Origin of the sequence: Paenibacillus rubinfantis (genome assembly GCF_001486505.1) — a bacterium.
Taxonomy (GTDB): Bacteria; Bacillota; Bacilli; order Paenibacillales; family Paenibacillaceae; genus Fontibacillus; species Fontibacillus rubinfantis.
Genome location: NZ_LN909062.1, coordinates 115,344 through 171,889, shown reverse-complemented (window position 1 = coordinate 171,889; position 56,546 = coordinate 115,344). Strand labels below are relative to the sequence as shown.

The 56,546-nt window shown below is 51.3% G+C and carries 61 protein-coding genes and 1 riboswitch (2 of these 62 cut by a window edge); of the genes, 48 read left to right on the top strand and 13 right to left on the bottom strand.

All coding sequences use genetic code 11. From position 1 onward, the window contains the following. From BN3277_RS04190 to BN3277_RS04135, 12 genes are all read left to right on the top strand, one after another. On the top strand, window positions 1-497 hold the 3' portion of the coding sequence (locus tag BN3277_RS04190) for a TetR/AcrR family transcriptional regulator (RefSeq protein WP_059041040.1). The gene continues 130 nt to the left of window position 1, outside the view; only the last 497 of its 627 coding nucleotides appear in the window; the start codon falls outside the window, past its left edge; the stop codon is at window positions 495-497. A 338-nt stretch (window positions 498-835) separates the two neighbouring features. Continuing rightward, entirely contained in the window at window positions 836-1,531 is a 696-nt protein-coding gene (locus BN3277_RS04185) for a class I SAM-dependent methyltransferase (protein WP_059041039.1), read from the top strand. Window positions 1,532-1,619: 88 nt separating this feature from the next. Beyond that, on the top strand, window positions 1,620-2,147 hold the full coding sequence (locus tag BN3277_RS04180) for a hypothetical protein (protein WP_059041038.1): 528 nt from the start codon (window positions 1,620-1,622) through the stop codon (window positions 2,145-2,147). 349 nt (window positions 2,148-2,496) lie between these two features. Further along, entirely contained in the window at window positions 2,497-3,126 is a 630-nt protein-coding gene (locus BN3277_RS04170; RefSeq protein ID WP_059041036.1) for a GNAT family N-acetyltransferase, read from the top strand. 4 nt (window positions 3,127-3,130) lie between these two features. Beyond that, the gene (locus BN3277_RS25440) at window positions 3,131-3,307 is read left to right on the top strand and encodes a hypothetical protein (protein ID WP_157688681.1); all 177 of its coding nucleotides are present in this window, start codon (window positions 3,131-3,133) and stop codon (window positions 3,305-3,307) included. A 451-nt stretch (window positions 3,308-3,758) separates the two neighbouring features. Continuing rightward, window positions 3,759-4,283 (top strand): GNAT family N-acetyltransferase, encoded by a 525-nt coding sequence (locus BN3277_RS04165; RefSeq protein ID WP_082691305.1) that lies wholly within the window; start codon window positions 3,759-3,761, stop codon window positions 4,281-4,283. A 120-nt stretch (window positions 4,284-4,403) separates the two neighbouring features. Further along, complete coding sequence (locus tag BN3277_RS04160; RefSeq protein WP_059041035.1) at window positions 4,404-4,931, top strand: GNAT family N-acetyltransferase; 528 nt, start codon at window positions 4,404-4,406, stop codon at window positions 4,929-4,931. 277 nt (window positions 4,932-5,208) lie between these two features. Then, entirely contained in the window at window positions 5,209-6,810 is a 1,602-nt protein-coding gene (locus BN3277_RS04155) for a response regulator (RefSeq protein WP_059041034.1), read from the top strand. A 61-nt stretch (window positions 6,811-6,871) separates the two neighbouring features. Further along, window positions 6,872-8,596: a cache domain-containing sensor histidine kinase gene (locus BN3277_RS04150; protein WP_232436324.1), complete on the top strand. Its 1,725-nt coding sequence runs from the start codon at window positions 6,872-6,874 to the stop codon at window positions 8,594-8,596. A gap of 120 nt (window positions 8,597-8,716) precedes the next feature. Then, the gene (locus tag BN3277_RS04145) at window positions 8,717-10,456 is read left to right on the top strand and encodes an extracellular solute-binding protein (RefSeq protein WP_082691304.1); all 1,740 of its coding nucleotides are present in this window, start codon (window positions 8,717-8,719) and stop codon (window positions 10,454-10,456) included. Window positions 10,457-10,527: 71 nt separating this feature from the next. Continuing rightward, complete coding sequence (locus BN3277_RS04140) at window positions 10,528-11,418, top strand: ABC transporter permease (protein WP_059041031.1); 891 nt, start codon at window positions 10,528-10,530, stop codon at window positions 11,416-11,418. A 21-nt stretch (window positions 11,419-11,439) separates the two neighbouring features. Then, the gene (locus BN3277_RS04135) at window positions 11,440-12,330 is read left to right on the top strand and encodes a carbohydrate ABC transporter permease (protein ID WP_059041030.1); all 891 of its coding nucleotides are present in this window, start codon (window positions 11,440-11,442) and stop codon (window positions 12,328-12,330) included. Between the two features lie 96 nt (window positions 12,331-12,426). On the opposite strand, the gene BN3277_RS26375 is transcribed toward BN3277_RS04135, so the two are convergent. Continuing rightward, window positions 12,427-12,801 carry a hypothetical protein gene (locus tag BN3277_RS26375; RefSeq protein ID WP_082691303.1) on the bottom strand — a complete coding sequence of 125 codons (375 nt, stop codon included), beginning with the start codon at window positions 12,799-12,801 and terminating at the stop codon, window positions 12,427-12,429. A gap of 405 nt (window positions 12,802-13,206) precedes the next feature. On the opposite strand from BN3277_RS26375, the gene BN3277_RS04130 reads away from it, so the two are divergent. After that, window positions 13,207-13,866, top strand: coding sequence for a hypothetical protein (locus BN3277_RS04130; RefSeq protein ID WP_059041029.1), 660 nt, complete (start codon window positions 13,207-13,209; stop codon window positions 13,864-13,866). A gap of 260 nt (window positions 13,867-14,126) precedes the next feature. On the opposite strand, the gene BN3277_RS04120 is transcribed toward BN3277_RS04130, so the two are convergent. Both BN3277_RS04120 and BN3277_RS04115 read right to left on the bottom strand, forming a co-directional pair. Then, window positions 14,127-14,669 carry a PadR family transcriptional regulator gene (locus BN3277_RS04120; protein WP_059041027.1) on the bottom strand — a complete coding sequence of 181 codons (543 nt, stop codon included), beginning with the start codon at window positions 14,667-14,669 and terminating at the stop codon, window positions 14,127-14,129. Then, a complete protein-coding gene (locus BN3277_RS04115; protein WP_059041026.1) occupies window positions 14,666-15,511 on the bottom strand; it encodes a sialate O-acetylesterase in 846 nt (281 codons plus the stop codon). The genes BN3277_RS04120 and BN3277_RS04115 overlap by 4 nt, the downstream gene beginning before the upstream one ends. A gap of 333 nt (window positions 15,512-15,844) precedes the next feature. Here BN3277_RS04115 and BN3277_RS04110 point away from each other — a divergent pair, with 333 nt between their 5' ends. From BN3277_RS04110 to BN3277_RS04085, 7 genes are all read left to right on the top strand, one after another. Further along, window positions 15,845-16,024, top strand: coding sequence for a hypothetical protein (locus tag BN3277_RS04110; protein ID WP_059041025.1), 180 nt, complete (start codon window positions 15,845-15,847; stop codon window positions 16,022-16,024). Next, a complete protein-coding gene (locus BN3277_RS04105; protein ID WP_059041024.1) occupies window positions 16,021-16,260 on the top strand; it encodes a DUF3977 family protein in 240 nt (79 codons plus the stop codon). The genes BN3277_RS04110 and BN3277_RS04105 overlap by 4 nt, the downstream gene beginning before the upstream one ends. A 303-nt stretch (window positions 16,261-16,563) precedes the next feature. Beyond that, the gene (locus BN3277_RS26280; protein WP_330981632.1) at window positions 16,564-16,704 is read left to right on the top strand and encodes a VOC family protein; all 141 of its coding nucleotides are present in this window, start codon (window positions 16,564-16,566) and stop codon (window positions 16,702-16,704) included. Window positions 16,705-16,764: 60 nt separating this feature from the next. Then, complete coding sequence (locus BN3277_RS04100; RefSeq protein WP_059041023.1) at window positions 16,765-16,965, top strand: DUF4177 domain-containing protein; 201 nt, start codon at window positions 16,765-16,767, stop codon at window positions 16,963-16,965. 343 nt (window positions 16,966-17,308) lie between these two features. Next, the gene (locus BN3277_RS04095) at window positions 17,309-17,722 is read left to right on the top strand and encodes a VOC family protein (protein ID WP_059041022.1); all 414 of its coding nucleotides are present in this window, start codon (window positions 17,309-17,311) and stop codon (window positions 17,720-17,722) included. A gap of 262 nt (window positions 17,723-17,984) precedes the next feature. Beyond that, window positions 17,985-18,632 carry a FusB/FusC family EF-G-binding protein gene (locus BN3277_RS04090; protein ID WP_059041021.1) on the top strand — a complete coding sequence of 216 codons (648 nt, stop codon included), beginning with the start codon at window positions 17,985-17,987 and terminating at the stop codon, window positions 18,630-18,632. A 144-nt stretch (window positions 18,633-18,776) separates the two neighbouring features. After that, entirely contained in the window at window positions 18,777-19,193 is a 417-nt protein-coding gene (locus tag BN3277_RS04085) for a hypothetical protein (protein WP_059041020.1), read from the top strand. A gap of 61 nt (window positions 19,194-19,254) precedes the next feature. On the opposite strand, the gene BN3277_RS24860 is transcribed toward BN3277_RS04085, so the two are convergent. Beyond that, window positions 19,255-19,440 carry a helix-turn-helix domain-containing protein gene (locus BN3277_RS24860; RefSeq protein ID WP_316244804.1) on the bottom strand — a complete coding sequence of 62 codons (186 nt, stop codon included), beginning with the start codon at window positions 19,438-19,440 and terminating at the stop codon, window positions 19,255-19,257. A 113-nt stretch (window positions 19,441-19,553) separates the two neighbouring features. Here BN3277_RS24860 and BN3277_RS04080 point away from each other — a divergent pair, with 113 nt between their 5' ends. The 5 genes from BN3277_RS04080 (at window position 19,554) to BN3277_RS04060 (ending at window position 22,864) form a co-directional block, all read left to right on the top strand. Further along, on the top strand, window positions 19,554-20,483 hold the full coding sequence (locus BN3277_RS04080; RefSeq protein WP_059041019.1) for a glycoside hydrolase family 43 protein: 930 nt from the start codon (window positions 19,554-19,556) through the stop codon (window positions 20,481-20,483). A gap of 127 nt (window positions 20,484-20,610) precedes the next feature. Next, complete coding sequence (locus tag BN3277_RS04075; protein WP_232436323.1) at window positions 20,611-21,321, top strand: DinB family protein; 711 nt, start codon at window positions 20,611-20,613, stop codon at window positions 21,319-21,321. A gap of 12 nt (window positions 21,322-21,333) precedes the next feature. Beyond that, entirely contained in the window at window positions 21,334-21,942 is a 609-nt protein-coding gene (locus BN3277_RS04070) for a class I SAM-dependent methyltransferase (protein WP_059041018.1), read from the top strand. Window positions 21,943-21,953: 11 nt separating this feature from the next. After that, window positions 21,954-22,532, top strand: coding sequence for a DUF4269 domain-containing protein (locus BN3277_RS04065; RefSeq protein WP_089153306.1), 579 nt, complete (start codon window positions 21,954-21,956; stop codon window positions 22,530-22,532). Further along, complete coding sequence (locus BN3277_RS04060; protein WP_059041017.1) at window positions 22,529-22,864, top strand: cupin domain-containing protein; 336 nt, start codon at window positions 22,529-22,531, stop codon at window positions 22,862-22,864. Before BN3277_RS04065 ends, BN3277_RS04060 begins: the two co-directional genes overlap by 4 nt. A 181-nt stretch (window positions 22,865-23,045) precedes the next feature. Here BN3277_RS04060 and BN3277_RS04055 read toward each other — a convergent pair whose 3' ends face one another. Next, complete coding sequence (locus BN3277_RS04055; protein WP_059041016.1) at window positions 23,046-23,729, bottom strand: MBL fold metallo-hydrolase; 684 nt, start codon at window positions 23,727-23,729, stop codon at window positions 23,046-23,048. A 213-nt stretch (window positions 23,730-23,942) separates the two neighbouring features. Here BN3277_RS04055 and BN3277_RS04050 point away from each other — a divergent pair, with 213 nt between their 5' ends. Both BN3277_RS04050 and BN3277_RS04045 read left to right on the top strand, forming a co-directional pair. After that, window positions 23,943-24,464 (top strand): YfiT family bacillithiol transferase, encoded by a 522-nt coding sequence (locus tag BN3277_RS04050; protein ID WP_059041015.1) that lies wholly within the window; start codon window positions 23,943-23,945, stop codon window positions 24,462-24,464. A gap of 194 nt (window positions 24,465-24,658) precedes the next feature. Next, the gene (locus BN3277_RS04045) at window positions 24,659-27,310 is read left to right on the top strand and encodes a carbohydrate-binding protein (protein WP_059041014.1); all 2,652 of its coding nucleotides are present in this window, start codon (window positions 24,659-24,661) and stop codon (window positions 27,308-27,310) included. A 41-nt stretch (window positions 27,311-27,351) separates the two neighbouring features. Here the strand turns inward: BN3277_RS04045 and BN3277_RS04040 are convergent, their stop codons facing one another. Then, the gene (locus tag BN3277_RS04040) at window positions 27,352-28,428 is read right to left on the bottom strand and encodes a permease (protein ID WP_059041013.1); all 1,077 of its coding nucleotides are present in this window, start codon (window positions 28,426-28,428) and stop codon (window positions 27,352-27,354) included. A gap of 204 nt (window positions 28,429-28,632) precedes the next feature. Here BN3277_RS04040 and selD point away from each other — a divergent pair, with 204 nt between their 5' ends. The 9 genes from selD to nagZ all read left to right on the top strand — a co-directional run bounded on the left by selD (window position 28,633) and on the right by nagZ (window position 37,639). Beyond that, the gene (gene selD, locus BN3277_RS04035) at window positions 28,633-29,685 is read left to right on the top strand and encodes a selenide, water dikinase SelD (RefSeq protein WP_059041189.1); all 1,053 of its coding nucleotides are present in this window, start codon (window positions 28,633-28,635) and stop codon (window positions 29,683-29,685) included. A 22-nt stretch (window positions 29,686-29,707) separates the two neighbouring features. Next, the gene (mnmH, locus tag BN3277_RS04030) at window positions 29,708-30,745 is read left to right on the top strand and encodes a tRNA 2-selenouridine(34) synthase MnmH (RefSeq protein WP_059041188.1); all 1,038 of its coding nucleotides are present in this window, start codon (window positions 29,708-29,710) and stop codon (window positions 30,743-30,745) included. Between the two features lie 136 nt (window positions 30,746-30,881). Continuing rightward, entirely contained in the window at window positions 30,882-31,169 is a 288-nt protein-coding gene (locus BN3277_RS04025; RefSeq protein WP_148500971.1) for a hypothetical protein, read from the top strand. Window positions 31,170-31,228: 59 nt separating this feature from the next. Continuing rightward, on the top strand, window positions 31,229-32,926 hold the full coding sequence (locus BN3277_RS04020; RefSeq protein WP_148500968.1) for a YcdB/YcdC domain-containing protein: 1,698 nt from the start codon (window positions 31,229-31,231) through the stop codon (window positions 32,924-32,926). A 725-nt stretch (window positions 32,927-33,651) separates the two neighbouring features. Continuing rightward, a complete protein-coding gene (locus BN3277_RS04015) occupies window positions 33,652-34,398 on the top strand; it encodes a MerR family transcriptional regulator (protein ID WP_059041010.1) in 747 nt (248 codons plus the stop codon). A 191-nt stretch (window positions 34,399-34,589) separates the two neighbouring features. Continuing rightward, a complete protein-coding gene (locus BN3277_RS04010) occupies window positions 34,590-35,048 on the top strand; it encodes a DinB family protein (RefSeq protein ID WP_059041009.1) in 459 nt (152 codons plus the stop codon). 64 nt (window positions 35,049-35,112) lie between these two features. After that, the gene (locus BN3277_RS04005; RefSeq protein ID WP_059041008.1) at window positions 35,113-35,655 is read left to right on the top strand and encodes a hypothetical protein; all 543 of its coding nucleotides are present in this window, start codon (window positions 35,113-35,115) and stop codon (window positions 35,653-35,655) included. A gap of 40 nt (window positions 35,656-35,695) precedes the next feature. Then, the gene (locus BN3277_RS04000) at window positions 35,696-36,271 is read left to right on the top strand and encodes an LOG family protein (protein WP_059041007.1); all 576 of its coding nucleotides are present in this window, start codon (window positions 35,696-35,698) and stop codon (window positions 36,269-36,271) included. Between the two features lie 45 nt (window positions 36,272-36,316). Then, window positions 36,317-37,639 (top strand): beta-N-acetylhexosaminidase, encoded by a 1,323-nt coding sequence (gene nagZ / locus BN3277_RS03995; RefSeq protein ID WP_059041006.1) that lies wholly within the window; start codon window positions 36,317-36,319, stop codon window positions 37,637-37,639. On the opposite strand, the gene BN3277_RS03990 is transcribed toward nagZ, so the two are convergent. Beyond that, window positions 37,627-37,956: an MGMT family protein gene (locus BN3277_RS03990; RefSeq protein ID WP_059041005.1), complete on the bottom strand. Its 330-nt coding sequence runs from the start codon at window positions 37,954-37,956 to the stop codon at window positions 37,627-37,629. The genes nagZ and BN3277_RS03990 overlap by 13 nt on opposite strands. Window positions 37,957-38,120: 164 nt before the next feature. On the opposite strand from BN3277_RS03990, the gene BN3277_RS03985 reads away from it, so the two are divergent. Then, entirely contained in the window at window positions 38,121-38,864 is a 744-nt protein-coding gene (locus BN3277_RS03985; RefSeq protein WP_232436322.1) for a DUF1361 domain-containing protein, read from the top strand. Between the two features lie 2 nt (window positions 38,865-38,866). Beyond that, on the top strand, window positions 38,867-39,430 hold the full coding sequence (locus tag BN3277_RS03980; RefSeq protein WP_059041003.1) for a GNAT family N-acetyltransferase: 564 nt from the start codon (window positions 38,867-38,869) through the stop codon (window positions 39,428-39,430). 142 nt (window positions 39,431-39,572) lie between these two features. Here BN3277_RS03980 and BN3277_RS03975 read toward each other — a convergent pair whose 3' ends face one another. Together BN3277_RS03975 and BN3277_RS03970 are read right to left on the bottom strand one after the other, a co-directional pair. Next, window positions 39,573-40,382, bottom strand: a complete 810-nt coding sequence (locus tag BN3277_RS03975; RefSeq protein WP_059041002.1) for a histidinol-phosphatase — start codon at window positions 40,380-40,382, stop codon at window positions 39,573-39,575. Between the two features lie 56 nt (window positions 40,383-40,438). After that, window positions 40,439-41,341, bottom strand: a complete 903-nt coding sequence (locus tag BN3277_RS03970) for a LysR family transcriptional regulator (protein WP_059041001.1) — start codon at window positions 41,339-41,341, stop codon at window positions 40,439-40,441. Between the two features lie 269 nt (window positions 41,342-41,610). Between BN3277_RS03970 and BN3277_RS03965 the strand changes: the two genes are divergently transcribed. From BN3277_RS03965 to BN3277_RS03945, 5 genes are all read left to right on the top strand, one after another. After that, window positions 41,611-42,069: a chemotaxis protein CheX gene (locus tag BN3277_RS03965; protein WP_059041000.1), complete on the top strand. Its 459-nt coding sequence runs from the start codon at window positions 41,611-41,613 to the stop codon at window positions 42,067-42,069. Window positions 42,070-43,789: 1,720 nt separating this feature from the next. Continuing rightward, window positions 43,790-44,566 (top strand): SDR family NAD(P)-dependent oxidoreductase, encoded by a 777-nt coding sequence (locus BN3277_RS03960; protein WP_059041187.1) that lies wholly within the window; start codon window positions 43,790-43,792, stop codon window positions 44,564-44,566. A gap of 422 nt (window positions 44,567-44,988) precedes the next feature. Then, window positions 44,989-46,419: a DEAD/DEAH box helicase gene (locus BN3277_RS03955; protein ID WP_059040999.1), complete on the top strand. Its 1,431-nt coding sequence runs from the start codon at window positions 44,989-44,991 to the stop codon at window positions 46,417-46,419. Between the two features lie 23 nt (window positions 46,420-46,442). After that, entirely contained in the window at window positions 46,443-47,195 is a 753-nt protein-coding gene (locus BN3277_RS03950) for an ABC transporter ATP-binding protein (RefSeq protein ID WP_059040998.1), read from the top strand. A 2-nt stretch (window positions 47,196-47,197) separates the two neighbouring features. Beyond that, entirely contained in the window at window positions 47,198-48,418 is a 1,221-nt protein-coding gene (locus BN3277_RS03945; RefSeq protein ID WP_059040997.1) for an ABC transporter permease, read from the top strand. Window positions 48,419-48,493: 75 nt separating this feature from the next. Here the strand turns inward: BN3277_RS03945 and BN3277_RS25930 are convergent, their stop codons facing one another. The 3 genes from BN3277_RS25930 to BN3277_RS03935 form a co-directional block, all read right to left on the bottom strand. Beyond that, window positions 48,494-48,604: a YjcZ family sporulation protein gene (locus tag BN3277_RS25930; protein WP_222860910.1), complete on the bottom strand. Its 111-nt coding sequence runs from the start codon at window positions 48,602-48,604 to the stop codon at window positions 48,494-48,496. A gap of 107 nt (window positions 48,605-48,711) precedes the next feature. After that, window positions 48,712-50,010 carry an aminotransferase class I/II-fold pyridoxal phosphate-dependent enzyme gene (locus tag BN3277_RS03940; RefSeq protein WP_059040996.1) on the bottom strand — a complete coding sequence of 433 codons (1,299 nt, stop codon included), beginning with the start codon at window positions 50,008-50,010 and terminating at the stop codon, window positions 48,712-48,714. Window positions 50,011-50,123: 113 nt separating this feature from the next. Beyond that, window positions 50,124-50,744, bottom strand: coding sequence for a pyridoxamine 5'-phosphate oxidase family protein (locus BN3277_RS03935; RefSeq protein WP_059040995.1), 621 nt, complete (start codon window positions 50,742-50,744; stop codon window positions 50,124-50,126). A 134-nt stretch (window positions 50,745-50,878) separates the two neighbouring features. On the opposite strand from BN3277_RS03935, the gene BN3277_RS03930 reads away from it, so the two are divergent. The 3 genes from BN3277_RS03930 (at window position 50,879) to BN3277_RS03920 (ending at window position 53,578) form a co-directional block, all read left to right on the top strand. After that, window positions 50,879-51,535 (top strand): GntR family transcriptional regulator, encoded by a 657-nt coding sequence (locus tag BN3277_RS03930; RefSeq protein WP_059040994.1) that lies wholly within the window; start codon window positions 50,879-50,881, stop codon window positions 51,533-51,535. 126 nt (window positions 51,536-51,661) lie between these two features. Then, window positions 51,662-52,447, top strand: coding sequence for a helix-turn-helix domain-containing protein (locus BN3277_RS03925; protein ID WP_059040993.1), 786 nt, complete (start codon window positions 51,662-51,664; stop codon window positions 52,445-52,447). A 216-nt stretch (window positions 52,448-52,663) separates the two neighbouring features. Next, window positions 52,664-53,578 carry a DUF4097 family beta strand repeat-containing protein gene (locus BN3277_RS03920; protein WP_059040992.1) on the top strand — a complete coding sequence of 305 codons (915 nt, stop codon included), beginning with the start codon at window positions 52,664-52,666 and terminating at the stop codon, window positions 53,576-53,578. A 50-nt stretch (window positions 53,579-53,628) separates the two neighbouring features. Here the strand turns inward: BN3277_RS03920 and asd are convergent, their stop codons facing one another. Further along, the gene (gene asd / locus BN3277_RS03915; RefSeq protein WP_059040991.1) at window positions 53,629-54,426 is read right to left on the bottom strand and encodes an archaetidylserine decarboxylase; all 798 of its coding nucleotides are present in this window, start codon (window positions 54,424-54,426) and stop codon (window positions 53,629-53,631) included. A gap of 180 nt (window positions 54,427-54,606) precedes the next feature. Continuing rightward, window positions 54,607-54,718: riboswitch (TPP riboswitch) on the top strand. A gap of 100 nt (window positions 54,719-54,818) precedes the next feature. On the opposite strand from asd, the gene BN3277_RS03910 reads away from it, so the two are divergent. Next, on the top strand, window positions 54,819-55,430 hold the full coding sequence (locus tag BN3277_RS03910; protein WP_059040990.1) for an ECF transporter S component: 612 nt from the start codon (window positions 54,819-54,821) through the stop codon (window positions 55,428-55,430). Next, window positions 55,430-56,546 carry the 5' portion of an ABC transporter ATP-binding protein gene (locus tag BN3277_RS03905; protein ID WP_059040989.1) on the top strand. 512 nt of this gene lie beyond the right edge of the window, so only the first 1,117 of its 1,629 coding nucleotides appear in the window; it begins with the start codon at window positions 55,430-55,432; the stop codon falls past the right edge of the window. The genes BN3277_RS03910 and BN3277_RS03905 overlap by 1 nt, the downstream gene beginning before the upstream one ends.

The window sequence follows — 56,546 nt, the reverse complement described above, 5'->3', positions numbered from 1 at the left end:
TTGCTATTAGTGCCCCTTATCGTCATTTCCCGAATCGAGAAAGTTTGCTTGCGGAAACCGGGATCGTTTTTCTAACGGAACTCACATCGAGAATGCGGTCTGCAGCAACCGAAGCAGGTCATGATCGAATTGAGCGTGTGGCTTCTGTTGCAGGCGCCTATGTGCAGTATGCACTTGAACATAATGTCAGTTTTCAATTATTTGCCGCAGCCAGAGAATCCCAGCTAGCCGCATTCCATGAACGAAGTCGCGAGATGATCCAGTTTCTTTTTACGTTAACGCAGGAAGCCGTTCCTGAAGCGACTTGGAATGAACTGCTCGAGCTTATGGAGGCGCTGCTTGCTCTCGTTCAGGGATTTGCAGATATGTTCCATGAAGGGTATTTTTCCCAGCTGAATTTGACAAAGGAACAGATTACCAAACGTTCAGCCGTTGCAGCCAAAATGCTTATCAGCGGATGGAATTCATGCAAAAAGGATGAGGGGAAACCTTTATAATGATGGGGGAGTTGCTGGGTCACTTCACAATGCAAGTATTGACACATCGGCTATCGCCCCTTGGTTATCTAGATGTATAATTATGGAGGAAGCTTTCAGACACCAGTGACCCAGCCTAAGATAGAAGCTATCTAAGGCTGGGTTGTTTCGTGAATACAAGACCTTTAGGTGAAGTTCAAATTTGAATTGGAGGAGTAGCATGTGCTAAATAAGGAGAACTTATTGCTTATCACAGATTCAAATCAGTTCACGATGAGTGGTTATACATAGAAGAGAAATTCTGGTGGAATAAACAATCTAAGAAAGAGACTGCAAGAGTAAAAATTAGAACTGGAGGAATGACATTGGCTTCTCATAATGAAATTTATTTAAATCAGGCGGATGCCTATGAATTTATGATTAGTAAACAGCCAGAACTAGCTGGTATTGTGAACGAGGTAAGACCTTATAAAAATCTAGATGTTCTTGATCTAGGTGCTGGTTCAGGAAGACTCTCTTCTTTTATTGCTAAAGAAGCAAAATCATTGATTTGCACAGATCAATCATCATCGATGCTACAGTTACTGAATGACAAATTGAAGCAACAGGGCTTACCTCAATTATGGTCAACGATTGAAGCAGATCATCGAAATTTACCTATTCCTGATTCAACAATTGATTTGGTTGTATCCGGTTGGAGTATTTGTTATTTGGCTAATACGAACAATGAGAATTGGGAAGCAAATCTAGAAACAATTATGTCTGAACTTGAGCGTGTTCTCCGAAGTGACGGAACAATTATAATTTTTGAAACGATGGGAACTGGAACGGAGCTTCCGAACCCACCGAATTTCTTAACGTCTTATTATTCGGCTCTCAGTAATAAGTATAGGTTTAATCATCGCTGGATCCGAATGGATTATGATTTTAACAGTGTGGAAGAGGCAAGTGCACATACTCAGTTCTTCTTTGGTGAGGAACTTGCAAAGAAAATAGAAAATAACCAATGGGCCACTGTTCCGGAGTGCGCAGGGATATGGTGGAAACATCTGTAGTTATTTTAAAGGTGTCATATGACATATGGTAACATAACATTCACGCTGTGTTACTGGCTCTCCATGGTTTCGAAAGGGTGTATGATCATTGAACAAACTCTCCAAAATCATATTCGTAATATCACTTTTGTTTGGTGTATTAACTGGTTGTAAAGATGATACTATTGAACCGCGTGATTACAAGGGAAAACCATTAATCATTGGTGTTATAGGAGAACCTCCAGAAGTAAGGGGGAACAATGTGAACTTTGAAAAAATTACATTCAATCGATTAATGGAATTGCAGTCTCCCTTAGATTATGATGCTGTATTCATAACTAAGGAGAATCTATCTGAAGCAGCGGATCGAAAATATGCAAGAGCATATAAAACTTCAGGGATTCCCTTCTTTTTTATAGAGTCTAAGAAATCTTATATACCTTTTACGCAGGAAGAATTGTCTTATGAGGAAGCTCCAGATGTTTTATCTGATATGCATGTTACGGGTTATTTTCAAGAAGGGGAACAATTTCGAAGTTGGGGATATGGGTTATACAACGATAAATTAAATGAGGCAAATATTAAGAATGTTTACATTAGAATCTTTGAAACCGTAGAGTCGCTTTCGACACGGTAAGGATGTAGGAGAGTGAATTATGAAGGCAACACATATAACAAGCATATGTAGTTTAATAGTGGTGGAATATGAATAAAAGAATTTTCTTCTCACTATTACTATTGATTTCCGTTCTAACCGGATGCTCACAAGACAAAGCGGAAATGTTGAAGGGCAATTGGATAGCCGAATATGCGGATCAAAAAATTCAAACGAATGAAGAGTTAAGCCAATACAACTATTTAGAAGTCGGTTCCAATAGGATTCATATGAAAATCTTTACTTATCAGAATCAAGGAAATAGTTCTATTGATGAATATTAATGATTCGGGTGCTTTTTTATACAATATGAATCAGGAGGATAACCCTATTGAATCTTGAAATCAAACCTCTTATTCCTGCTCGGGTTGAAGATTTCTTTGACTTTTTCGATTATCGCGCATTTACTGACAATTCTCCAATGCAGCCGTGCTTCTGTTGCCGCCCTCAAATGACTCAAGAACAGGAGAAAACTGAACTATTTAAGTTCATTGAGGCGAACCCTGGAGTTATGCCTCGCGACATACCCGATTTCAGGTTGAAGCTTCGTGAAATTGCGGAAAAGCAAATTTTGGCCGGCGATTTACAGGGTTACTTGGCATATGAAAATGGAGTATCCATCGGTTGGTGTAATGCTAATAACAAGGAAAGTTATTCGACTCTAGGCATCGGTGAAGCGATTCGCAATGCGTCTAAAACAAGTCCCGATGAGAGCATTATATCTGTATTATGTTTTGAGATTGCTCCGAATTATCGCGGTAAAGGTATTGCCTCTGCTTTGTTAACTTATGTGTGTGAAGATGCGAAGGCAAAAGGCTTTGATGCGGTTGAGGGCTATCCTCAACTGCGTAACCAACGTGAAACTTTCGATTTCTTTGGTCCGGTTCGGCTGTTTGAAAGATGCGGGTTCATGAAAGTGGCGGAGCAAGGAGATGTTGCTATTATGAGGAAGAAGTTTTGAGAATATGAATTTGAAAGGATATGGAGCCATGTCTTTTTTTATCATCCTCATATTGGTTCTTGGTTTAGCTGGAATGATAGGAGGTCAGAATGTTGGACTCCGAAAAATGGAAAATCTTCAAAAATCGCTAGATGAGCTGAATCAAAAAGTAGAAGAGATAATGAATAGTAAGAAATACTAACTGTGACGTAACTCATTAATATTAGGAGATGAGTCATGTGCTTCCCTCTATAAAGGAAGGAGATATATGTATAGATTTAGGTAGATGTCATTATAGATGGATCTACTCTTATGGGGATTATTATTGTTTTATCAAAGAATACGATTATGCAGAACTACTTAAATCAAACTACAAAAGAATAATCCACTTTGGGCAAAGAAATACAGATTTAAAACACTTATTTTATTGCTTCCCCAAAGAAGTAGGAGAACTAATCAGGAGATTAGCTTATGAAGTTTATGGGGAGTCGAATTGGTCCAATAACGATAGAAAGAGACGTGGATTACCAGCAATAAGAATTAAGGAGTATACGAAAAAGAGAAACAGTAATAGGAACAATATGATTCCCGTAGAGTAACCTTAATAAGGGAAGGTTAACTGAGTATCACAGAACTTTAAAGGGGGGGACAGTATGGGGGCCATATTAACGAAAAAATTAACCTCGATGGAGGAGGCCGATCTATTGGATCGAGTCTTTTCCGAGCAATATAGATGGTATCGACCGGGAGAATACTTTAGGAATTGCCTAATAGAAAACATTTCGGGGAGTCGAATCACGTTAATTGCTTATTATGAAGGGCAACTTGCGGGTTGTTGTCACTTGCTTATTAATTCACAGTACCCCTTTTTCAAAGATCATCAAATCCCCGAGATAAATGATTTGAATGTATTTCCTGAGTTTCGGCGAAAGAAAATTGCAAGTGCCATGTTTGATGAGTTGGAAATCATTGCGGCCACATCCTCAAGATTTATTGGCCTGGGTGTAGGGCTATATAAAGATTATGGTCATGCTCAAAAAATGTATACCTCTCGAGGATATGTCATGGATGGCAATGGGATCACCTATAAGAATGTTCCGGTGGAACCGGGCAATTCAGTAATGGTGGATGACGATTTACTTCTATATTTGATCAAAGACTTAGAGGGCAATTTGTAGATCTGCTGGAGGAAGTATCGACTCATGGAAATATTCAAGCTTATTAAATCGAGATATCGGAAATAGCAGAAGATTGATCGAATAAGGAGATCCACAACCACCACCGAAAGGACTCGATCCATGAACAACATCAAACTAGTAAAACCTGATATAAGATATGAAAGAGAATACCTCTCCTTCTATCGGGAATGGAAAGAATCAGGTGAGGACATGGTCCCTTGGGTCATTAGTCAAGCTCCGAGTGATTTTCACGGCATGTTGAAGTTTCTATCGGATCATGAGCAAGGGATCGGTTTGCCTGAGGGCTGGGCGCCTGATTCCACGCGTTGGCTAATTAATGAGAAGGAACGAGTCCTAGGCGCAGTAAATATTAGACATCGGTTAACCGAGTTTCTATATCATGCGGGGGGACATATTGGCTACGGCATTCGGCCATCTGAAAGACAAAAAGGGTATGCCACTCTAATGTTAAAGCTGGCGCTTGATGAGGCCAGAGAGCTTGGGATTGATGAGGTGCTGGTGGTTTGCGATGCCGATAATATCGCTTCGGAGAAAACGATTCTTAATAACGGCGGCAAACGAGATCAAGACTTTGTTGAGGAAGATGGAAACGTCATTAGAAGGTATTGGATTAAGAACAACACGTAAGTGAGGCAACTTGATAAGCATCACAAAGCAGTATCCTGTAGAGGAAGACTGCTAACCCAAGCCCCAGCCGAAGATCCGAGTGATCTAAGGCCGGGGTTTTTTGCGATTCCATGAAATGAGACCGGCAAGAGGTGGGGGCTTTATGGAGCGCAATATTGTGCTATTGCGACGCAAAAATTACTATGGGAACCGTATTTTTCCCCCTTTAAGATAGAAATCAAAGATGTAAATGACTTCGAGTATCGCCGTTGGGGAGGAAAAGGAATGGAAATGAGGGATGATGATGTTCAAACTCCTGATTGTCGATGACGAGTTATTGATGCGTATGGGGATCCGTTCCATGGTCGAATGGGAAAAGCAGGGATTTGTTCTCGCCGGAGAAGCATCCAACGGAAAAGAAGCGCTTGATATGGCAAGGAGCATTCAGCCCGACTTGATCATTACAGATATCAAGATGCCTTTGATGGACGGATTGCAGTTGATACGCGAAGCCCAAAAAGTAGTTTCGGGCTGCAAGTTTGTGATTCTAAGCTATTTCAATGAGTTCAGTTATGCGAAAGAAGCGATGCAACTGGGAGCGGTCGATTATTTGATTAAGAATGAGATCACGCCTGCAGGATTGATCCAACTGCTGGAGGTCGTCCGGCAGAGGCTGTTGGATGACAGGGCTTCTTCCGGTAAAAGCGAACCATCGGTGGATTATTCGGAAAGTCTTTCGTACCTTAAAGAAAATTTGTTCAAGGACTGGATCAGCGGCTTGCTGGATGTTAGTGAAGCAGTGCTGAAGGCAGAACATCTCCATGTCCGCGTTCGTTCCGACGAATTACGGGTGATCAAGTTTCATCTGGACAACTTCGAACGGGTGCGTAAGAAATATGTGGAGAAGGACGAGAAACTGCTGCGCTTTTCCATTCTGAATATTTTGGAAGAGATGATCCCAAGAAAGTGGGACAAGGAGATCGTCATCGAAAGCTCCTCCGATTATTTGCTTATGATCAATACGGTTCAAAGTGAAGCCGCGCTAGCAGAGATCCATCATTTATGCAGGGACATCCAACAAGCGATGAAGGACTTTATGAACGTCACGTTTTCTGTTGGGGTTAGTTCCGTCATCAGGAACTTAAGCTGCTTGAGAACAGCTTACCGTGAAGCGAATCATGCTCTTCGAAACCGATTTTTTTGGGGGACCGGCCGAATTTTGTTTTATGAGAATCCTGAAATCAACAAACGTGAGGTGCGGGAAAGGCATATCTTCCGGATGGAGGAATGGAAGTCGGAATTTCGAAAGGCGTTGGACAGTCAGAAGAAGGAGAAACTGGAAGATGCCCTCCATGGGATTCGGCAAATACTGGTCTCTGAGCAAGCAAACGAACGCGAAATCCGGGAGTTCTACATGGGTTTAGCCGAAATCATCAGTACCGAAGGTTTCTCAAAATGTGTGTTTCGGCACTCCAAAGCGGAGATGCTCCCGTATGAAGCCGTGTTAGCCGCAGAGACCTGGGATGAGATCCACCAGATTGTACTGGAATATGCAAGTCAATGTATCGTGTTGGATTCTCCGTTACCGGAGAGAAGTTATGCGGACCTGGCGGCTGATTTGATCCACCGAAATTATGCCGAAGAGATTTCTCTCATTAGCGTCGCGAATCAGATCAACGTCAATCCCTCGTATCTCAGTCGGGTCTTTAAGCAGGAAAAAGGCGAGAATTTCATTTCGTACTTGACTCGAGTAAGAATGGAGCGAGCCAAATCCATACTGGAGAACCGAAGATTCAAAATATCGGAAGTCGCCGAAAAGGTCGGGTATCACAACTACCCCTATTTCAGCAAGATTTTCAAAAAAACAGTGGGGATGAGTCCTGAGGAATATCGCGGATAATCCATCGACTTTGCGTAGAAAGGGGTTGCAGTGTGAACTAATGGGAAAGCGCTTACCCTTTATGAGCATCAAATCGAAAATATTGATTATCTGTCTAACGGTCATCATCGTGCCGATCTTAGTGATGACGGTCATCTCCTATTTCTCCTCCCAGCATCTATTGGAACGAAAGTACACGGAATTGTTGATGGAGGTCGCCAAACAGACGAATATCCGAATCGACGAGTATTTTAAGGAAATCGAGAAAATATCACTTGTAACGACCTTTGGAATGAACAGCCTGAACAACTCAGCAGAGAAAAACTACCCGATCCAAGAGTTTCTACGTGACGACAGCGAACAGAACAAGAATGAAGTGTACGGTATGCTGATGAACTACATTTTGATGAAAGATCAAGAAATCTCTATCTACGTGTACAATCTGAATGGCGGACAAGATCTGATTGTTGGTACCAAAAAGCCCTATAACTATCATTATCGCCCGACCCAAGAAGAATGGTTTCAATTTTTTCAAGTTTCCACCAGCAAAATGATGATTCTTGATACTCACATTGACGGACAAACCCAGAACCATACGCTGGCCATCTCGCATGTTCGCAAGATTTTGGATACGGACAGCGGTACCTTGCTTGGCTTCATGGTCGTTAGCATTGATCTTGGCGTCATTGATATTGCCAGCAATCGGCTGCAAGAGTCGTTGCGGAAGCGATTCACGATCGTGGACGAATCCGACAATATCATTTATAACAATGATTTCTCGTTAATTGGCCAAAAATTCTCAGAAACGATTCGGCCCAAGGATACGGATCATCTTATCGTCGCTAGCCGCTTCGAACGCCAACGCTGGACGACCTATCTCTATATGCCAAAGAAGGAGTTATCGGCCGAGGGAAATCTTTTGCGACACAACCTCTACTTGCTGGCTACCCTCATGCTAATCTTCCTTGCAATCGTTTCGATCTTATTATCCACTGTGATCACCCATCCCCTTAAAAAACTGATGAGAAATATCCTGCTGGTCGAGAAAGGGCAGTTCGATCAGGTGAAGGAAATTCGTTCTCGCGACGAAATCGGGCATCTATCTACTCGGTTTCACCGAATGTCCCATGAATTAAAACGGCTTGTCGAACGGATTCAACAAGAGGAGAAGGACAAGGCTACGGTCGAAATACGCGCGTTGCAGTCCCAGATCAATCCGCATTTTCTTTACAATACCCTAGGATCTGTGAAGTGGATCGCCTCCATGCAGCAAGCGGACAAAATCGTGGAAATGACGGATGCGCTCATCGAGATGCTGTTTTATGCTGCCCGGTCCGAAGACGCTCTGGTTACGGTTCGCCAGGAACTCGATAATCTGCGTAACTATATGATCATCCAGAAGGTACGCTACTACAACCGAATTCAACTGGTCATTGAAGCGGACGAGGATACCCTCTATGAACAAATCCCTAAGCTGATCCTTCAACCGCTGGTGGAGAATGCGATTTTCCATGGTTTAGCATGGAAAGAGGAGGGCGGTACTGTCACGGTCATCGTCGAACGTTCGGACAGTGAGATTCGGATCGCCGTTCATGACAATGGTGTTGGCATGGACGAAGAAACGCTCCAGTCCCTTACTAAATCACTTACTCGCGGCAGAGATAGTGAAGCGAAGAACATTGGACTTTATAATGTGATGCGGCGCCTGAAGCTTCATTATGGAGAGCAACACGGATTGGAATTGGAGAGCAAGTGGGGGGAAGGCACTGCCATCCGCATGGTTCTACCGAAATTGAAAGAGAACTAAGGCGGCCATGGTTTTGCGATACATGGTTTTATCACTTTTTTTACTTTGCTTATATAAATTTGACTTCTTTGTAGATACATGGATGGCCCTACATGCGGAAAGTAAAGAATCCAACATCGAATGGTCAATTCCGTCGATTTCTTGCTACCGGGTGCTTCTTCTACAATAAAGGCGAAAGTATTTCATACTCATGAGGGGGTAAACATGAACAGAAAGCTAGTTTCCATTTTACTATCCTTATCCTTAGTTCTTGCATTGCTATCGGCCTGCGGTGATTCCGCAAACACGAGCAAAACCGCCGGAAGCGGAGAAGAACCCAAACAGGCAACGAATGAAAAGGGGGAGGTCGATTATGCGTTTGGCTCCTATGAAGAACCTGTCACCCTTCATACCGTTCGCGCCGAATATGCTTCTGCGCAATTTCCAAATGGCGACAACATGACCAAGAACATCTGGACGCGGGCGTATAAAGAGCGCTTCAACATTGACGTCGTGACGGATTGGGTAACCGACGAGTATGATACGAAATTAAATCTGGCAATCTCTTCCAAGAAGCTTCCTGATGTATTCCATGTGAATCCGACCCAATTGCAGCAATTGATTAAGGCGGATATGATCATGGATTTAACCGAAGTTTTCGATAAGTATGCCTCCGACCGTGTGAAGAGTTACATGGAAGCCGACCGCTCTAGTTATGAATCCGGAATGAAAGACGGGAAGTTATACGGGATTCCTCAAATGCACTGGGGGATCATCGATCAGCCGGATTACATCTGGATTCGCAATGATTGGAAAGAAGAACTCGGGTTGCCGGATCCGACGACGACCGAAGACATTAAGAATATCGCCCTTAAATTTAAAGAAGCTTATGGCGGCTTTGGCATTGCCGCGGATCAGACGCTCGATTATTTGAATCTTCTGGCGATTGGTTGGGGGGCCCACCCGGATATGTGGATCCCGGGAGAAGACGGAAAACTGGTCTACGGAACGGTCCAACCTGAGATGAAGGCGGCTCTCGCCGATTGGGCGGAATGGTATAAACTCGGTATCATTGATCCGGAATTTGCCATTAAAGACTTTAGTGCCATGAACGCAGGTGTGGTATCAGGCAAGTCGGGCATACAACCTTATTACCAATGGTGGGGATATAACCCGGGCGTAGACGTCGTCACCAACTTGGGTAAAGACGCGATATTCTATCCCTACAATATTCCGACCGTCGACGGCAAGCCAGCCACGCATTCCATTTTCTTTGCCAACGGAGTTTATACGGTAGTTAACAAGAACTGTAAAAATCCGGAGGCGGCGATTAAATTGCTCAATTTCTATGCTTCCATGCTAGATGAAGGATCACAGAAAGAGGACCCTGAAACTTTATCCGCCTTCTTGGATAACGACATTGCTCACGTCACGGGGGCATTTAAAATTATTAATCCGGAAACCGACTATACCCAGTTCGAGCATGTGAGTGAAGCACTGAAAACTAACGACACAAGTAAATTCACGACAAGCGGGATGTGGCAGAAGTATAACAACAGCGTAGAATTCAAGAAAAATGGGACTCCAGCCGCTACAGGTGATTTTCTTCAACAAGGCAGCCCAAAGCCTGCCTACGGCCTTGCCAAGTCCGTTCTTGACAACGAGCAGTATATCAAGACCGCGCTATGGGGCGCTCCGCCTGAGGTGCTCGTGAAGTATGGATCGACCTTGGACGATATTCTCACAGAAGGCTTTACCAAGATTATCATGGGGGCAGAGAGCATTGATTATTTCGATAAAGTAGTGGAGAACTGGCGGACAGCCGGCGGAAACGACGTAACTGAAGCTGTCAACGAAATGTACGGGCAACCCGCAAATTAATCCATTATGAAGAGAGGCGAGCCCTGCTCGCTTTCTTTTCCCATCAAGACGATTTGAACGGAGGACCAAGCATGCTCAACAAATTATGGCGGCAGCGAGCATTCCACTTCATGCTCATTCCGGGGGTTATTCTTGTTTTTATTTTCAGCTACTTGCCCTTTTACGGATTGATGATCTCCTTTCAAGACTATAATCCGGGGCTGGGCTTCAACTCCCCATGGGTGGGCATGGAGAATTTTGAACACGTCTTTCAACAGCCGAACTTCCTTAGAACGATCTGGAATACCCTGTACATGTCCTTCTTTAAAATGATCGGCGGCATCGTCGTGCCCGTCATCTTTGCCTTGCTGCTGAATGAAGTCGCTCGTACGTTTATCAAACGTACCTTCCAAACGTTGGTTTATCTGCCAAACTTCCTGTCATGGGTGATTATGGCCGGTATCATGATCGATATTCTGAGCTTAGAAGGGATCGTCAATTCGTTTCTTGGCTTGTTTGGTGCGGGACCCGTCTCTTTCCTAGGGGATCCCTCCATCTTTCCTTGGACGATGATTGTGACGGATATCTGGAAGGGATTTGGGTTTGGAACCGTCGTTTATTTAGCGGCCTTAACCAGTATTGACCCAGGTTTGTATGAAGCGGCGGTTATAGATGGAGCGAAACGTTGGAAGCAAACGCTCTATATCACACTACCATTGCTTGCTCCCACGATCGTGCTCATGTCTGTATTGTCTCTGAGCAATGTGTTAAATGCGGGATTCGACCAAATATTCAACCTGTATTCCCCTTCCGTATATGAATCCGGCGACATCATTGATACGTACGTTTATCGCCTCGGGATTCAGCAAGCGCAATATTCCGTAGGCACCGCAGTAGGTTTGTTTAAATCGGTTGTTTCCTGCGTAATGGTCGCCTTGTCCTATTTCTTGGCGGATCGGGTCGCCGGCTATCGAATTTTTTAACGGGGAAAGGGAGGCCATCCTATGATTTTAGACCGCAGTCCGGGACGTCGATTGTTCCAAGCGGTAAACTACTTGATTCTAATTTTAACGTCCCTGCTATGTATTCTGCCCTTCGTTAACCTGCTTGCGGTCTCTTTCAGCGGTAGTGCGGCTGTATCGGCGGGGGACGTCGCCTTTTGGCCGGTTGATTTCAATACGAAGGCATATGAGTTTGCAATCAAGGGCGGGGAGTTTTTTCAAGCTGTATGGGTGTCGGTCCAGCGCGTCCTGTTGGGGACGCTTGTGAATCTTGTCTTAATGGTGCTTACCGCGTACCCTCTGTCCAAAACTAAAGATAAAGTAGCGGGCCGCGGGCTCTATATGGGGTTCTTCGTGGTGACGATGCTGTTCAACGGGGGGCTTATTCCGAATTATCTAATTGTTGTTAAAGCGGGGTTGATCGATTCTCTTTGGTCCTTAATCCTCCCGGGGGCGCTTCCGGTTTTCAGCATGATTATTCTGATGAACTTCATTCGGGGATTGCCGGAAGAGATTGAGGAATCGGCCACGATCGATGGAGCGGGCCCTTTGCAGATTCTAATTCGAATTCTGCTGCCGGTCTTAAAGCCGGCTCTGGCTACCGTCGGTTTGTTCAGCATCGTGGGTCATTGGAATTCATGGTTTGACGGCATTATTTATATGAACGACACCGCCAATTATCCTCTGCAAAGTTATTTGCAGACGCTGTTGCTTAATTTCGAACAAATTATGCAGCGATCCAACAACGATTATACGCAGCTCTTGGCGATGATGAACGTAAGGACTGGGCGCGCAGCTCAATTATTCCTAGGGGCGCTCCCCATTTTAGCCGTCTATCCCTTCTTGCAGAAATACTTTACGAGCGGTCTGGTGCTCGGCAGTGTGAAGGCATGATGAACAAGGGGAACCACTCATCTAGGAATCCTTCCCCATAATGAACCCCCAGCCTTAGACAATAGCGGTCTAAGGCTGGGGGTCATAGAATATTAACTATTGTCTGATAACAAGAATGTCTCTAGGTGGTCTACCAGTGCTTTGGATTCGGGCAATTTCTGCGTTTGTCAGATTACGTCCAACTAGAATCAACGAAGTTGTGACGTTGTTGAAGTTAACACTGCCCAAGTTGGATACATTTTGGCTTCCCCGGAACACGCGGAAGGAACCTTGGAAGTTGGTTCTGGAGAACAAGACCAGTGTGACTTGGGAGCTGCGCACAACATTTCTGAGTCGGAAGCTTGAAAGCTCGTTGTTAAACCGGAACGCTCCAAGATCGCGAATTGCAACTCCACCACGTCTGAGGAGAATCCGACGACCCGAAAAATTAGTGCCTGACCATAGTGCAAGGCGTACATCTCTGTTTGGCAACTATATCACTCCTTTGTTTGAAGGTTGATATAGCATATTGCAGTCTATTAGATTCGGTGTAGACCAATAGAGTAGGAAGATCGTTTGATTTTGCTAGATTCTGTTCAAGACATATTGTTGTATAATCATGGAAGAAGCTCAGACAACAAACGCTCCAGCCAAAGATAAGAGCTATCTTGGGCTGGGGCGTTTTTTTGGAATATGGTAAAGAGCTACTAAGACTTATCCAGCAATATGTGTTTGTGAAAATGCAGGCCCACAACTAGGTTTTCAAATCGAAGGGAAATTACGGGAGTGTATAAAAACCTCGGATGGTTATGACTCATTGTTCATAATGAGCCTCTTGAAGAGAGAGTATGAGAGTTTGTTCAAAGAACCACAACTCAAGTAAAAGGAGATGACCCCATGCCCTTACCCATGGTTCATTTAAGTGTTGCGGTCGCGTATGCAGAAATACAGGGAATGAAGGATCCGATGGGTACCTTTTATCTTGGCAATCTTGCTCCGGATGCGATGCATATGAGAGAGGGGATCACGAAGGAGGATAAACCAAGGACTCACTTTTTCCCAAGCGAACCCGGAGATTATTTGTCTAGGTTGAAGAAGCGTTACCACATCCTGATAAATCAAAGGGAAGAAAGGGATTGGACGTGGTTTGTTCGAGGATACATGATGCACCTGATGACAGATGATCTTTGGTTTCGTGAGTTATATCCCGCGTTTGTGGAGCAGAACCAGAACTTGGGTCGAACCAACGATGAAATCCGCACGTTATATTATAGGGAAACGGATCAAGCGGACTTTGATATTTATAATGGGAAGCCATGGAGAACGGAAGTATGGGACGTATTGAAGGACGTTAGATCGTATGACTTTAGTGATTTGTTAACTTCAAGTGAGATCTTGCGTTGGAGAGATCGGACATTTTCGTTTTTTACGGATCCGCAGAAGGAGCCTAAGATTACTCCTCATTTCTTTACCGATGAAGTCATCAGTTCTTTTGTGGATCGAGCCGCCAACCAATTGGGCGTGATATTCGAGGAATGGGATTCTCATCCTAATTAAAGAAAGTTGACAGGAGAGTGGACATGTCGAATAAAAAATACTGGCTGGATAAAAGATACTGGATTCTTCTCCCCATCTTTTTGGTCATCGGATTATTGCTCTTTGTCTATGTACCTGCAGAACACCGGAAACTTATACTACTGGTTCCCCTTGCGTTTTGGCCGATTTATTATACCTGGAGGCATCTAGATAGAGTTCGCCAATCTAAAGAGAATCGATAAGCGACAGCCAAAAGCCCCAGAGGCTCAGATGAATGTCATCTAAGCTCCTGGGGTTTTTGTTATTTCCGCTTTTAATCGTTCGAACCATTCCAGGTTAACCAAGTGATGGGATCGGGAGTTTTCGTTCATACGGCGGTAGTAATCGATCGTGCCCGGAACCTCCTGCGTGTTGGACAAGTATTCATCCAGGTGAGCGAGTCGGGATATCGTCTGATCGATTTGCGATTCAATCAGCTCCAGCAGCTTGTCTTTGTCATATTCATCAGCAAACAGCAGCGCTCCATAAAATTGCAGGTTCACGTACTCCGATTTGGTGCCGTATTGGACCATTAACTTTTCGAATTCATCCCTTCCGGAGGGGGTGATTTTGAAGTTTCGAGTCTCACGTCCGCTGGTTGAGGACTCTTGCTGGATCTGTTCGATCCAACCTCTCTCTTCAAGCTGCTGCAGATTGTAATAAAACGATCCCTTGGTGAAGTTCACGATGTATTTGTAATGGCGTTGTTCCATGAGGGCTAACAGCTCGTAGCCGTGAGCACCGGGATTCTGGATCAGTAAGCCAAGGATCAATAAGGGAATCAAGGCATCATCACCTTCGCCATCATTGCCTCGAATTCTGCGTAGGTGATTTTCCCCAATGCCAAATCCATGCTATGGAGGTAAATCTGTTCGTTTTTCGAATAGTTACGCTCCACGTTCAGCGACTGCTCTTCTCCCGGAAGGGGCTCCAGGACATGACGTTTTTTCGAAAAAGCCTCAAAATACCGGTAGCCAAATTTACGCTGCGAAACTGCATCGATGTGAATCCCATCCGGATTTGCGGTTAATTCCGCCGCCGATACAAAATAACAATTTGGATGCGTATTGGCATAATGCTGTAATTGCTCATTAACTTGTTGATATTCCGTCGCGTGCTGACCAAAGCCGGTTTTTCCTAAGAAATCCCCAAGCCCGCCAAGGATCAGCGGCACTTCATCATTAAGATTCAACTCGCTTCTCAAGGTCTCGATGATGAAGGTTAATTTCTCGTAGTACGTTTCATGGAGCGAACCATAACTATCACTTTCTCCCTGATGCCAAAGAATCCCGCAGATTTGACTCGACTGCAGAGCGAAGCGGGCTTCGGACAAGGCATGCTGAAACAGGGTGCCTTCCGGATGCCAATCCTTTAAGGAGCTGCCCCCTTCGGCGCAAGGAATCAACCCGATTTCCTCATCGGGATGGGCCTTCGACCAGGCAGCGGCAAATGACGCCGCCAGGCTTACGCCAGAGACCGGACGGTCGTAATTGATTGGCTCCGTCATCATCTGCCACTGCCCGTTGCGCAGCATTTTGATTTTCTCATTATAGATCGGATCAACTTCATGCAAATATCCACGGCCCGCCATATTCGACTGACCCAACATTAAAAATGACTTAATCATCAGCTTAACTCCTTTATCTCACTTCAGTAGTCTAATTAGACTATTGTTAGCTTATAACATACTAGGGCAATAGTCAAATGAACGCGGAGAATATCGCATTTGCGCAATCAGTTGTATAATGGTGGAAATAGCCTAGACACCAAACGACCCAGCCTAAGATAAAAGCGATCTAAGGTTGGGTTGTTTTGTGTATAAGAAGGCGTTATCCGCTGCGATTAATCATGATGAGATCGTGATGAGAAAATCCAATGAACCTACGGTGGTGATCTGATGGAGGAATGTATCTTTTGTAGGGCCCCATTCATGTGAAAAGGTAAAGGAGGGTTTGGTGTGATGCAAGAAAAAGCAACCGCAAAATATCACGTGTTGGCTCGAGGAGTAATCCGATCGGATCACCATCTCCTGGTAGCTCATTGTAAAGGGATGGATCATACATTTTTGAGAAAGCTGATGCATAACTATATTTCCCGCAACGAAGGTCCCTACTTTGAAAGTACCCTTGAAGAAGCTTGAAAAAGTATATCGAAATCGGGGTCGGGAACACGTGGTTGATTCGAACGGAAATCGAGCACGAAGATGGGACCGAGACGGAAATGAAAGGAATCGTAACACCTTTTAAATTGAAATCGGTTTATTTGAGAGTTTGGATCAGAAGGAGAGTTTTGATTCTTGATCTGAGAGAAGGCGTAAAGCTTCAGACCAAGAGGAATAGTAACTTTAAGATCCTGCTTGGATTTTATGGCGAATGATACATGAAGGAGTTACGTATTTCTAAGGGAGGCTGTTTGATGGTTCATCATCTTCTTGCAAAGGGAGTATGCATTACCGAGATTCACGATGAGGCCCAAGAGATCGTTGAACGATGGGATTGATCGGAAAGAATGAAGTGTATATGATGTATCAAAATTCGCCGGGGATCTTACGCTGCAAATACGTGAATGGGCTAGTGTCTTCTGATTTCGATCATGAACAAGACATATATATTTTTGGAAAGTGATTTCAATCCATTGAGCATATCCAATGATCAACAATAGAATTGAGGGATAAAGATCATGCTTCAATCCAACGTCCACATCGCACTAGTTGTTAAGGATTATGATGAGGCCATAGACTTTTATACGGATTTATATGGTAATCTGTGGGATCTACTGCAGCTTAAAGAAGATCATCCCATGATGAAACGTATGAAATAAGGGGTGGGATCAAGATCAGTATAAAGCGAATTTGTTCTATTCACATAAGGAGGTTATCCAATGACTAAATGGGAGTATAAAACCATCAAGGTGAAGACCGGAGGATTTATGGGTGGGAAAGTAGATGAGACGGAGTTTGAGAGTGAATTAAACCATTATGGACAATACGGATGGGAAGTGGTGTCCTGTTTCGACACAAGTTATGGTCAAGGGACATCTAGAGAAGTAATCGTTGTTTTTAAGAGACCCGTGGCGGATTGATAATAACCCCGAAAGTCAGTAATAAGTTTGGAGGGATTTCTATATTGGAAGGTCACGATTGGTAGATTTGTGTTTTTTGCCTTTGCTGTCATAGGTGATCCATTCTCCTACAGGTTCGCGGAGTTCTATTATAAGTACCCGCATGGGGATGAGGTATATAACGCTATAGCCGTTTAAGAGGCGGTAAATGTCCATGGTACACCAACCATTAACGATGATGAAGGCCTGGAATTAAAGTATTTCTCGCTGGACGAGCCGATCGATAACTTAAACTCAAACAGCTATAGGATTTTGAAAAAAGCGGGATATATCCGAAAATGGTAAAAGGGGAGGAGGGCTTCCAATGAACCAACCGTGGTCAGAGCAAATGCCAGCTGTTCAGTTTCGCGTGGCACGCCCGACGCATCAGATGGATAAGATCATCGAGTTCTATTCGATAGGACTTGGACTGGAAATCGTAGGTTCCTTCGCAAAACATGAAGGTTATGACGGGGTGATGTTTGGTTTGCCGGGTGTCGATTATCATCTGGAGTTTACGCAGCAGGTGGACGCTGTTCCGGTGTTCCCTCCCTCCAGAGACAATTTGTTGGTATTCTACATTCCGGATAGAAGCGCCAGGGATGAAATCGTCGCGCGACTAAACTCCATGGGCTATCCTGAAGTTGAACCTGAAAATCCTTATTGGAAACAACAGGGTATCACCGTATGCGACCCGGACGGTTGGAGGGTCGTCTTGCAGAACACGGCGGGAATCTAGCAGGATACTTGGAATGGAATTGCGGCTTTCCGAACTTGCTGTTATACTTTTGCCTATAAAATGGAATTGGGGGTTTTACAGATGGCAATTCGCGATTGCTCATTTGCTAGGAAGTCCTCATGCAAAGCCTGATCTAGGGCGATACTTTGCGTGGGGTGCGAGAGGATGAATTCGATCGCCCAAACTTAACTTTATCGTTTCTAATAACAGGCTTTGCACCTTATCGATTTGAGGGTACATCACAAATAAGGGGCTGAAAGCTATGAGTACACCATTTATTAGAAACCACCAGTATAACGTGATCAAGAAACAAGCGGAATTTCTTCAGAGAACACTGCGTACCGTCGCGGATCGAAGCGTTCTGGAGACCGTAAGGTTTAGTGCCGTTACGAAGATTGTTGAGGCCTTTCCGATGCTGACGGAGGAGCAGAAGCAGATGCTGGGTCAAATCGCTTCCTTCGAGACGGCTTACGATTTCCAAAGGTATCTTGGCGCATTAGAAGGATATCTGGAGCCTTTTCCGCCGATTACGGCGAAGCAGATTGAGAAGCTATTCCCTAAAAATAAGAAACTGAAAGTACCGGATCTCGCCTCCATCGACTTTCGTTACGTGACGTACTTGAGTTGGGTAGATATCGCGTCGAACAAGCTGTTTATCGTCTATCCGCATGAAGGTCGGTTTGTCGGCATCGAAGGACGGATAACGCCGACCAACAAGAAAGGGTATTGCTTGTTCTGCAATCGGCATCAGGAGCTTGCTTTTTTCTCGGTCAAAACCAAATCCGCCAATGCTTCGCCGGATAACTTCTCCATGTACGGGCATTATGTCTGCCTGGAGAACCAGGGCTGCAACCACAGCATTACGGATACGGGAGCCTTGGAGAGGTTCTTGCTTTCGGTAGGAAAATAAATATGGAGAGAAGAAGATCACCGTTATACGGTGGTCTTCTTTTTGCTTTTGCAAGGATTGTAGGTGCTCAGGCATTGGAGTAAAATGGAAGCGAAACCAAGGTGATAACGGAACAATTAAAATGACTTGAGGGAGGCACTCTCAATGAAAAAAGCACTTAAGGTTATGCTGTTGCTATCATTTATATTTGTTTGCTTGGTTCAGCCTGTGTCGGCTGCAACCAAAACGGTTAAACTCAAGGTGACCCTCGTTAGCGTCGAACTGGTTGAGAACGATCATGTCGGCAACGAGTGGTATACAGCTGCATCGGTGAATGGGAAAGAAATTGAGGAAGGATCGACCGTCAGTCTTAGCCTCAAATCAACGGAGAGTCTCAAGCTAAAAGCGTATGTGGAAGAGCAGGATAAAGTCCCGGACAGCGGTTCAGCCAACGCTTCGATTAAGGTGTCCGCTGTGACCAAGGACATTCATAAGGCATTAAAGGTTAAAGTTACAGAAAATCGGGGGAGATACTCCGGGAACACCGCAGAGTGGAAATTTACGTTTAAGGTGCAAAAATAGAATACAAGTGAAGGGGCCCCCCAACCGTCGGGAAGCCCCTTTTTCATGCGCTCTTCTAGCCTCAGGCCCGCTCCCTTACCGCCCACTGTGCCGCACTCCGCGGGTTCTTCTTGTACTCGTTAGGTGTCACCCCGACCTCCTGCTTGAACAGCTTGGAGTAATAGGAGTAGTTGGCGTAACCGACCTGGTTCGCCACGGCGTACACGGACAGTTTGGACGTTTCGAGCAACTGCTTGGCGACGGAGATGCGAACCTGAGACGGCGTTGGTCGATGGGACAGGGTCCCAGGCAGGTATGGTTACCCGTGATGGAGAATATAGCGTATATGCACACCGATGCCATAAGGAGAAGGAGGCACCCATGAACGAAGAGCGGAATAACAGATCCGGCAATCCCGTATTTCCCGGCTGGTATGCGGACCCGGAAGCGCGGATTTTTCAGGATCGGTATTGGATTTACCCGACGTATTCGGCCCCTTATGATGAACAGACGTTTTTTGATGCTTTCTATTCCACAGATTTGACGGAGTGGACGAAGGTGGAGCGCATCTTGACGAGGGAAGACATTGCTTGGGCACGGCGGGCGTTATGGGCTCCGTCCCCGATCGAACGCAACGGAAAGTTCTATTACTACTTTTCCGCCAACGATATTCAAAGCAACGAGGAGCTGGGCGGAATCGGCGTGGCCGTTGCCGACCGTCCGGAGGGCCCGTACCGGGATGCGCTGGGCAAGCCGTTGATCGATCGGTTTCATTTTGGCGCGCAGCCGATTGATCCCCATGTGTTTCTCGATGACGACGGGAGTGCTTATCTGTACTACGGGGGTTGGGGACATTGCAATGTCGCAAAATTAACTGAAGATATGATTCACCTGGATACGTTCGAGGACGGAACCACGTTTAAGGAGATCACCCCGAATCATTATGTTGAAGGGCCTTGCATGTTTAAGCGTAACGGCATTTATTATTTCATGTGGGCTGAGGGAGGCTGGACCGGGCCGGATTATTCCGTGGCCTACGCCATGTCCGATTCGCCTGTTGGGCCGTTCAAGCGCGTAGGTAAGATACTGCAGCAGGATCCGGCCATCGCCACCGGCGCCGGGCATCACGGATTTCTGCAAATTCCGGGCAGCGACGAATGGTACATTGTTTACCATCGCCGGCCGCTCAGCGAAACGGATGCGAATCATCGCGTAGTTTGCATCGATCGAATGTTGTTTGACGCAGATGGGCGGATCCAACCGGTGCAAATGACCCATGAAGGCGTCGAGGCCAGACCGCTGCAGCGTTAGCCGACGAAACGGGATTAACGGAAAAAACGGGAAACACACCCAATTAGGGTGTGTTTCTTTTATTGCTTGGCAGGGATAGGCCAAAAGCATCGCGAAGTAGGAGATAACAGGAAGGGAGGCGCAGGGAATGACGATACAGTTGGCGGAAAGAAAGCGTTGGAATGCCGAGCATCAACGGTTAACCGCTCTTTTGAAGAATCCAAGAGGGTATGAGCAAGCGGTGGAGTTGTTTCTGAGCCAGCATGCCTGGTTGTATGTTTCCAAGATGGCGGACGTTGATGCGGCGGCTAAGCTGAGCACGTTGGAGGATGAATTGCTGGATGGGATTCGGGAGGAGACGCTTCGCCAATATCCTGTGAAGGCACCTGACACGACGAACTCGATCGTCTGGCATCTATGGCATATCGCTCGCATTGAGGACATGACGGTGAACGTGTTGATCGGGGGGCGGGAGCAGATTTTTGCCGAGGGGAATTGGCTATCCAAGCTAAGGATTTCTTGCGCTCACACGGGGAACGGCATGACAGAGGAGGAAGCCGCCGAACTGAGCGCCGGGATCGACATTGACGCCTTGCTGGATTATCGGATCGAAGTAGGCCGGCGCACCCGGGAGATCGTCCGCAGCATGGAGCCCGCGGAGATGAAGCGCAAGGTCCCGGCCTCGGGAATTGACAAGCTCCGTGCCCAAAATGCGGTGAAGCCGGATGCTGAATGGCTCTTGGAATATTGGGGCAAGAAAACGTTCGCCGGATTGATTTTGATGCCTGCGACCCGGCATAATTTTCTGCACTTGAACAAGGCGATCCGGATCAAACAGCGGATCCAAAAGAAGAGTTAAGAGGGGGATTGGATGGATAAACAGAGGTTAGTGCGTATCTTTGACAAGCAGGCCAATCAATATGATCGCCGTACGGAAACTCCGGCCCAAGGCCGTTGGCGCCAGCAGCTACTAAGCCATGCCCGCGGACGGGTGCTGGAGTTAGCCGTGGGAGCGGGGGCAAACTTCCCCTACTATCCGCTGGGGGTGCACGTCACGGCGGTCGACTTCAGTCCGGCTATGCTGGAGAAGGCCCAACGCCGGGCTAACCACTTGCATGTGAATGCGGAATTCGTGTGCACGGATATGGAGAATGCGGATTTTGCCGAGCATTCGTTTGATACGGTGGTTTCCACCCTTTCGTTCTGCAGCTATGAGCGGCCGCTGGAGTTAATGGAGAAGCTTCGCCGCTGGTGCAAGCCGGAAGGGGAAGTTTTACTGTTGGAACATGGCATCAGCTCCCGCCCTGTGATCGCCGTGCTGCAGAAATCGTTGGATCCTCTGTTATACCGGGCTTATGGCTGTCATCATACGCGGGATATCCGGCAATTGGCCGAACAGGCAGGTCTTAACGTTATCGCGGCGGAAAGTTATTGGATGGACATGGTCCAATTGCTGCGGGCGAAGCCAGGAAGTACATAGGAGGCGAAACGATGATGAGCGACTTCTTCGATCTCACCTATTTGCAAAATGGCAATGCGCGGCAGCGTCAGGCTTATGAGGCGATGGAGGAGCTGCAGGTGATGAGCAGGCTGGATGCCTACCATCCGGTCTTAGATGGAACGATTCCGCTCGGTATCGATGTGCCCGGGAGCGACTTGGACATCATCTGCGAGGTGTATGACGCCAACCGGTTTGAGCAGGAGCTGAAGCTTCATTTTGGGGCCTGCGAGGAGTACACCTGTTCCAGCAAAACCGTCGGCGGCCTCCTGCGTACGGTCGCAAACTTTACGTATCGCGGCTTGGCGTTCGAAATGTTTGGCCAACCAAAGCCGGTGACGGCGCAAAACGCCTACCGGCACATGGTGATTGAGCATCGGATGCTGGAGATAGGTGGGGCAGCAGCCCGGGAAGCGATCCGGAGGCTAAAGGTGGACGGTTTAAAGACGGAGCCGGCGTTTGGTCGTTTTTTTCGGCTGGAAGGCGACCCTTATGAAACGTTACTGGCCGTGTATGACTGGGATGATGCCCGGCTGCGCCATTTTATCGCGGAAAGGATCGGTACGAAATGATCAGCAAACAGAATGCGGAGCATTATGTGTGGGGCGGGAATTGCGACGGTTGGCGGCTGCTGGATCGGGAGGATTACAGCATCATTCATGAGAAGATGCCTCCGGATAGCCAGGAAGTAAGGCATTTTCACGAAAAGGCCGAGCAGTTTTGCTTCGTCCTGTCCGGCCGCCTGCAGATCGAATTGGACGGGACCCTGCACGAGCTTCATCCACATGAAGGACTCGAGATTCCGGCCAATATGCCGCATCAGGCGATAAACCGATCCGCTGAAGCAGTGGAATTCCTTGTCATCTCCCGCCCGAATACGCGGGGGGACCGAGTGCTGGCTTAAATCCGCTGGAAGCCAACGGCCGAGCGGATCGAAGCTTATTACCAGTCGGTCCGCACGTTTACCGATTGGGGCGAGGACGGACGAAGCTGGCCGTCGCGTTTCATGGAAGACAGCGAATTAAACTGGTTAACCGGCTTTAAGCCGGTAGGGGATATCTGGCGGTTCCGCTGTCGCAAACGGTTTATTTTCCGCCTGCCGCAATCTCCTTCATCCGTTCTTGGACCGGCCCGGTACATACGCCGCCATGGTAGGTAATCACGGTTTCCACATCCAGTGCGGCTAATTTCTCAACCGACTGAAGGGCCAAGGGGTAATCCGGTGTGAACTTCGGCTCGGGCGGTAACACCTTACCATTGTTGGAAACAAGCGCGTCCCCGCTAATCAGCGTTTTGCTGGAAGGATGATACAAGCTGATATGGTCGGGCGTATGTCCGGGGGTATGAATGACCCGCAATCCCCCGCCAAACGGCAGCTCGTCACCGTCATGAAGCGCCGTATCGACCTTCGCCGGCTTGGCATAGACGCCGCTCTTGATCAAGGGGATTTCACCGGACAGGTATGGGATTCCCATCTCGTGGGCCAACACCTCCACCTTGCCCGTTTTCGCCTGGAGCAGTTCTGGCAAGCTCCCGATATGGTCTCGGTCCTGATGTGTGATAATCACGTGCGTCAGCTGCTCCAGGGAGAACCCCGCCTTCCCTAACGCTTTGCGAATCACGTCTAACTGACCGGGGACCCCGGTATCGACGAGAACGAGATGATCGGTATCCCATACCAACGCCGCATGAACTGGCATCTGGTTCCCCTCTGGCAGGTTCAGGTTTAAAAACAGCGGCATGATCCCAGGTGACTTGGTTTGTTCCATGTGATCTCCTCCTCGTTGTTTGGTTTATTTTTACTTGCAAAATCGTAGCAGAGAATGAGATGGAGGACAAGACCCGAGACGAGCTTTTGGAATAAAAAGGTGATTATTTCTTGGATTCTGCGGACTAGGATATCGACAACCTTCTCCTGATCAGGTATAAATGAATCAACAAGCACGTGGCAGTTTATTCCTGATCAGGAGGCGATCGAAGACATGGACCTGAGGTACCCGATAGGCAAGTATACCTACGAAGGCGAGATCACCGCGGCGCAGCGGGAGCAATGGATACGTGACATCGAGACGTTGCCGGCGCGTCTAAGGCAAGCCGTTGCCGGTTTGAGTGAAGACCAGCTGAACCTGCCTTATCGCGAGGGCGGCTGGACCTTGCGACAAGTCGTGCACCATCTGGCCGACAGCCATATCAATGCCTATACTCGGTTAAAACTGGCGCTAACGGAAGAGACGCCAACGATCCGGCCTTATTTCGAAGACCGCTGGGCGACGCTGGCCGACTACGAGGGAGAAATCGAAGTTTCGCTGTCGCTGCTCGAAGCACTGCACCGCCGTTGGACCAATTTGTTGAAATCGCTGAGCGATGCGGATTACGAGCGCTCGTTCCACCATCCCGAATCGGGGCAAATCACCAGCTTGGCTTACAATCTCGGCAATTACGCTTGGCACGGAAATCATCATCTCGCCCATATTACCGCGTTAAGAACGCGGCTGGATCTTTAGTTCCGGCCTTCGCTCTTGTAACAGCCCGAAAGTCCCGAGAAGGACTTCGGGCTGTTTTTGTGTTCGGTGAAATTGGAAAAGACCTTTAGTTTCCGCTATAAATCGGCATTTTGAGTTATAGAAAGAAAGCGCTGTCTATTTTAACATGAGGTTCGTAACCGGAATGGAAAAATCGACGAAGGGATGGATGATTCGTGAAAGTTGATACGGCGAAAAGGCGGAAGTTAAAGACGGTATGGCGATTTGTGTGGATCGCAATATTGGTTTGTTCGATGACGGGAGGCCCCGAGATCGCTTCGTTGCGGGCTGCCGCTGAGGAGGCGAACGGACAAGAGGCAGGCGCGAGCTACTCGTTTGAGGCGGAAGCGCCGGTGAACTCCTATTCCGGTAAAGCGGGACCAGTCGACTGCAACACCTGCTCGGGCGGGGCCAAAGTGGGGAACCTTTATCAGGGCTCAGCAATGCAGTTTAACGAAGTTAACGTAACGGAGGCCGGCATTTACAAGCTGAGCTTGTCGTATATTTCCGGGGATTCCCGCTCCTTTATGGTCAGCGTCAATGGCGGAGAGCGGGAGCGCTTCACGCCGCCGGCGACGAAGGATTGGAATACGGTAGGCGTATTCGGCTTCGAGGTTCGTTTGCAGGCCGGTGCCAATACGCTGTCTTTTGACGATGATGGAGGGTATGCCCCCGATTTGGACAAAATCAGCTTGACCTTCGTTTCCGCCTCAGACCCGGGAACCGGCCCGGGAGACGGTGAAGATCTGGAGCTTGGCGCGCCGGTGAAAACGGTGAAATACGGCCCGATCGCCGTGACCCGGCATGTGAAGGGGATGAGTGTGACCAGCGGCAGTCTAAAGCTGCTCTACAATACGGAAAACGGGCTGTCGGCCTACAGCTGGAAAGGTCGCGGAGAAGAAGCGAAGATCCAAGGGGCGTACAGCTCCCTGCAGCTGGATCGATATTTGACCAGCAAGGATTACGCTAAACACGAGTTTAAGCTGGATGAGGTGGAGCGATTCCAGGACCGGGGCGGCAAAGGAATCAAGGTGACGGTGAACAACAAGCAAGACGGTCTGCCGACCCTGAAGCAAATCTACTATATCTATGAGCAGCGAGACTATCTACTTACCCAAGTCATCGCGGAGCAAGCTGCGCCGATGGCTACGAATTATATCGCTCCGCTGATCGTGGATCGCCGGGGCGGCGTGGATCTCGGCCAGTACGGCGATAACCGAGTGCTAGTCGTGCCGTTTGATAACGATGCGTGGTCGAGGTATCTGTCCAAGACGATCAACACGGATTTGAACAATCACAATTACGAGAGCTCGGAGCTGACGGCGATCTTCGATAACGATAGCCGCCGCGGCTTTGTGATTGGATCAGTTAGCCATGATACGTGGAAAACGGGCATTTATTGGAGTGGATCCAACGACCGGCTGCACAAGCTGAACGTATACGGCGGTTTCTCCTCCTTAGCTTCTACGCACGATTCGTTGCCACATGCCAAGGTCAGCGGGACGGAGATAGCTTCGCCGAAGGTGTTTGTGGGTTATTTTACCGACTATCGGGACGGCTTGGAAACGTATGGGCGGGCGAATGCTGCGGAAACGCCGCCGCTTGCGTTTGGCCCCGGGGTTCCGCAAGGGGTTCCGGTCGGCTGGAACAGCTGGGGAGCCGTCGGCAGCAACTTAACCTATGACAAGGCTATTGAGACCTCCGATTATTTTAAGGAGCAGCTGCAAGGAACATCTTTTAACAACGACGGTCAGCTGTATATCAACCTCGATTCCTACTGGGATAATATGAACGACGAACAGTTGGGCCAACTGGTGGATCATATCCAAGCAAACGGTCAAAAGGCCGGCATTTATTACGGCCCGTTCGTCTACTGGGGCGATAATTTAAGCCAACCGGTGGAAGGGACGGACGGCAGGTATACCTATGGTGATATCGTGTTGCGCGATACGCAAGGGAATCCATTGCCGAAGCTGGACGGCGCTTACGCCGTGGATCCGACCCATCCGGGTACAAAGCTGCGAATTGACTATTATATGAATCGCTTTAAGGAGCACGGATTTGAGTATATTAAGCTGGATTTTCTGAGTCATGGCGCATTGGAAGGCCAGCACCATAACCCGCAAGTCTCTACCGGTATCCAGGCTTACAATGAAGGAATGGCTTACATCGTGGATGCACTGGACGGTTCGATGTTTATCAGCGCGTCGATCGCACCGCTGTTCCCAAGCCAATACGCGCATAGCCGCCGGATCTCCTGCGATGTCGATGGTTCGCTGGGCAGCACTGAATACCAGCTCAACAACTTGACCTACGGCTGGTGGCAAAACGGCACGATCTACCGCTACACGGATCCGGATTACATGACGTTAGCCAAGGGGGGCTCACTGTTGGCTGCGCAAACCCGCGTGAACGCAACGGCGATTTCCGGTACCGTGTTCCTGAACTCGGACGATGTTGCTGACCCGACCGCCCGCGAATACATGGAGAAGCTGTTGGTGAACCCGGCCGTTAATGCGGTAGCCAAGAAAGGGCAAGCGTTCCGTCCGATCGAAGGTAATACCGGAACCGCTGCGGCGGATGGTTACATCCTCAAGGACGGCAGCGCGTATTATCTCGCTTTGTTTAACTTCACGAACGAGCCTGTCGAGCGTACGCTGGAGTTCGAGCGGGCCGCGATGGACAACAAAGGCCGTTCCGGCTTCCGCGTGACGGATCTGTGGACCGGCGAAGAATCACGTGCGAAGACGGAGCTGCACGTCACACTGCAAGGCGCCGAGTCTAAGCTGTATAAGCTCGTTCCTGTTGCGGGGGGCGGGAAAAAATAAATAAAAAAGGGAGCCGTTAAAGTACGGCTCCCTTTCTCTTTTTACAATACCCAAGCGCCTACGATCCCTGCAACAATCCCAAGGACCACCACCGAGGCGAACACGAATCCCAGCACCTTGCGCGGGAACGAGCGCGATACCATCAGCAGGGACGGCAGGCTGATCGCTGGCAGCGTGAGCAACAGGGCTGCAGCGGGGCCAGCACCTAGCCCAAGCGCGGTGAACGATTGGATAATCGGAATCTCCGCCGCCGTTGGGATCACGAACAACGTGCCCACGAGGGCGAACAACAGGATGGCCAGGATACCGCCGCCCAGCTCCACCGGGAACAGGACGCCTTGGAACGCACCCAGCAGCAGGACGGATAACAGATACGCCGGTACGACGTTCAGGATCATCATCCCGAGGCTTTTCAGCCAGCGCAGGGCGAACGGTCCCTCGTCCTTTAGCTCGGCTGCCGCCTCCGCCCGTTCCAGCTCCGCCGGAGCCGGAACCTGCTGGCCTTTGGCCAGACGGTTGGCGAGGTAACTCACCCCAAACGTCAGCACTATGCCAAATACGAGGCGGAGCAAGGTGAATTTCCAAGATAATACGAAGGTCATGAAAATCAGCGTCGCCGGGTTCAGTACCGGATTGCCAAGCCAGAAAGCGAGGCTGGCCCCCACGGACACGTTGCGTTTGCGCAGGCCGGCGGCGATTGGTGCGGCGCAGCAGGTGCACATCATCCCCGGCAAGGAGACAATGCCGCCGAGGAAGGTGCTTTTAAAGCGGCTGCTGCCGAGCACTTTGTAGAGCCACTGTGCGGGGAGTAACACCTGAACGAGCGAACCCAGCAAAATGCCGAGAACAGCCGCTTTCCAAACCGATTTGAAATAGGCGGTCGCATAATCGAGCGCTCCACTCCACGAGATCGGGCCGGAAGCGTCCGCGCCCAGGATCGAAGAGCCGATGGTATGCTCAGTGACGGCTTTAAACGCTTTTCCGTAATAAGGCCACCATTTGACATAACTTAAGCCGGCGATGGCTATGATGAGAAACAGAACGAAAAACAACGCTGTTTTGCGTTTATTAAAACCGTGTGGTTGTTGCGGGTAGTTACTACTAGTTGATGAAGCCATTGGTGTTCTTCCCTCCACGATCGTTTGAATTTGAACTAACACACGAAATATAGTATACCATACGATGGCAAGCGCTCTAGATTTGAAGGCGGCGTGGTGCAGTGCCCGAAGCGGTTGCCTTTTATACCGTAACTGGAGTACGCTTAATTGTAGTTTAATCTTGAAGTTCCTTTTTTAAAGCTATAGGGAAGGATTGTGATGAAGATGTCTACTGCAGAACCTATCAAATTAACGTCCTTGTCCAGCAAAGGGGGTTGCGGCTGCAAAATTGGCCCGGCCGACCTGATGCAGGTGATTCGGAGCCTCCCGCCTACGGTGCCGAATCCCGATTTGCTGGTAGGTCTCGATACAAGTGATGATGCCGGGGTATACCGGTTGAACGACGAGCTCGCGCTGGTGCAAACGGTCGATTTCTTTACGCCGATCGTCGACGATCCGTATTCCTTTGGACAGATCGCCGCAGCGAATGCGCTTAGCGATATTTACGCGATGGGCGGCAAGCCGTTAACGGTGCTGAACATCGTGGCATTTCCCATTTCGACATTGGATAAAAGCATCCTGGCCGACATCCTCCGCGGCGCGGGGGACAAGGTGAAGGAGGCCGGAGCGACGTTGGTGGGCGGCCATTCCATCGACGACAAGGAGCCGAAATTCGGCCTGGCGGTGACCGGCTTGGTACATCCGGATAAAGTAAGAACCAATGCTGGCGCGAAGCCGGGGGATAAGCTGATCCTGACCAAGCCGATCGGCGTGGGGATTATGACGACCTCGATCAAGAAGGATCAGTTAAGCGCGGAAGAGACGGAGCGTGTCACCGCGGTTATGGCTACGTTGAACAAGACTGCCGCTGAAGTGATGGAGCCGTACGAAGTGCACGCTTGTACGGACGTGACCGGCTTTGGCTTGATGGGCCATGCCCTGGAAATGGCTAAGGGCAGCGGGACCGGGATCACCATTTCGCAAAGCAATGTACCGGTGCTCCCGCGCGTTCGTGAACTGGCGGAGCAGGGTTTTGTCCCAGGCGGAACCAAAAACAATTACGCCCATGTGGAAGCGGACATTACATTCCCGGAATCGCTGGATCAGATCGGACGGTACATTTTGTGCGATGCGGTGACGTCCGGAGGCTTGCTGATTTCCGTGAACCCGGAACAAAGCGAGCAACTGCTGGCTGAACTGCGGAAAGCCGGAGTTGAGGCGAGCCTGATCGGCGAGGTCACTGCGGAGAACGCGGGCCATATTGTGGTGGAAGTGTAGGAAGGGGTTTGCAGCATTGGATATGTTTCAGGATTTAGGCTTGGAGGAATGGGCGGACCAAAGAGAGAGCGGCAAGGCGATCACGATGATCGATGTGAGATCGCCCTCCGAGTTCGCCGAATCCACGATTCCGGGCAGTTTGAATATCCCGCTGTTTGATGACCAAGAGCGGGCGGAAATTGGAACCTTATATAAACAAGTGAGCGTGGATGCCGCCAAACAGCGCGGGCTTGAGATTGTTTCGGCCAAGCTGCCGGACTTCGTCCGGAAGTTTGCGGAAATCTCCGGGCGTAAAGCGGTGTTTTGTTGGCGCGGGGGCATGCGGAGCCGGACGACGGCGACGCTGCTCAGCCTCATGGACATCCATACGTACCGGCTGGCCGGCGGATACCGGGCTTATCGCCAGTGGGTTGTCGGCACACTGGAAAACATGGACTTCGCTCCGGAACTCACCGTGATCCACGGGAATACGGGAAGCGGCAAAACGCTGCTGCTACGTAAGCTTCAGGAGCAAGGGTACCCTGTGATCGATCTGGAAGGAATGGCCGGCCATCGGGGGTCAGTGTTTGGCCAAATCGGGCTGCACGCCCACAACCAGAAGATGTTCGACTCGCTGCTGCTGGAGGATCTCCTGCGTTATGAGGACGCACCCTATGTTTTGATGGAGGCGGAAAGCAAACGGATCGGCAAAGTGGTGGTCCCCGATTTTCTCATGGCGAAGAAAGAGCAGGGCCGTCATCTCCGCATCGATTTGCCGACGGACGTACGTGTACAGATCATTTTGGAGGATTACGAGCCTTGGAACCATCCGGAAGCCTGCCTGCAGGCATTTCGAAAAATCAAATCGAAGATTCATACGCCAATCGCTGCGGAAATCGATCAAAGCTTGCTTGCAGGCCGCTATGACCGCGCGATTGAGCTTCTGCTGATCTATTATTATGATCCCCGGTATGCCCACACGGAGGAGCAATATGAAGAGGCGGAATTTACGGTGATTCGGGCGGGCTCGGTGGACGAGGCCGTGGAGGAAGCCAAACGGCTCCTGCCGAACCCGGTTTAATAGTTAGGTTTCTCAACAGCTCGCAGAGGATGCTGCGGGTTGTTTTTTTTGCTAGGCCGTTTTGGGGATGGAAAGTCCAAGCCAACCGCTTTACAATAGAGAAGAAAATATTGGTAAAAGTGGGAAGGTGAAACGGTTGAAGCATCAGGTTGGAAAAAGGGGCAAGTCGGCACGCAGGAAGCCGTCGGCCAAAATGGCATTCTTCGGTTTGTTGGCGCTTTTAGTCGCTTTGCCGCAAGGGGCAGCGTTGGCAGAGGAGGCAGTGGAATCCTGGGGCACAATGTCGACGGTCCTCGTAACTACCGGGAATTTGGGTACCGGCCCGTCAAAATCGGGGGAGGCGACGGCGGATCCGTCCCAAGCGAAGATCACGAAAGAGCAAGCGATTGCCAAGGCTAATACTACTTTAACTTCAGTGTGCTGAAGAACGGCCTCCCCTCCGGATTAGAATCGATCAGTATCACGATTTCCGGCGATGGCGAAGTGACTCAATTTAATCGGCTAGGGGAGAGGCTGGATTATCCCTCCCCCGTTCCGACCGTTTCGCGAGCGGATGCGGAGAAGAAATTCCGGGAAGAGTTCCAGGTTGAGCTGGGGTATGTCCCGGTATACAAGAATGGGGTCATCACGGATTGGGTGTTGGCTTGGGGTCCGGCCTCCGATGCTTCCCAGGTGATTAACGCCCAGACGGGCCATAAGATCGACACCGAAGGCAAGGATATTACGGTTACCAAGGTGATGGACAGCGTGGTTCCGGCCGGAACCAAGGTATTCCAGCCACGAACGTCCACCACGGAATTGACGTCCGACGAAGCCGCCAACCTGGTGGAACAAACCGTTTTTATTCCGGAAGGACGAAAGCTGAGTTATCCGAGCCTAGACCAGGATTATTTCCGGAATCCGGAGCGTAAGACGTGGCGATTAAGATGGGAAGAGGAGCGTCAAAACCTAACGGGACCGATCTATTTCCCAACGCAATCGTCCGCTATGGTTGATGCCTTAACCGGACAAATTCTGGAGTTCCAGATTGAATCCTATAATTATGGCGAGCCTCGCGAACCGTTAGCGGCGCCTGCGGGAGCCGCGAAACTGAACTACGGTCAAGCGAAGCAGCGCGCCCTGGAGTGGGTCAACCAGCTGTATCCGCAAGCGAGTCAGGATTTAAAACTGCTGGAACGCGGGGAATCTTGGAGCCGTCTCTCGAACGGGGAGCAGTTCCGGTTCGAGCTTAACCGTTATGTGAACGACATTCCGGTGCTGAGCGGAGGGGTATCCATTACGGTCGACGCCTATGGTCGATTGTTCTACTATTCGGTAAACCACGGCCAGGTTCCGGCGAATCTGCCGGACGGCCAAGCCGTAACCGTAACGGCCGAGCAAGCGCTCCAATCGTATTTGGACAATTATGAATTGAAATTGCTATATACTCAATTCGGCGGCTTTATGCTCAATAATTCCTACGTCGAGCCGAAGGTTTATCTGGTGTACTCTCCGCAGTCCAAGGATCCATCGCGGTCCTACCAAGTGTTGAATGCCGTGACAGGCAAATGGGTGGCTACGTTTGATGATCTCCGCATGGAACCGGTGGGGAACAAGAAGGAGCCCAAAGATCTGAAGGGCCATTGGGCGGAGGCGGATTTGAAGACATTGGTTCGATACCGCATTCTTGAACCGGATGATGAAGGGAATCTCCATCCAAACGAGACGATTACCGTGGGCGATTGGATGACCTATGCCGTGAAGGCGGTAAACCCCCATTATTCCAGTTACGTGATGGCTTCCCCATCCGCGGCCACGGATGTAGCTGTCCCAACGGACGACAAGTATTCCCAGGTCTTTCGTTATGCTGCCGAACTGGGCTGGATCGACACCGCTCAACCGTTGCAGCTGGAGCAGAAGTTGACCCGAGAGCAATTGGCCGCATTGCTCGTCTCGATCGTGAAATACGACCGCTTGGCGGCGAATTTCTACGAGAAGAACGCATTGGCGGATCAGTTTAGCGATGCCAAGCAAATCACCCGGCCCGGCGAGGTCGCCGTTGCGGTTCAGCTTGGTTTGCTGCAGGGTCAAAACGGGAAATTCAACCCGCAGCGTCAAGTCACCAAAGCCGAAGCGGCTTCCATCCTGATGAGATTGGTGAAGCTTCAAGGCCAAACCGATCAGCCGATCGGCATCGAATAATCCTGCCTAGCCAGTAAAAATGCGGTAGCGGGAATGAAGAAGGATCATGCGAAGAAGGAGAGGCCTTGGTGGCTTCTCCTTTTTTGCTTGCGGCAGGTAATCGATGGAATCACCCCGAATTCACTTATAAAACAACAACATGCTACTAGGGGGTAGCCTTACTTGGACTATGAAACAAGCGATCCATCCGAATTGGAGTTACGCGAACGGCTGCTGTTTATTCAGGAACAGACCGATTTCCTCTGACGTCGCTGAAATCTCGAAATGGATATGAAAAATCGAATACAATTGCGCCCAAACCGCCGGATTCCGGCAAATGTATTCGAAAAATCATATACAATCGGCCCTGACGTCGCTGAAATCGCGAAATGTATATGAAAAATCGAATACAATTGCGCCCAAACCGCCGGATCCCGGCAAATGTATTCGAAAAATCATATACAATCAGCCCTGACGTCGCTGAAAAATCACGAAATGGATATGAAAAATCGAATACAACTGCGCCCAAACCGCCGGATTCCGGCAAATGGATTCACGATGAAACGATATCTTGACCCGATCCATATCGCCTTAAACGGAAAACTGTTCCGGCCATAACTGCTGGCGAAGCCGCAAACTTAACCATTGACTCTCCCCTTTAAGGAGGCCTTAAGCTCAAGAAGTGGACGACGGGAAGACGAATCCTAACCCAACAACGTCCCGCCAATAAAAGGAGGAGATGTGACATGCTATACACTGTTAAAGAGGTATCGGACCTGTCGGGAGTAACGATCAAAACGCTGCATCATTACCACAAAATCGGCTTGTTAAAGCCGCAGGAAATCAGCGAGGCGGGATATCGGCTGTACGGCGACCGCGAGCTGGAGCGGTTGCAGGAGATCTTGTTCTACCGTGAGTTGGAGCTGCCGCTGGCACAAATCCAAACGTTGCTGGAGGAGGACCGGAACCGCGGGGAGATTTTAACCGAACAGCGGGAACTGCTGCGCAGCCGCCAAAGGAGGCTGGAGGTGATCCTGCAAACGCTGGAGAAATCGTTGGAGCACTCCGCTGCAGGTGAAGGTCTGAAGGGCAAGGAGCTGTTTGTAGGCTTTGCGGATGAAGCTGAGTGGCGTGAAGCGCTCAGGGAGCAGGAGGAGCATTTGCAACAGACCTATGGAGTAGAAGTTCTTGGAGAGCAGCCGATCGACGTGGCGGAACTGAACGAGCAAGCCCGGGAATCCATGGAGTTTACGGGGAAGCTGGCGGAGGCATTACGTTCGGGGATTTCCCACCGGGAAGCGGAGATTCGCCAGCTTATCGGAACCCATCTGGATTTTATGAAACAACACGGGCACCCTGCTTCTCCGGATGATTTTGTGGCGCAGGCCCGTTTTTTTCTCAGCGACGATTTCCATCGCACCCTGCTGGAAGGCCAACAAACCGGGTTAGCGTATTACTTGCTGGCCGCGGCCGAAGCTTATGCCGCAAGTTAACTTTCTATCAACGACTAGATCGGTAACCGAACACGATTTTCATAACTGCAAAGGCCCTTGTGACTTCTAGTCCCGGGGGCCTTTTTACATTCCGCAGGCTGAATTGGGCTAGCCACTTATGGTAAAATCAGGTTACCGCCAAGGAGCGTGAAGGATTCAAGGCGCTTAGACCAGGGAGAGGAGTCAGGTCGATGTTAAAGATGTTCCAATATAATTGGCAGGTCCGGGACGAATGGTTTCACTGGTGCGAGAACGTCCCCGAAGAAGAACTGCTGCGCAAGCGAGTAGGGGGCTTTGGAAATATCCTGGAGACGTTGTTTCATATCGCTGATGTCGAATGGAGTTGGATTCGCACGATCCAAGGGAAACCGGATTTCCAGGAGGATTTTAAATCCTTTATGTCCCTAGAATTGGTGAAAAAGCTTTCGGATTCCTTCCATACGGAAGTCGAGGCATTTCTTCAGACTTGGACCAACGACATGGACGGTTTGCTTGTTACCGATTCATGGGGAAGAGAGTTTACGCAAGGCGAAATCCTGCGTCATGTCATCGCCCATGAAATTCATCATATCGGGCAGCTGTCGGTTTGGTCGCGGGAATTGGGATTGGCGCCGGTGTCGCCTAATTTTATCAATCGGGGAATTCGGTAGCTTTTTATAAAAAAAGGGCAATCTAATCCATATATCCCAAATTACGCACCGAGGAGGAAGCGGCTTGAGACAAAACATTCAGGTGCCCTTTGGTTACGAGCCTCCGGCCCCGAGCCGGAAAGGTACGTTGATCTTCTATGATTCCTTTGAGTCGATCTCGGACGAAGAGCTGCTGCGGGTCGCAGAAGAGGCAGAAACTCGCAAGTTTACGAAGCTGGTCCTCTATCCATTACATGAAGAAACGATGAGACGGCTGTCCAAAGAACCGGTGAGCCCTTTCTATCGTAGGGAGGATCGGCTGCATGAGTGGAGACGCGAGCACAAGGGGGCATCGACGGCGATCGTCGTGGAAGGATGGGAAGGCAAGCGAAAAAAATACACACCCATGGACTCGGCCCTTCGCCACTTAACGGAAGTCTATCCGGCCCCTCACTTTCTGTACTTGACGCCGGAGCTGGCGAACCAGTTCGCCTCCTTCTCCTCCTTTGAGGAGTGGATCGTCAAAATCCGGCTTCTGCTTACGGCCGAGCCGCATCAGCCGCATCCACGGTTGGTGAAATACAGCCATCGTTGGGACCTTGCAGGGACCCACTCGGATTTTGCTTGATTTTCGCGTTGACTATTTTCATTTCGCAGGAGGGAAGAGGATGAAATCGATTTGCGTATTTGCCGGTTCGCGATTTGGCGAAGATGTGCAATACCGCGAGAAGGCGGAGCAACTGGGGAAAGTTATGGCACAGCGGGGATACCGCTTAATTTACGGGGGCTCGCGGCACGGGTTGATGGGCACTGTAGCGAATGCGATTCTGGAGGGCGGCGGTGAAGCGGTTGGCATCATGCCCTCCGGATTGATTCACGGTGAAATGGCGCACCCGGGCCTGACGCAGTTTATCGAGGTGGAGGGTATGCATGCCCGCAAAGCAAAAATGAGCGAGCTGGCGGACGGGTTCATCGCTCTTCCCGGCGGATTTGGCACGTTGGAAGAACTGTTTGAGGTGTTGTGCTGGTTGCAGATCGGCATCCACCAGAAGCCGGTTGGCGTGCTCAACGTTCAGGGCTATTACGAGCCGCTGATGGAGTTGGTGAATTCCTGCGTTCGGGCGGGATTTGTACATCCGGGGCATGAAGCCTTAATCAATTTGGCTGAGGAACCAGGGGAATTGCTGTCCCAAATGGAGAGCTTCATCCCGTCCATCGCGGAGAAGAAATGGAAGCAGGGGTAACCCCTGCCGTAGTAAAGCATTATGAATAGAGACGGAGGCGATAGAATGGACGGAAGAAGTAGATCACATCGGAGCAGAAGCCTCTGGACAATCGCTTGCCTGCTGCTGCTCGCTGCCCTCCTCGTCGGGGGATGTTCGGGGGCAAGGAGCAATCCCTCGCCTTCCGTTGGCGAAGATACTGGCGGTTCCGGCACCAACGGGACGGGAACCAACCAAGGGCAGACCTCCCCCTCTGCCCCCGAAACACCGGAACCCCCGGAGACGCCGCCGGATCCCGCTGCTGAATTGCTGGCCCAGTTAAGCACCGATGAGAAAATCGGCCAGCTGGTCCTGGTGGGCATGGAAGGCACTAAGCCGGATGACGTAACCCGCATGCTGATCGAGGAGTATCATGTCGGGGGTTTTATTTTCTATAAAGATAACATCCAGGACGCCAAGCAGGCGCTGGATTTAATTAACGGCTTAAAAACCGCCAACCAAAACGAGCCGGTACCGTTGTTTCTGAGCGTTGACGAAGAAGGCGGGCGGGTCAGCCGCATGCCTGGGGAGCTTGCAAAGCTGCCGACTGCTCGCAAGATCGGCAATACCGACAGCGAGGAATTGGCCGGGCAAATCGGCGGGATCATCGGCCGTGAGCTGTCCGGTTTCGGACTGAACCTGGACTTCGCCCCAGTGCTTGATGTCAACAGCAATCCGGATAATCCAGTAATCGGAGACCGGGCGTTTGGAACCAAGCCGGAGATCGTCAGCCGCATGGGCATTGCCGCGATGAAGGGAATTCGCGAACAAGGCGTGATTCCAGTTGTGAAGCACTTTCCGGGACATGGCGACACCTCGGTCGATTCGCATCTGGGGTTGCCGGTCGTGGAGCATGATTTGACCCGGCTGCGGAAGCTGGAGCTGGTGCCCTTTAAGCAGGCGATTCAAGAGGGGGCCGACGTTGTCATGATCGCGCATCTGTTGATGCCGAAGCTGGACCCCGAGCATCCGGCCTCCTTCTCCAAAGCGGTTATTGACGACTTGCTGCGGCAGGAGCTTGGATATGAGGGCACGGTCATTTCCGACGATATGACGATGGGTGCCATCGTCGAACATTACGATATCGGCGACGCAGCCGTGCAGTTCGTTCAAGCCGGCGGGAATATCGTGCTGGTTGGTCATGACGAGGAGAAGGAGAAGCAGGTGATCCAGGCGCTTCGCGATGCTGTAAGCTCCGGCACCCTTTCAGCGGAAACGCTGGATGAACGGGTGTATAACGTGCTGAAGCTGAAGCAGAAATATAACCTGACCAACGAACCCGCGCAGGGACCGGACATCAAACAGCTGAACCGGGACATCAGCAACATCCTGAAGCCTTATGGGTTATAATTCTTGGAACTCTCCGGGCGGTGCTGGTATCGATCCAGGTCGATGCGTCCCCCCGGCAGCACTTCCACGCCTTCTGCTTCCAAATTCCACGTTTGCTCCTGGGCGGCGGCTTCCTCTTGCAAGGCGATTTCCCCCTTCCCGTTAACGACCCGGTACCAAGGCAGGTTGTATTTGCCGCTCATGCTATGCAGGATGCGGACGACTTGCCTGGCGGCGCGGGGGCTCCCCGCAGCGGCAGCAATCTGGCCGTAGGTCATTACCTTGCCTTGCGGGATGGCGGATATGATTTCAATCGTTCGTGCGGTAAACGGCTGCATGGCGAAAACTCCTTATTTTACGTAGGATATCTATACCGTTATATACCACGCATCAAAGACAAGTTCCAGTCCTTAACACCACCCGGGGCCGGAGCAGGGAGATCGCCGTGAAGGTAACTATCCACCGGACTAAAACGTATATTGGCCAAAAGCCAACGGGAGGGATGGGTTTGCAACGATGGAGGAATCTCGGTTATCCGGAGAAATGGATTTTTTACGGGGTCCTATTCATTTTTACGGTGATCGGGATGAAATATGTAATTGGCACGCGGCTGCCGGAGGGCGGGCGTCCGCCTTACTTGTTCCTGATTTGGAACGCGTTTTTGGCCTGGATTCCGCTGGGGCTGGCGGTCCTGCTCGACGTGATTTCGCTCTTAACCTCTCGGACGGCCAAGGTTGCTTTAAGCGTTCCGGTTGGATTGTTATGGCTGTTTTTCTATCCGAATGCCGCGTACCTGATTACCGATTTGCTTCACCCGTTTAACCGCTACCCGATTGCAGCGGGTACCCGGTTCTGGGAGGAGATTTCGTTCTGGGACCACCTCTTTACGCTATTATTTGCCGGATTGCTCGGATTGGCGCTGGCGACAATATCTCTGGCATCGGTACATCGGCTGGTGCGACAAGCGGGAGGCCGTTGGGCAGGCTGGGCTTTTGCCGTTGCCGTACTGCTGCTTAGCAGCTTTGGCGTTTATCTCGGCCGCTTTATCCGCTGGAACAGTTGGGATGTGTTGAGGCATCCGGGATTCGTGCTTCGGGAAACGGCCGTGTATTTCACCGATGCCGCGAATGTGGCGCATGCGCTGGCGTTTTGTAAATGGATTTTTCTGATCACGTTCTTCTGTTATGTGATGCACTATGGGTTTGCGAGAGTTTACCGCTCATCGGAGCGGATCCGGGGGGAGTGAGCATGACGCCAATCAAGGAGCAGCTGCGGCGGCAGTTTCCGGTGCTGGAGAGCGAACGACTTCGGCTGCGGCGACTTCTTCCGGAGGATGCGGGGGCGATATTCCGCTGCATGTCCGATCCGGCTGTTCGCGCGTTTACAGAGATCAATCCGGGAAAACTGCTGTTCCCGGGCCGTCTTTATCGCTATTTTGAGGAATCGTACCGTGATTTGCGGGATCTTCATTTCGCCGTGATTCAAAAGGAGGGAGGAGATTGGATAGGTCTATGTTCGCTGCAGTATTGGGATGTTGTTGGTCAAAAAGCGCGGCTCGGTTATCTCATCTCCCCGGCTCATTGGAACCAGGGCTATGCAACCGAAGCGGCACAACGCGTGCTGGATTTCGCTTTTGGCACACTTGGACTCCACTGCGTCGAAGCCCGCTGCAGCCCGGATAATCCGGCATCGGAACGCGTCTTGAGGAAATGCGGCCTGCAGGAGGGGGGAAGTGACTTCGCAGTCGGAAGAGAGGGCGAGGGAGTGACGTACAAAAGGTATCTCGCCGAAGGGAAGTTCTTTGAAACGTAAGTGATAGTTTTTGTTACACAAATGAAATATAGCTGTGATCAAACCCTAATAGAAAGGGGGTACACTTATTACATGACCCCCTTTTGAATATATATTTTCTCTTGGAACCCGGAGCGTGAGATGACGGGTTCTCTTTTTTTGTCTAGAGCGGGACGCTGATTTTCTGTTTGTTCTTATAATATACCCATTCGTGAAAGCCGATTTCCTTGAGGCGCTGGGCGACTTCCTCCCATTCATCGCCAACCCGCGACGGCGTGTGGGCGTCGGAACCAAAGGTCACGGAAACGCCAAAATGCAGGGCGCGCTCGAGGATCGAATCATCCGGATACCAACCGCCGCTTAGTTTCGTTTTCCCGGAGGTGTTAATTTCAATCGCCACTCCATGCTCTGCGATCGTTTTTAACGTCTCATCAATCGCCCGGGCGGCCGGAATATCGGTAAATGCCGGGTAGTTGCCCTTCATCGCGTCGATGTGTCCCAGAATCTGAAACATTCCGCTGCTCGCAGACTGGCGGATCAGCTCGTAATAGGTTTCCTTGCTGGACACTTTCTCCTCGCGGCTCAGGCCCTTCCAACGATTTTTGTTAAAGATGCTAACCTCTCCAACGCTGTGGACCGAACCGATAATATAATCAAATGGATACTGGTTTAGCGTATTCCGATAAGCGCCCAGATGTTCCGGAAAGAAATCCGATTCGATCCCCAGTAAAACGTCGATTCGGCCGGCATACTCCTGTTTGAGCTTCAGCACTTCCTCAACATAACCGGCAAAGGCTTGTTTGCCCATGGCGATCCGGGGAAAAGGCTGGTCCTCCTCGCGGCCGAAGTACGGTGTATGGTCGCTGATACCGATCACCGATAACCCTGCAGCAAGGCCGGCTTCGATATAGTCACGGATGTTCCCGTCGGCGTGGCCGCAGCGGAAATGATGGGTATGAAGGTCGAATTTCATCGGGTGTCTGCTCCTTTCTAGTGGTGGGAACTTGCGCGGGCTGCCGTCCGTCCGGTTTATTCGGAACTGATAAAATGCGTCTCCGGCATGCCCTTCAGGTCTCCGAGAAACTGCTGCATCGCCGAGTTGATGTAACGGCTCGATTTGTAGATCACGCCAACCGGGTGCGTCACTTCAAGCTCGGGGATCGGAACAACCTTTAGCGTGCCCTGTTTCAACTCGCGTAATATCGATTGCCGCGAAATGATCGCTGCGCCCAAATTGATTTCCACCATCCGTTTCACTTCCTCGCTGCTGGAGAGCTCCATTACGATGTGCGGTTCGATGTCATGTTGACGTAAGACCTCGTCGATGAAGCGGCGCCCAACCGTGTCGGGCGATAACATAATGAAGGGGACGTCGCGCAGCGACTCGAGAGTGGGTGAAGGGTTACTCGCCAAAGGATGCAGCGGAGAAACGACAAATTCGAAGGTGTCGTAATATAACACCGACGAGAGCACCTGGGGGTTGTTCTCAATCAAATACCCGATCCCGATGTCGACAAGCCCTTGCTCCACGTTTTGATAGATCTGGCTGGAGGGCATGGATTGAATGGTGGTTTTGATCAGCGGGAACTGGTCTTGAAAATACGACAAAATCCGCGGCAAGATCTGAATGGCAATCGAGGTGGTGGTCCCAAGCACAATATGCCCTTGCGGGGTATGTTCCATGTCGGACAGCTTCTGCTTGAGCTCCTCGACGATATCCAGGATGCGCTCCGCTTGTTCGAGAAAGACTTGTCCCCGATCGGTCAACGTAACCGGTTGGTTGCGGTCGACCAGTACGGTGCGGAACTCATCCTCCAAGCTTTTGATTTGGGCCGATACAGCAGGCTGGGTTAAGTTAAGCAGTTCCCCCGCCTTTCGGAAGCTTTTCGTTTTGGATATGGTGATTAGCGTCTCCAACTGACTAATATTCACCAGAAGGCCTCCTTTCTTCCCGTTCCTGGGGAGAACGCCATAGCCGGCGTTTTCCTCGTGATTTAATAATTATAGGTGATGTTCCTTTGCTAAATCAATGATGCGCCGTTTGGGGGACTTTCGACAAAATCGCCCATTAGGGGATTCCCTGGCTCCATCATTCGATTTTTAATGACTTATGTATAGGAATAAAGTATAATATGTTTTAACTAAATGCTGGGTCTAATGTATCGTAAAGTTATTCTCCTAGTGAAAAGGGGCGCATAATTTTGAAAGCAGAAGTCATAAATCCTTTTCTTGAATCCGCGCGTTCGGTCATTCAACAGGTCGTTCAAGTTTCTCCTTCCACCGGGAGTATGGGGGTTAAAGAAATCATTCCTGTGCAGGATCATATATGGATTCAAATCGGCATGACGGGCCACTTCAGCGGCATGGTCGTGTTTGGTTTACAGGAAACCGTGGCGCTGCGCATCGTTTCGGCGATGATGGGCGGCTTTGTCCTGACGGAAATGGATGAGATGGGACAAAGCGCGATCTCCGAGCTTGGCAACATGATCAGCGGCAATGCCAGTACGATTTTGTCCAACCAGGGGTTTGCCGTGGATATCACGCCGCCGCAGATCATCAAAACGGAGAATGCCACCGGGATGGGCCCTCGCAAGGCGCTCTGCATCCCGCTCTTAATGGACGGTATTGGCGAACTGGACATTCAAGTGATGATCTCTTAAGATAAGGGCAGCAAGAAGTCAACTTATCGAGCGTCGGCTGCTGTTAGTGGGAAAGCGGAACTACCGCGAAGGTAAAACGACCGCTAAAGCGGGGCAACCGCGAAAGTGGAAGCCGTGGTAGTGAAGCGACCCGGTGAGGGTGGAATAAGGCAGGCCGGAAACACGGTGGAGTTTGGATGAAGCAAGGGGATACGTCCGGTAGTATGCAGGGATATTTCAGGTATGCAGCTGAACCAGCTAACGGAACGTACAGCCCTTATTTGTCCATTCCTCGACGCTTTCATAATTTAGCGGAACTCAGAGACCTTATAGGTCTCTATTCGTGGTTAAGCGGAATTCAAGATTCGACGTCGATAGCTTCATTGGGATGCGTCGTGATCCGAAGATGACTTATTGAACTACCGAGTTAAATGAAAGTTCAAGAAGGCAGGTTTGGAGCACCGAGAAGGTTGAATGAAGCTAGGGAGTGAGTAGCGGAGCNGTAGACAGATCTACGTGAGCAACGGAAGGACCGGCTGAATTCAAGATTCGACGTTGAATAGCTTCATTGGGATGCGTCGTGATCCGAAGATGACTTATTGAACTACCGAGTTAAATGAAAGTTCAAGAAGGCAGGTTTGGAGCACCGAGAAGGTTGAATGAAGCTAGGGAGTGAGTAGCGGAGCGTAGACAGATCTACGTGAGCAACGGAAGGACCGGCTGAATTCAAGATTCGACGTTGAATAGCTTCATTGGGATGCGTCGTGATCCGAAGATGACTTATTGAACTACCGAGTTAAATGAAAGTTCAAGAAGGCAGGTTTGGAGCACCGAGAAGGTTGAATGAAGCTAGGGAGTGAGTAGCGGAGCGTAGACAGATCTACGTGAGCAACGGAAGGACCGGCTGAATTCAAGATTCGACGTTGAATAGCTTCATTGGGATGCGTCGTGATCCGAAGATGACTTATTGAACTACCGAGTTAAATGAAAGTTCAAGAAGGCAGGTTTGGAGCACCGAGAAGGTTGAATGAAGCTAGGGAGTGAGTAGCGGAGCGTAGACAGATCTACGTGAGCAACGGAAGGACCGGCTGAATTCAAGATTCGACGTTGAATAGCTTCATTGGGATGCGTCGTGATCCGAAGATGACTTATTGAACTACCGAGTTAAATGAAAGTTCAAGAAGGCAGGTTTGGAGCACCGAGAAGGTTGAATGAAGCTAGGGAGTGAGTAGCGGAGCGTAGACAGATCTACGTGAGCAACGGAAGGACCGGCTGAATTCAAGATTCGACGTTGAATAGCTTCATTGGGATGCGTCGTGATCCGAAGATGACTTATTGAACTACCGAGTTAAATGAAAGTTCAAGAAGGCAGGTTTGGAGCACCGAGAAGGTTGAATGAAGCTAGGGAGTGAGTAGCGGAGCGTAGACAGATCTACGTGAGCAACGGAAGGACTGGCTGAATTCAAGATTCGACGTCGAGTTCCTTCTCTGAAATACGTCGTGATCCGAAGATGACTTTTTGAACTACCGAGTTAAATGAAAGTTCAAGAAGGCAGGTTTGGAGCACCGAGAAGGTTGAATGAAGCTAGGGAGTGAGTAGCGGAGCGTAGACAGATCTACGTGAGCAACGGAAGGACCGGGTGAATTCAAGATTCGACGTCGAGTTCCTTCTCTGAAAATACGTCGTGATCCGAAGATGACTTTTTGAACTACCTTTTTGAAGGGGAGTTAGGGAGTGGGTATTTCGTTAGAGGGCAAAATCACCGTTGTCACCGGCGCATCCAGCGGGATTGGTGCGATGGCGGCGCAGATGTTGTCAGAGCGTGGGGCGGTCGTCGTATTGGCTGCTCGAAATGCGGATAAGCTGAAGCAGGTGGCAGCGAAAATGGCAGGCCCGCATCTAGTGCTGGAGATGGATGTTGGCAGCGACGCTTCTGTGGAGGATGGGTTTGAACGAGTTCTGAAGGAATTCGGACGAGTGGATATTCTGCTGAACAATGCGGGATACGGCAAATTCGAATCCCTGGAGCACATGCCGGTTTCTGAATTTACGGAAATGATGAACGTCAATTACATAGGAATGGTGCGATGCACGAAGGCGGTGCTCCCCTCCATGAAGGCGGCCCGCTCCGGACGGATCGTCAATGTCGCCTCGATGGCGGGGAAGATCGGCACGGCCAAATCGACGGCGTACACCGCGACCAAGCATGCGGTCGTTGGCTTCGGCAGCGCGCTGCGCCAAGAGGTCCGGGAGTACGGCATCACCGTGTCGACGATTAATCCGGGACCGATTGATACGCCCTTTTTTGAGATCGCCGATCCCAGCGGGGGGTACGTCCAGAACGTGCAATGGATGATGCTGAAGCCGGAGCGTGTCGCCAAAGCGATGGTGAAAGCGGCGGAAAAGGGCACAACCGAGATTAACCTGCCTTGGATCGCCGGCGTAGGGGCCAAATGGTACCAGATGTTCCCGCGCTTGGCGGATCGTTTAAGCTATCGGATGATGAATAAGAAATAATAGCCTGCCTGCGAAGGCAGGTTTTTTATTTGCGGCTGGAGCAGGAAGAGGGGGAGGGGCGGTTGCGGTTCTACAAAATGAGGCGGTTGAGTTGGAGCGTAAAAATGTTGTATTGAATACAACATTTTTACGAGCTATGGTATATTTCAAACCGAATTGTTGTAAAAAGTACAACATTCGGATCGCCATAGGCAAAATGAAGCATGAAATGTTGTATCAAATACAACATTTCACGGAGAATAGATCGTTTCCCGCCAAAAATGTTGTATCAAATACAACATTACAGAAAAGGCGGGGCCGTACCTAGAAAAATGAGGGCAACAAAAAGAAGCCTTCATTTGTTGTGACTCATGCTTATCGCATATAATGAAAATATTGGTATGGGACAACACGTAATATGAAAATAAAGGATGAACGTTGAAATGACGAAATTAACATTTGCCGGGCTGGGAATTGGAGAGCAGTTGACGGCAGCTTTGCTGGACTACGGGATCTCGGAGCCATCGCCGGTACAGGCGGAATGCATTCCTGCGGCGCTGGAAGGCCGGGATGTCCTTGCGCAGTCGCAGACAGGCACCGGGAAAACATTAGCTTACCTGCTGCCATTACTGCAGCGCATCACGCCGGCGGACAAAACGCTGCAGGGGTTAATCTTAGCCCCAACCCAGGAGTTGGCGATGCAAATCCAGCGGGAAGCGGAGAAATACGGGGAGCCGCTGGGGATCAAAACCCAGGCGCTGATCGGCGGCGCTGCGATCAAACGCCAGCTGGAGAAGCTGAAGCAACACCCCCAGATCGTTGTAGGTACACCGGGCCGCATCCGCGAAATTCTGGCGCTGCGCAAGCTGAAGCTGCATACGCTGCGCACGGTCGTCGTTGATGAGGTAGACCAAATGTTCCAGCTCGGCGGTACGGCGGATGTGGAACAGATCTTACGCGGGACGCTGCGGGAACGCCAGCTGATGTTCCTGTCGGCGACGATCAATCCGGAAATCCGGGCACTGGCGGCGAAAGAGATGAAGGAGCCGCTGGAAATCGGGATCGAACCGGAGCAGCGGACGTCCAAAACGATCGAGCACCTCTACTTCGTATGCGAAGCGAGGGACAAGATTGATATGCTGCGGCGGATCATCCGCCATTTCGAACCGGAGCGGACGATCGCTTTTATCAATAATACCGATCAAATTGCCGAAGTAGAAGGAAAAATGAGTTATGTCGGCCTCAGTGCCGGGGCTTTATACGGCGATGCCGACAAAACGGCGCGCAGCTTAACGCTGAAGCGATTCCGCGAAGGGAAGATCCGCGTCCTTGTGGCGAGCGATGTGGCTGCGCGCGGGCTGGACATCGAGGAGCTGTCATTGGTTGTGAACCTGGATCCGCCGATCGATGCCGAGCACTACGTTCACCGTGTGGGCCGGACCGGACGCATGGGCCGCCAAGGTTTAGCCGTATCGATCATCGCGCCGCAAGAGGAGTTCATCATGCGCAAGTTCTCTCGGGAGCTGGGCATCGAGATTGAATCGAAGGCGCTCTATGGCGGGAAGCTGACCAACGCGGGAGCGGATGCTCCAGGCAAGCGGACTCGTCCATCCGGCAGCGGCAAGTCGGGGGCTGGTGCTCCAGTCCGCCGGACAACCGCGCCGGGGACAACCAGCCGTCCCGTCGGGGAGGGGAGCAGCGGACGGGCTGGCAAGTCCGCGCACATTTCCGGGCGGCCGGGGAGCAAAGCAGCTTCCGGCAACGGAGGAGCGCGGAAGGAGACGCCGGCTGCCGAGCGGAAGAAGGATCGCCTGCAGGATCGGAAGAATAAAGGCGCTCCGAAATGGTTGAAAAATAAGCCGCCGCGGAGTTAGGCGGAGCGTGGGAGGCGTTAAGTTTGAGTGGAAGTGAACTGCCCGTATTGCAGGTCGAGGAGCTAAGCGGGGGGTATAGCTTGGGGCGGCCTGTACTTCACGAGATCAGCTTCGAGGTGAAGCCGGGGGAAATGGTCGGGCTGATCGGGCTGAACGGGGCCGGCAAAAGCACAACCATGAAGCATATCCTTGGGCTGATGGCACCGCATCGGGGCGAGATTCTGATCTCCGGCCATACGCGCAGCGAAGCGCCGGAGGCGTATCAGTCGCAGCTGGCTTTCGTTCCCGAGTCGCCGCTGCTATACGAAGAACTGACGGTCCGGGAGCATTTGGAGTTCGCCGCCCGGGCCTACGGCGTGGAGCCGGGGGCTTACCAGGAGCGGGCCGACCGCCTGCTGAAGCTGTTTCATATGGAGGAGAAGGCCGACAGTCTGTCGGCCCATCTCTCCAAAGGGATGAAACAGAAGGTGATGATCATGTGCGCGTTCGTCGCCCGGCCGCCGCTGTATATTATCGATGAGCCCTTTTTGGGATTAGATCCGTTGGGCATCCGTTCGCTGCTGGATTTCATGCTGGAAATGAAGCAAAGCGGTGCTTCGATTTTGTTAAGCTCGCATATCCTGTCGACGATCGAAAATTACTGTGACCGCTTTATCGTCCTGCACCGAGGGAAGGTGCTGGCCCAAGGGACGCTGGCCGACATCGGGGAGCAGGCGCAAGCCTCGGGAGCTTCGCTGGAGCAGATCTTCTACGCCTTAGTGAAGGACGGCGAATAGCGATGGAGCTTCGATCGCTGCGGAGCCGGCGAAAAGCAGACTTCTGGGGCAAAGTGCTCCCGTATTTGCCCTATGTGTTTCAAAGCGGTGTCGCCGTGCTGATGCTTCTGCTTCTGATCGCATTTTCGGCATGGTATACGGCGTTTCTGCAGAACATTCCGCCCGGTTTGCCGATTCGCTGGATTTTACTGGTGCTTTGGGGTCCGCTGACCGTATATGCCGGATTTCGAACCTATGCGCAGCCGGCCGATGTCATTTTCCTGCTGCCGCAGGAGACGAAAATAACGACATACTTGACCCCGGCTTTTCGGAACGGACTGATTTATAAGCTGATTGGACTCTATATCGTGGTTCTGCTGGCTTGGCCGCTATATCAGCGCAGCGGCGAGGGGGGAGCGATCCAGCCCCTTTGGCTGATGTTGCTCGCACTGTTGCTGCTCAAGGCATTAAGCGCATACGGGGCTTGGCAGGAGTTGCGAATCACGACATCCCGGGCTAGAGCCGGGTATCGCTTCCTCCGCTGGTGTTTTGTTCTGCTGATGACTGCAGCTTGGATCTGGCAGCCAGCCTGGAAAAGCGCCTTGTTCACGGTACTCGTCAGCCTCAACTACGCCCTGATCCTACGGTTTCCGATGAAGCACAAAGTTCCTTGGGACAACCTGATTACCGCCGAACGTTCGGCAGCGGCTCGAGTGATGCTGGTGCTGGGTTGGTTTGTGGACGTGCCGGCGGAAGGACAAAAGGTGATCCGCCGCCGCTGGCTGTCCGGCATCGGTAACCGAATTCCTTGGAAGCCAACCGACGCTTATCGGTACTTGCTGGTCAAGACATTTGTGCGCAGTGAGCTGCTTGGTATCGTGATGCGACTGACGCTGCTCGGCATGGTGCTGGCGGGATGGAACAACAAGTCGTGGCTGGGGCCGGCCATCTATTTGTTATTTGTGTTTCTGGCGGGGACGCAGCTGGCCTCCTTGCGTCAGGCCCATCGCGATTCGCCGGCCGCCTCCTACTATCCGCTGCCGGTTGGTGCGCGGAAAGCGGCGGCGTTGCGACTATGCTCCCGTCTGCTATTTGCGATGACGGTACTGCTCTGGTTGCCGATGGCGGTGATCCCGGGCGGGGATGCTGCTCTAACGTTTGGTTCCTTGGCTGCGGGTCTCCTGCTGGCCTTTGGCATGCGTTCCTCCTGGGCGCGCAAATGGAATGAAGAGGAAGAAGAATAACCTAAGAAAACGGACCGTTCCCCAATTCGGGAACGGTCCGTTTTTGCTTGAAGGCCTTATTTTATGCGTCGATTGTTACAGGATGGAACGGCTAACGATAACCAACAGGATAAAGAGAACCAGGATCACGCCTGTGCTCGTAAACAGGCCGCCGTAGCCGCCTCTTACTTCTTCAACTCCGCTCATTTTCATTCCCCTTTCCCATTCAGGTGTTGTGTGATCGTACACCGTATTGTATGAAAAGGGGCCAGAGCGTGCGTGGGCCATCGTGCCGATCTCCGGCGGACTGCCGCCTATTTGGCTTGCAGGTCCTGAACGCCTTGATAAATCAGATCAAACAGCTCCTCCAGATACTCCTCTGCGATACAGGAGAAGGCGATCCGCAGGTCGGTGTCGCCAAGCGCGATCGTACCGATACCATACTCGTGGATCAGGTGCTGACGGAGCGATTCCGCCGCTACCGTTTTTAGCTTCAGGCACATGAAGTAACCGGAATTAAACGGATAGTACTCCCAAACATCCCCGTATTTGCCGCTGTCGAGTAAAGCTTTGACCTTGTTGGCCCGGCCTTTCATGATCCGGAACTTCTCTTCCTTCTGCTCGGCGAATTCCTCAGATTTCAAAGCGTGCAGCACAAACGTCTGCGAAGGATGGGCGCCGCTTGAGATCGTGGCGCGGATAATGCCCAGTGTCTTATGCTCCAAGGCAGCCAGGAGGGTTGGGTCTTCGGCGGCGTAAGTAATGAACCCGACGCGGAAGCCCCACACATATTCCTCTTTCGTGGCACCGTCTACCTTGATCGGCAAAATCCGCGGATGGCGTCCTGCCAGTTGGCCAAACAACGATTCCTTTAACGAATCTTCGAAGAACAACCCATAATACGCGTCGTCGGTAACTACGACCACATTGATGCCTTCCTCGGCCGCAGCCTGGATTGCGGCGACGATTTCCCCGCCTTCCTTGGCGCCTGGCGTATATCCCGTTGGATTGTTCGGGAAGTTCAAAATGACGACCGCCTTGCCTTTGTCCTTCTGGGCCAGCAGCGCTTCACGCAGCCCGGCGCTGTTGAAGGTCATGTCCTCGGTAAACAGCGGGAAATTCACGATGTCGGCGTGACGGCGAATCCCGAAGGTGAGCTCGTAGTTCTCCCAGTTTTTGTCCGGATAAATGACGGCGTCACCTTCATCGACGAACAGGTCGGCGACGATGCTGAGGCCGTGAGTCAAGGCGTTCGTGACAATCGGTTGGCCAAAGTTTCTACCGGCGAGCGACGGGTTTTCCTGGAGCATTTTGTCGCGCCATACCTTGCGCAGCTCGGGTTTGCCTGCGGGCGGGGCATAAGGGTACAAATCCTGCGGCTTATAAGCCGACAGCGTGTCCTGTATAGCTGCCAGATGCATCGGACCGCCGTTTTCGGTGGCGATGCCGATCGTGGCGTTAAACTTCTTGGCGTGGGCCGAAGCTTCGGCAGATTGGCTCAGGATGCCTTCCTTCGGGAAATAAATTTCCTTGCCCAGCGTCGACAGCATGTCGTACACGTGCTTATTGCCGGATTTGACGCTCTCATTTAACTGCTCCGCGAGTGGGTTCATCTCATTCATCCTTCCAAATCGGTTTGATATTTTAGGACAGTACCGTCTTAAACTGCCTAACATTATATCATTTCGATTCGGGCGCGTCACGGTGAAATCGCGAGGGGCACCGCCTAATTTTCGCGGTGGGCCGGACAGTATTTCTTCATGTTAGCGATCGTCTCGACATCAAGCTCACCGTCCCGCTTCGCCAGACCGGAGGTCACCGCCGTCCGAGCGGGCTCCTTCAGGTTTTGGCCGAATTTGAATTTGGCACTAACCGATTCCGGGACGATACGACATAACGCGACGGCTTTCAGTTGTCCGGCATAGTCGGGATCCTCCGGTGTGATGGGCGCGTAGCCGCCTTCCGGCTGCAGCTTCTCCATAAACAGGGTGAAGGCCCGGGCTTTTTCCGCCGGATCATCCACCTTTTCCACCCGTCCGCGCACCATGACGCTTTTGAAATAAGCCGAAGCCGGACAGGCCAGCTTGGGATCGGTAAAATAAGACGGGATGATCGCATACTCCTTGGCCACCGTAAAGCTCACGCGCGGATCGCGGGCGAGATGTTTCATTTTCTCCCCGGCCAGGCTTCCGTGAAAGTAAAAATAAGCCCCATCGTATACGAAGTTTAGCGGTGTGACCCGGCTCCATCCATCTTCGCCCACCGTGCCAAGAAAGCCAAAGCTCATCTCCTGTAAAAACTCGTGAATTTCCGCTTCTTCCGTGATGCCGAACTCTTTTCTGCGCATTGCGGCTTCCCCCTCCCTAGCATTGACTTCCAGCATACGCTCGAAATTGACAAGAAAAAAGAACCAATCTAAAGTAATTTTATTGGTCCATTTATAGAGTGCGTATATTTGAGATAGATGCGGAGGGACTTGGGATGACGGACTTTACGATCCCGCTGGCGTCGTTCAGCGAGAAATACCGAACCAAATATTTGGCCGTGTACCACGCGCTGCGCGCAGTGATCCTCGACGGTACGCTGCCGGAGGGGACGCGCCTGCCAGCGACCCGGGAGCTGGCCCAACTATACGGCCTGTCGCGCGGCAGCGTCTCGCAGGCGTATGACATGCTGCACGCCGACGGCTATGTACGGAGCAAGGTCGGAAGCGGCACGTTTGTCGCCGGCGGATGGCAGCCCCCGCGGACGGACGACGGGCCGAAGGCGCTGGAGCAGCGGGCGCTCGCCCGGTTCATGCGCACGGGCGGCTACGAGCGCCATCTGCGCCGGATGCGCCGCCACTACGGCGCCAAGCAAGAGGCGTTCCGCCGTGGCCTGGAACAGGAGCTGGGCGAGCTGTTCCACCTTCGCTCGGCCGATGCCGGCTTGCTGCTATACGCCGAATGGCGTCGCACGCCGGAGGAGTTCCAAGCGTTCCGTCAGGCAGCGGCCGCCCGCGGCGTCCAATTTCGCGATGCAGCGACCTATCGAGTTGCGCCGGGCCCCCCTGCCGCCTGCTTTGCTTTTTCCCATTTGGACGAAAATTCGCTCCTCGAAGGCGTATTTCGCATGAAAGCCGCCTGGAGGGATATTTAAACCCGTGGATTTAACAGGTATAATAGGGAGAAAGAGCTTGTCATTCATTTTTTCATAATGACAATGCCCAACGGTACGGTCAGGCAGAAGTATTCGCCTTTAGGATCTTTTTTGGGAGGGAAGGACATGCTTCACGTTTCACCATCTTCATTTGAATTGAAGCCGGCGTTCGCCAAAATCGTGTGCGAACCCGGTTGGAAATGGCACAAGCGGGAGAAGCCGCTGCAGAACTACGATCTATTCTATGTGTGGAGCGGTGAAGGTACGGTTGTCCTGAACGACCAGCCCATTCCGGTCAGCAAAGGCAGCTGCTTTCTCTTCCGCAAAGGGGACCACACCAGTGCCACGCACAATCCGCAGCGCCCCCTGGTGCTGACGTACATTCATTTCGATGTCCATGAGCCGGTTATGGAAGTGCCGGGCTCTTACCGTGTGCTGGAGGATACGTTGGATTTCGAGTATATGTTGTCTCGTTACGTCCGCTTATTTTTGATGAAGGCGTATGCCGCCGAGGAAGAGGCTCAGCTGATCCTCAAGCAGCTGTTGATCCATCTGCTCCGCGAGGAACGCCAGGTGCCGGTAGAGAAGAAGGTCAGCAATCAGCTGCATGAAGTGATCCACGAGGTGGCTAACTATGTGCTGCAGCATCCGGGTCTGCCCCACAAGGTGCAGGATTTGGCCGCCCGGGCAGGGTTGTCCCCGCGGTATTTCTCCATCAAGTTTAAGGAGATTATCGGGATGTCGGTCCAATCTTACATCATCAAGTCGAGGATTGATCGGGCACAGCATCTGCTGCTGCATGCCGGCATGAATGTCACCGAGGTCGCCGATGCGCTGGGGTACCGGGACATCTTCTTCTTCAGTCGCCAGTTCAAACAATATACGGGGAAAAGCCCGTCGGAAATCCGCTAGGCAGGCTCGCTCGACGAAGCCTATCTCTGTCTAGCATTCAAGCCCATTTGATCTCAACCGCCGAGTGATCAGCTCCGGCGGTTTTTGGCATGCCTCCTGAGCAAGCGTTTCCTTGACCAAAGTCTAGGAAGCGAACCGGTCCCGCGCCTGTGGTCGTTCCGGGGAACCCCGGTATAATTCAGAATAGGTGGAAATATAAGGAGGACGAAAATTCATATGAAACATACATCCAAAATGGCATGGCTGGCCGCATCGGCGGTTCTGTTGACCCTGGCTACGGGCTGCGGTCCGGCGGAAAATCAGCTGCAGCAGACCTTGGGAAGCACCGTTGACTCAGTAAGCCAATCGATCAGCCAGACGGCGGCGTCGGTCCAGCAATCGGTGGCCTTGGCCGCCGGTGAGTGGAAAAACGATCTGACGTTCACGGGACGCTCGCATGAGCTGTCGGCAAGCGGAGAGATCGGCACGGCCGGCAAGTTGCAGTTGGAGAATGCCGTAGGGCGTCTCGAGCTCAAGAAAGGCACGTCCGATCAGATCGTGGTGAAAGCGACGATCCAGGCGGCCGATCTGCCTGCACGTAAGGAGAAGCTGGATAAATTGTTCGAGCAAAGCGAGGTGACCGTTACCCCTCGGGGCAATTCGGCTCAGGTACGCGTGCACGCCAAAGGCGCGCCGGACCAAAATTTGTGGGATTGGGCGCAGAAGGAGCTGCATTTTACCGAATTTCGCATCGATTATGTCGTTGAGGTCCCTGCCGGAATTCAGGAGTTCGAAGTCACAAACAATGTGGGGGAGATCGCGGCAAGCGGGCTGACGGGAACCTACCGGCTTCAAGGAGATGTCGGGTCAATTCGGGTAGAGGACGCCCGGCTGTTAGGCAATTCATCGATCCGTACGGCCACCGGCAGTATTGATCTGAACATTCTCGCCATGGACTCGGGCAGTGAGCTTCAGGCCAAAACCGATGTCGGCAGCGTCACAGCGACGCTGGATCCATCGTTAGCCTGCGATTTGGAAACGTCAAGCGAGTTGGGTGAAATTAACGGGGCAGCGAAAGGACGAAGCGAGCGGGGCGGCGGAGGGCCGCTGATCGCGCTGGGGACTTCCATCGGCAGCGTTACGGTTCAATAACTTTCTAACGGGGAAGAGCCGGCCGAAGCCGGCGGATGTCATCTCTGGATTTAGCGATGATTCGTGGAGTTAAAGCGTCCCAGCGCTTCGCCCATCCGTACTTTGCGTCCGGGCTCGAGCTCGGGCAACGGGGTGAACGTCCCGTTCTGTGTGAGCAGGACGACGGTTGATCCGAATTCAAAGTAGGCTAGATCGTCGCCTTGCTCCCAGCTTTTCGCCGAGGGATCGGTGTATTGGATGCTGCTGACGTTCATCGCGCCCACCTTGACGAGCGCGATCTCCCCATAGGCGTGGGAGATATAAGTGATGAGGCGTTCGTTTCGGCACAACACCTTCTTCATATGACGCATGCCAAAATCGTTAACCGGGTAGACCCGGCCTTTCACATGCTCGCTTTCCAGCCTCTTGCCGGTGACGGGCGCATGAATCCGGTGATAATCGGTAGGACTGAGATAAAGAACAAAAGCGTAACCCTGTTTGTACGTTTCCACGCGTGGGGAGCGCGACAGCAGCTCTTCAAGCGAGTAATCCTGTCCTTTGACGTTCAGGATCGTGCCGGACTGGACCTCGCCCATAAACGTGATCAACGCGTCCACCGGGCTGATCAGCGCTCCCGGCTCCGCGTGCAGCGGGCGCATGCCCGGCTTTAATTTGCGGGTAAAGAACTCGTTCAGCGTGCGGTATTCCCGAAGTTCCTTCTCTGCTTCATGCAGCGGAATCCCGTAGGATTTGGCGAAAAAAGGGATCATCGCCCGGCTCACCCCCGAATGGGAGAACTTGCCCATCATCCGGGATAGCCATTTCCGCGAGGAGAGCTCCGTCATCCATTTCATCCATGCCGCGGCCAAATAGCATCCTCCTAGTCTGTCCGTTAGTGCTGTGTTGGTTTGATGAATTCGTTGCCACTTCCGCTTATCTTGACACAGAATAGGGGCGAAATCAATACGGTGGCTTGTAACCCCGGTTTACAAATTTGTACAAATTAAGGCTTGATGCCTAGGCTGGGTTGGTGTATGTTTATAACAATCGCATAGGGATACGGGGGCTTGAGCGAATCAGGCTGAGATAGCGGCATAATGCGCCGCGGACCGTTAATCTGATCTGGATAATGCCAGCGTAGAGAATCGATCGTCCGGGATGTTTTGCGCATTTTTGCGTGCCCTCGTGACCTGACCGCCGTCTGAGCCTATTCAGACGGTTTTTTTTGCGATGCGATGAATAACATTTTTCAGGAGGAGAGATGAAGATGTCGGAGGTTGTTCAAAAAAGAAAGGGCCGCGGCTTGAAGCTAAGCGATCTGCTGGTGACGGTGCTGGTCTCGCTGGTGCTGGGCGTGGTGTATCATTTCTGGAGCTCGGTGTACAATCTGTTCTCCCCGCTGTTCTTTCAGGCGGATGAACTGGTGTACGGGATGTGGTTTCTGGCCGCAACGCTGGTGTTCCTGCTGATTCGCAAACCGGGAGTTGCGTTGATCGCCGAGGTCGCGGCGGCCCACGTGGAAATTCTGTTCGGCAGCGAATGGGGGGTTCAACTGGTCCTTTACAGCATCCTGCAAGGTTTAGGGGCAGAACTGGTATTCGCCGCGTTCCGGTACCGGAAATTCTCCGGCTCCGTTGCTGCGCTGGCCGGGATTGGGGCCGCTGTTGGTTCGGTGATTCCCGATTTCTTCTACGGCTATGTGCAGGATTACGAGCCGTGGCTTCTGACCGCCAAATATGCCATGCGAGCGGTGAGCTCGGCGTTGATCTGCGGTTACTTCGCTTATGCCGTGGTGAAGGCCGTGGAAGCGACGGGAGTCACCACGCTGCTGCGTCCGGTTGATCCGAAGGACTACGCGGCGTTAAACGACTGATGCGGAAGGCAGAAACGGTTGCGGAAGTCCGGGAGCTGCGGTTGAAATTCCCCGGGGAATCTGAATTCGTCTTTAAGGATTTGGATTTCTCCGTGCAGCGCGGCGAACACGTCCTGCTGCTGGGGCCCAGCGGATGCGGCAAATCGACGCTGCTCCAGGTGTTGTCGGGGATCATCCCGGAATTGGTAGAGATCCCGATGCGGATGTCCGCGCAGCAGCTCCCTTCGTCGTGGAGATTCCTGTTTCAGGACCCGGATACGCAGTTTTGCATGCCTTACGTGGACGAGGAGCTGGCGTTTGCCCTGGAGAACCTGGGAGTGCAGCAGCCGGACATGGCCGCGCGGATGGAAGCCGCTTTGGTCAAGGTGGGCTTGGACCTGCCCGAGCTCCATGTGCCGATCGATTCGCTGTCCCAAGGGATGAAGCAGCGGTTGGCGCTCGCGTCGGTGCTGCTTGGCGATCCGGAGGTGCTGCTGCTGGATGAGCCTTCGGCTTTGCTGGACCCGCAGGGCCGCGAGCAAATCTGGCAAGCGATCGCCAACGTGGCCGAGGATCGCACCTTGATCATCGTCGAGCACCGGATCGAGGAACTGACGGCGCTTGGCCTGGTTGACCGCGTCGTGTTATTTGGACCGGACGGACGGGTGCTAGGCGAAGGGGCGCCGGAGCGGGTGTTTGATACGTACCGGTCCGAGCTGGTGGAGTTCGGCATTTGGTATCCTGGGGTCTGGGATCAATACTTTGCCACAGAAGCAGGTCGCCGATTGCTGGAGCCGGTAGAGGACGGAAGACGTTTGGGCGAGCCGGCGATGGTGCAGCTGACGTCGTATTGCGGACGCCGGCAAGGACGCCCCGTGATTCAAGTAGGGCAGGCCGCCGTGTATCCCGGCGATTGGATCGCGATCACGGGGCCCAACGGCGCGGGAAAAAGCTCGCTGCTGCTCAGCCTGATCAACCTGCTCCCGGCGGAGGGCACGTACGTGTTGCAGGGAGCTCGGATGGAAACCGGGAAGCTGCGCCGCCGCGCCCGCCGGCGGCAGTTGGAGCGAACCGCCCGCGAAATCGGCTTTGTGTTCCAAAATCCCGAGTTTCAATTCGTCGCCGATCGGGTGGCGG

Bases quoted from the DNA above. Each gene is read 5' to 3' on its own strand.
- BN3277_RS04185 (WP_059041039.1), top strand. From the start codon at position 836: ATGACATTGGCTTCTCATAATGAAATTTATTTAAATCAGGCGGATGCC.
- BN3277_RS25440 (WP_157688681.1), top strand. From the start codon at position 3,131: ATGAATTTGAAAGGATATGGAGCCATGTCTTTTTTTATCATCCTCATA.
- BN3277_RS04165 (WP_082691305.1), top strand. From the start codon at position 3,759: ATGGGGGCCATATTAACGAAAAAATTAACCTCGATGGAGGAGGCCGAT.
- BN3277_RS04160 (WP_059041035.1), top strand. From the start codon at position 4,404: ATGAACAACATCAAACTAGTAAAACCTGATATAAGATATGAAAGAGAA.
- BN3277_RS04155 (WP_059041034.1), top strand. From the start codon at position 5,209: ATGATGATGTTCAAACTCCTGATTGTCGATGACGAGTTATTGATGCGT.
- BN3277_RS04150 (WP_232436324.1), top strand. From the start codon at position 6,872: ATGAGCATCAAATCGAAAATATTGATTATCTGTCTAACGGTCATCATC.
- BN3277_RS04145 (WP_082691304.1), top strand. From the start codon at position 8,717: ATGGTCAATTCCGTCGATTTCTTGCTACCGGGTGCTTCTTCTACAATA.
- BN3277_RS04140 (WP_059041031.1), top strand. From the start codon at position 10,528: ATGCTCAACAAATTATGGCGGCAGCGAGCATTCCACTTCATGCTCATT.
- BN3277_RS04135 (WP_059041030.1), top strand. From the start codon at position 11,440: ATGATTTTAGACCGCAGTCCGGGACGTCGATTGTTCCAAGCGGTAAAC.
- BN3277_RS04130 (WP_059041029.1), top strand. From the start codon at position 13,207: ATGCCCTTACCCATGGTTCATTTAAGTGTTGCGGTCGCGTATGCAGAA.
- BN3277_RS04115 (WP_059041026.1), bottom strand. From the start codon at position 15,511: ATGATTAAGTCATTTTTAATGTTGGGTCAGTCGAATATGGCGGGCCGT.
- BN3277_RS04110 (WP_059041025.1), top strand. From the start codon at position 15,845: ATGCAAGAAAAAGCAACCGCAAAATATCACGTGTTGGCTCGAGGAGTA.
- BN3277_RS26280 (WP_330981632.1), top strand. From the start codon at position 16,564: ATGCTTCAATCCAACGTCCACATCGCACTAGTTGTTAAGGATTATGAT.
- BN3277_RS04100 (WP_059041023.1), top strand. From the start codon at position 16,765: ATGACTAAATGGGAGTATAAAACCATCAAGGTGAAGACCGGAGGATTT.
- BN3277_RS04095 (WP_059041022.1), top strand. From the start codon at position 17,309: ATGAACCAACCGTGGTCAGAGCAAATGCCAGCTGTTCAGTTTCGCGTG.
- BN3277_RS04090 (WP_059041021.1), top strand. From the start codon at position 17,985: ATGAGTACACCATTTATTAGAAACCACCAGTATAACGTGATCAAGAAA.
- BN3277_RS04085 (WP_059041020.1), top strand. From the start codon at position 18,777: ATGAAAAAAGCACTTAAGGTTATGCTGTTGCTATCATTTATATTTGTT.
- BN3277_RS04080 (WP_059041019.1), top strand. From the start codon at position 19,554: ATGAACGAAGAGCGGAATAACAGATCCGGCAATCCCGTATTTCCCGGC.
- BN3277_RS04075 (WP_232436323.1), top strand. From the start codon at position 20,611: ATGACGATACAGTTGGCGGAAAGAAAGCGTTGGAATGCCGAGCATCAA.
- BN3277_RS04070 (WP_059041018.1), top strand. From the start codon at position 21,334: ATGGATAAACAGAGGTTAGTGCGTATCTTTGACAAGCAGGCCAATCAA.
- BN3277_RS04065 (WP_089153306.1), top strand. From the start codon at position 21,954: ATGATGAGCGACTTCTTCGATCTCACCTATTTGCAAAATGGCAATGCG.
- BN3277_RS04060 (WP_059041017.1), top strand. From the start codon at position 22,529: ATGATCAGCAAACAGAATGCGGAGCATTATGTGTGGGGCGGGAATTGC.
- BN3277_RS04055 (WP_059041016.1), bottom strand. From the start codon at position 23,729: ATGGAACAAACCAAGTCACCTGGGATCATGCCGCTGTTTTTAAACCTG.
- BN3277_RS04050 (WP_059041015.1), top strand. From the start codon at position 23,943: ATGGACCTGAGGTACCCGATAGGCAAGTATACCTACGAAGGCGAGATC.
- BN3277_RS04040 (WP_059041013.1), bottom strand. From the start codon at position 28,428: ATGGCTTCATCAACTAGTAGTAACTACCCGCAACAACCACACGGTTTT.
- selD (WP_059041189.1), top strand. From the start codon at position 28,633: ATGTCTACTGCAGAACCTATCAAATTAACGTCCTTGTCCAGCAAAGGG.
- mnmH (WP_059041188.1), top strand. From the start codon at position 29,708: ATGTTTCAGGATTTAGGCTTGGAGGAATGGGCGGACCAAAGAGAGAGC.
- BN3277_RS04015 (WP_059041010.1), top strand. From the start codon at position 33,652: ATGCTATACACTGTTAAAGAGGTATCGGACCTGTCGGGAGTAACGATC.
- BN3277_RS04010 (WP_059041009.1), top strand. From the start codon at position 34,590: ATGTTAAAGATGTTCCAATATAATTGGCAGGTCCGGGACGAATGGTTT.
- BN3277_RS04000 (WP_059041007.1), top strand. From the start codon at position 35,696: ATGAAATCGATTTGCGTATTTGCCGGTTCGCGATTTGGCGAAGATGTG.
- nagZ (WP_059041006.1), top strand. From the start codon at position 36,317: ATGGACGGAAGAAGTAGATCACATCGGAGCAGAAGCCTCTGGACAATC.
- BN3277_RS03990 (WP_059041005.1), bottom strand. From the start codon at position 37,956: ATGCAGCCGTTTACCGCACGAACGATTGAAATCATATCCGCCATCCCG.
- BN3277_RS03985 (WP_232436322.1), top strand. From the start codon at position 38,121: ATGGGTTTGCAACGATGGAGGAATCTCGGTTATCCGGAGAAATGGATT.
- BN3277_RS03980 (WP_059041003.1), top strand. From the start codon at position 38,867: ATGACGCCAATCAAGGAGCAGCTGCGGCGGCAGTTTCCGGTGCTGGAG.
- BN3277_RS03975 (WP_059041002.1), bottom strand. From the start codon at position 40,382: ATGAAATTCGACCTTCATACCCATCATTTCCGCTGCGGCCACGCCGAC.
- BN3277_RS03955 (WP_059040999.1), top strand. From the start codon at position 44,989: ATGACGAAATTAACATTTGCCGGGCTGGGAATTGGAGAGCAGTTGACG.
- BN3277_RS03945 (WP_059040997.1), top strand. From the start codon at position 47,198: ATGGAGCTTCGATCGCTGCGGAGCCGGCGAAAAGCAGACTTCTGGGGC.
- BN3277_RS25930 (WP_222860910.1), bottom strand. From the start codon at position 48,604: ATGAGCGGAGTTGAAGAAGTAAGAGGCGGCTACGGCGGCCTGTTTACG.
- BN3277_RS03940 (WP_059040996.1), bottom strand. From the start codon at position 50,010: ATGAACCCACTCGCGGAGCAGTTAAATGAGAGCGTCAAATCCGGCAAT.
- BN3277_RS03935 (WP_059040995.1), bottom strand. From the start codon at position 50,744: ATGCGCAGAAAAGAGTTCGGCATCACGGAAGAAGCGGAAATTCACGAG.
- BN3277_RS03930 (WP_059040994.1), top strand. From the start codon at position 50,879: ATGACGGACTTTACGATCCCGCTGGCGTCGTTCAGCGAGAAATACCGA.
- BN3277_RS03925 (WP_059040993.1), top strand. From the start codon at position 51,662: ATGCTTCACGTTTCACCATCTTCATTTGAATTGAAGCCGGCGTTCGCC.
- BN3277_RS03920 (WP_059040992.1), top strand. From the start codon at position 52,664: ATGAAACATACATCCAAAATGGCATGGCTGGCCGCATCGGCGGTTCTG.
- BN3277_RS03910 (WP_059040990.1), top strand. From the start codon at position 54,819: ATGAAGATGTCGGAGGTTGTTCAAAAAAGAAAGGGCCGCGGCTTGAAG.